The organism is Bradyrhizobium sp. ISRA442, assembly GCF_038085055.1.
In the GTDB taxonomy this organism is placed as follows: domain Bacteria; phylum Pseudomonadota; class Alphaproteobacteria; order Rhizobiales; family Xanthobacteraceae; genus Bradyrhizobium.
The window spans coordinates 115,344-170,885 of the sequence record NZ_JALGCN010000009.1 but is presented as its reverse complement, the minus strand read 5'-3'; the positions used below and the strand labels follow the sequence as shown (position 1 = coordinate 170,885).

Here is a 55,542-nt window from a genome sequence, read left to right as displayed (position 1 = left end):
GAAGCGCAGCGTGCGGCGGATGAAAATCTCGATCACGAGACGCCGCTGTCGGAGGTGTTCGAGGACCAGATCGCCTGCGCCGACATCGTGCTGCTGACCAAGGCCGATCTTGCCGGCGCCGCAGGCCTCGAGGCAGCCAAGGCGGCGATCTTGGCCGAGATGCCGCGCCGCGTGCCGATGCTGCCGGTCACAGATGGCGCGATCGACGTGCGCGTGATCCTCGGCCTGGGTGCTGCCGCGGAGAATGATCTCGCCGCGCGGCCCTCGCATCATGATGGCGAGGAGGAGCACGAGCATGACGACTTTGCCTCCGTCGTGATCGATCTTCCGGAGGTCAGGGATATCGACGGGCTGGTCGCATCGATCCAGAAGCTTGCGCGTGAGCAGAACGTGCTGCGTGCCAAGGGCTATATCGCCGTCGCGGGCAAGCCGATGCGCCTGTTGCTGCAGGCGGTCGGCGAGCGCGTGCGGCACCAGTTCGATAAGCCCTGGAGCACGGGCGCGCGGCAGTCGAAGCTGGTCGTGATCGGCGAACACGGCGATATCGACGAGGCCGCAATCAGGGCAGGACTTGGTATCTGATGCACGTCGTCTTCCGCGAGAGCCGCGGTCTGGAGGAGACCGCGACGCCAAGGGACATCGGCCAGGACCCGGCCGATCTCGTGGTGCTCTCGTTCTCGGACTCGGATCTTGCCGCATTCGCGGCCGGCTGGCGGCGCGGCCGCGACAGCCTGCCGTCGCTGCGGCTCGCCAATCTTGCGGAGCTGCGTCATCCGCTCTCGGTCGATACCTATATCGAGCGCACGCTTTCGCAGGCGCGCGGCATTCTGGTGCGCCTGATCGGCGGTGAATCCTACTGGTCCTACGGGCTCGCGGCCCTTCACCAATTGGCAAAGGACCGTAACATCGTGCTGGCGGTGCTGCCGGCCGACGGCCGAGACGATACGCGGCTGGATGCGTACTCGACCCTGCCGGTCTCGACGCTGCGGCGGCTGAAGGTGCTCTGCGACACCGGCGGTCCGGTCGCAGCGCAAGCCGCGATCGCGCAGCTTGCGCTGGCCTCGGGTCTCTATGCCGGGCCGGTCGTCGGCGAAATGAACGTTCCCGAAATGGGGTTCTACGATCCTGTACGCGGCGTGATCGCGGCGCCCCCTGGCTCCGACGGCAAGCCGCGCGCGCTTGTGACCTTCTATCGCGCCTATCTCACCGCCGCGGACACCGGTCCCGTTGATGCCCTGATCGCGGCGTTGCGCAAGCAGGGCTTTGACGCCTTTGGCGTGTTCGTCGTCTCGCTGAAGGCTGCGGGCGTTGCGGATTGGCTGCGCGCGCATCTTACGCAAAGCCCTCCGGCGGCGATCGTCAATGCGACGGCGTTCTCCGCGGCGGGCGATGACGGCACGACGCCGTTCGATGCAGCCTCATGCCCGGTGTTCCAGGTCGCGCTCTCGACGGCACGACGGGAGGACTGGTCGGAGTCGCTGCGCGGCCTGTCGCCCGGCGACCTCGCGATGCATGTGGTGCTGCCCGAGGTCGATGGCCGCCTGTTCGCGGGCGTGGTGAGTTTCAAATCGGCCGCTGCGCGCGATCACGATCTGCAATTCTCCCATCTTGCTCATCGTGCGGATGAAGAGCGCGTGAATGTGGTTGCCGCACGTGTTGCGGCCTGGCGGCAGCTTGCGGAGAAGCCGGCCGGTACGAGGCGGCTGGCGATCGTGCTCTCGAATTATCCGGGTCGTCCGCACCAGATCGCGCACGCGGTCGGTCTCGACGCGCTCGCCTCGGTCGAAGCGCTATTGTTCGATCTTGCTGAGACCGGCTTCGACGTCTCGCCGGCGCACGCGCTCGGCGAGACCCTTCTGACGCGGCAGTTGACCTGCAGCGTTGCCGACTATCGCGCGGCGCTCTCGCGTCTTCCGCAGCAATTGCAGGACGATCTCGCGCAAGCCTGGGGCGCGCCGGAAGACGATCCAAGCTGCTGCAACGGCGCGTTCCATTTTGCTGGCCTTGCATGCGGCAAGTCGATCATCGCCGTCCAGCCGGAGCGCGGTGAGGCGAGCACGCGCGATGCTGACTACCACGATCTCGCCCGCACGCCGCGCCACGCCTATGTCGCGTTCTATCTCTGGCTCCGGCAGCAGGGCATCGATGCCGTCGTGCACATGGGCGCGCACGGCACGCTGGAATGGCTGCCCGGAAAATCCGTCGCACTGTCGTTGAGCTGCTGGCCGGAGGCGCTGATTGGCGATCTGCCGGTCATCTATCCCTTCATCGTCAACGATCCCGGCGAGGCTGCACAGGCCAAGCGGCGCATCTCTGCCGTCACGATCGGCCACCTGCCGCCGCCGCTCGCGCAATCCGCGGTGCCGGAAGGCTTGCGCCGGCTTGAACGGCTCCTCGACGAATATTCGACGGCCGATGGTCTCGATCCCGCCCGCCGCCAGCGGTTGATCGCCGCGATCCGCGACGAAGCCCGCGCCGCCGGGCTTGAGGACGATCTCGGCCTGAGCCCCGCGGCTGCGCCGGCCGAAGCAATCCCGCGCATCGATCGCTTCGTCTGCGACCTCAAGGAAAGTCAGTTCGGCGACGGGCTGCACGTGTTCGGCCGCGGCGCCTGCGGCGATGCGGAGCGGGACGCGCTGCGCGCCGCGCTTGCGGGACAACGCGTCGCGCCGGGGCCGTCGGGCTCGCCCTATCGCGGCCGCCAGGACGTGCTGCCCACCGGGCGTAACCTGTTTGCGGTCGATCCGCGCGCCGTGCCGACGCCGTCGGCGCATGCGCAAGGCATCAAGCTCGCGGAAGAGCTGCTCCGCCGCCACTTGCAGGATCACGGCGACTGGCCGAAAGGGCTCGTCGTCGATCTCTGGGGCTCGGCAACGATGCGCACCGCAGGCGAGGAGTTTGCTATGGCGCTGCATCTCGCCGGCCTTGCGCCGCGCTGGGATCACGCCTCTGGGCGTGTGACTGGCTACGACATCATCGCACCGGCCGAGCTCGGCCGTCCCCGCATCGACGTCACGCTGCGTGTATCGGGCCTGTTCCGGGACGTGTTTTCAGGTCTCGCTCAAATGTTCGAGGCCGCAGCCGAGGCGCTCTCCGCGCGCGAGGAGGAGGGCGATGAGAATCCGTATCGCCATTGCGAGGCCCGCGTGTTCGCGCCGCGCCCCGGACAATACGGCGTCGGCCTATCGTCGATCCCGGATGTCTTCACGCCCGATACGCGCGAGGCCGCAGGCGAAGCCTGGCTCGCGGCTTCATCCTGGGCGTTCTCCGCCGATGGCGCGATGCAGCCCGATCGCGCCGGCATCGAGGCGCGGCTTGCCGCCGCCGATGCGTTCGTTCACGTTCAGGACTTGCCGGAAACTGATCTCTTGCTCGCCGCCGATTACGCCGCGCATGAAGCAGGCGTCGCGGCAGCCGCAGCACGCCTCGGCGCGGCCGCGCCATCGCTCTATCATCTCGACGCAACGCGGCCCGAGCAGCCGCATGCGCGTACGCTGACCGAGGAGATTTCGCGTGTGGTGCGTGCGCGGGCCGCCAACCCGGCCTGGATCGCCGGCATGATGCGCCACGGCTTTCGCGGCGCCGCCGAGATCACGGCGACGCTGGAGCATATGGCCGCCTTCGCTCATCTGGCCGGCGCCGTGCCGCCGCATCTGTTCGATCTCTACTTCGACGCGACGCTCGGCAATGACGACGTCCGCACCTTCATGGCGCGCGAGAATCCGGCGGCGCTGGCTGCGATGGAGGCATGCTTCACGCGCCTGCATGAGGCGTCGCTCTGGCAAACGCGCCGCAATTCGATCGCGGCGGCGCTGCGAGAGGCCTCATGAGCGCGGTCGCGATCAAGGGCTGGTGTCCCGGCGCGCTTCGGCCGATGCAGTCGGGCGATGGCCTTGTGGTCCGCATCCGCCCGTTCGGCGGGCGGCTCGAAGCAACACAAATTGTCGGCATTGCCGATCTCGCCGGGCGTTACGGCAATGGCCTGATCGACGTGACGAGCCGCGCCAATCTCCAGATCAGGGGCGTCGATGAACGGGGGCATGGGCCGCTGCTCGATGGGCTTGCGCGATTGGGATTGCTCGACCCCGATCAGGCGACGGAATCGCGGCGCAATATTCTGGTGACACCGTTCTGGGACAATCGCGACGAGACGCAGGCGCTCGCTGCGGAGCTGGAGGAAGCGCTGGCCGACAGCGCGCTCGAGCTTCCGACAAAATTCGGCTTCGCTATCGATGATGGGACATCGCGCGTGCTCGCCGGCGATTCCGCCGATGTGCGCATCGAGCGCGACCGCGTGGGCCGGCTTTTGGTACGGGCCGACGGCGCAAAGCTCGGTCGGTCCGTTACGCGTGGACAAGCTGTGACGACGGCGCTGGCGTTGGCAGAATGGTTCATCGCTTCCGGCGGTATCAAGGGCGGGCGAGGGCGCATGGCCACTCATCTCGCGCGTGGTGTGACATTGCCCGGGACATTGGGCGGCGAGACCGAGCCCGCGCCGATCACGGCCGCGGCGCGCCCCGGCCAATATCCGCAAGGCGCGCTGGTCGGCATCGCCTTCGGGCAATTGCCGCACACGACGCTGCATCAGCTATCCGATTGTGGACATGCGCTGCGCATGACGCCATGGCGAATGGTCCTCAGCGAAGGCAAGCGGGAGATGCCGAGCGCGGCGGGCCTCATCACCGACGCCTTTGATCCCTCGCTGCGCGTCATCGCCTGCAGCGGCGCGCCGCGCTGCCGCGAGGCGCATGCCGACACCCGGGCGCTTGCGGCGGTACTCGCGCCGCGCATCGCTGCCGACACCCGGCTTCATGTTTCCGGCTGCGCCAAGGGCTGCGCCCATTCCGGCGCGGCTGCGGTTACGCTGGTGGCGACCCGCGCCGGATTCGATCTCGTCCGCGACGGCTCGACGCGCGATGAGCCGGTCTTGCGCGGCTTGAGTGGCGCCGACATCGTCGGTGATCCTTCCATTCTGTTGGGAGGCCACTGATGCCGCATCTCTATGAGACCGATGGCGCGGCGATCTATCGGCAATCCTTTGCTACCATCCGCGCGGAGGCGGATCTGGCCCGCTTCACAGCTGATGAAGAGCAGGTCGTGGTGCGGATGATCCATGCCGCCGGCATGGTGGGCCTCGAGGCGCACATCCGCTTCACGCCGGGCATGGCAACCGCGGCGCGGGCTGCCTTAAAGAATGGCGCGCCGATCCTGTGCGACGCGCGCATGGTCTCGGAGGGAATTACGCGCGCGCGACTTCCCGCCGGAAATGCCGTCATCTGCACGCTCGGCGATGTCGCCGTTCCCACGCTCGCGCAATCCATGCGCAACACGCGCTCGGCCGCGGCACTGGAGCTATGGCGGCCGCATCTCGATGGTGCGATCGTTGCGATCGGCAATGCGCCGACCGCGCTGTTTCATCTTCTCAACATGCTGGAGGATCGCGACTGTCCGCGGCCAGCAGCGATCATCGGCTGTCCCGTCGGCTTCGTCGGTGCCGCCGAATCCAAGGCCGCGCTGATGGCCGATCCGCCGGCACCGGCGCTGACGGTCGAGGGCCGCCTCGGCGGCTCGGCGATCACCGTTGCTGCCGTGAACGCGCTGGCGAGCCGGAGCGAATAGCGATGGGACGCATCATCTGTTGCGGTCTCGGTCCCGGCGATCCTGATTTGATGAGCGTGCGCGCGGACCGAATGGTGCGGGCGGCGAAGCACGTTGCCTATTTCCGCAAGAAGGGCGGGCCCGGCCAGGCGCGGCGCATCGTCGAGGGCATGCTTGCAACTGAGGTGACCGAGTATCCGATGGAATATCCGGTCACCACCGAGATCGCTTTCGACAGTCCAGAATATGTTCGGCTCCTTGCCGGTTTCTACGACGAATGGGCGGAGCGCCTGGCGCGGCTTGCTCGCGCTGTCGATGTCGTCGTGCTCTGCGAAGGCGATCCTTACTTCTACGGCTCCTTCATGCATCTGCATACGCGCCTGCAAGGTCGTGTCGAGATCGAGGTGATCGCCGGCATTCCCGGCATGGTCGGCTGCTGGAACGCTGTCGGCCAGCCGATCGCGCTCGGCGACGACGTCACGACGGTGCTGATGGGCACGTTGGCCGAGGATGAGCTCGAACGGCGCATGCGCGATTCCAATGCGCTCGTCATCATGAAGACCGGCCGCAATCTCCAGAAAGTGCACCGCGCGCTCGCCGCTACCGGCCGGCTCGACGATGCCTGGCTGGTGGAGCGCGGCACCATGCCGGGCGAGCGGGTCGCGCGGCTCGCCGACGTCGATGCGGCCGAGTGTCCCTACTTCGCGATCGTGCTCGTGCACGGCAAGGGACGTTTCATGGATAGCGCCGAATGACGGGTACGCTGACCATTGCGGGCCTTGGGCCGGGCAGCGACGCGGTGGTGACGTCGGAGGTCTCCGCCGCGCTTGCGGCTGCAACCGACATTCTGGGCTATGCGCCCTATGTCGCGCGCGTGGCGCCACGGGCCGGACTTAGGCTGCATCCCTCGGACAATCGCGAAGAGCTGCAGCGCGCAAGCGAGGCCTTGCGTCTCGCCGCCGAAGGCGGGCAGGTCGTCGTCGTCTCCTCTGGCGATCCCGGCGTTTTTGCGATGGCCTCTGCCGTGTTCGAGGCACTCGAACAGACGCCGCAATGGCGCGATCTGCCGATCCGCGTGCTACCCGGCGTCACTGCCATGCTGGCGGCGGCGGCGCGCGCGGGCGCGCCGCTCGGCCATGATTTCTGCGCGATCAATCTCTCGGACAATCTGAAGCCATGGGCGGTGATCGAGAAGCGCCTGCGGCTCGCCGCGGAAGCCGATTTTGCCATTGCAATGTACAATCCGAGATCAGTGAGCCGGCCGGAAGGATTTGGCCGCGCGCTGTCCGTGTTGAAAGACGCTGGCTGCGGCGAGCGCCTGGTGATTTTCGCGCGTGCGGTCAGTGCACCAGACGAACGGATCGAAACCGTCACATTGCACGAGGCCCGACCCGAGATGGCCGACATGCGCACGCTCGTGATCGTCGGCAATTCGCAGACGCGTCGCGTTGGCCGCTGGGTCTATGCGCCGAGGCAGGTCCGATGACCGAGCCACTGCATCGCTTCGGTGACGCTCTCCACCCGCGATCTCTCGGGCAGCTCCGGCCGCGCGATCATGATCACGGGCAGACCGAGCGCGCGGGCGGCGTCGATCTTGGCGCGTGCGCCATCGCCGCCGGAGTTGCGGGCGACGATCCACGCGATACCGCGCGTGCGCATCATTTCGAGTTCGCCATCAAGCGTGAAAGGTCCGCGCGACACGATCACGTCTGCCGCGAAGGGCGGGGGCGCTGCGGGCGGATCGACGAAACGCAGCGTGTAGGCATGCTGCGGCTTGGTCGCGAACGGCGCGATGTGCTGGCGGCCGATGGCGAGGAATACGCGAGCCGGCGCCTCGGGAAGCGCAGCGACCGCGGCGTTGACGTCAGCGACCTCGATCCAGTTGTCGCCGGGCGCTCGGCCCCAGGGCGCGCGTTCGAGTGCAAGCAGCGGCGTGGCCGTATCCTTGCAGGCCTCGATCGCGTTGCGGCTCATCTCCGCGGCGAAGGGATGCGTCGCATCGACCACATGCGTGATGCCTTCACGTCGAATGTAGTCGGCAAGACCACTCGGCCCACCAAAACCGCCGATGCGGGTCGGCAGCGGCTGGCCGGCAGGAGCGCGGGTGCGGCCGCCATAGGAGTACACCGCGTCGATACCCGCGCGCGCGATCTCCGCCGCGAGCAGGCTCGCGTCGGCCGTTCCGCCCAGAACGAGGGCGCGCGTCATGGCTGATCCCTGGCTGACCATCATCGGTATCGGCGAAGATGGCCTTGCCGGCCTCTCGGACGCAAGCCGAAAGGCGCTCGCCGAGGCCGAAACCGTCTTCGGCGGCGAGCGTCATCTTGCACTCGCAGGCATAACCGGCCGCGGCCGTCCGTGGCCGGTGCCGTTCGACGCGGAAATCGTGCTGAGCCGTCGCGGTCGTCCGACAGTGGTGCTCGCCTCCGGCGATCCGTTCTGGCACGGCGCCGGTGGAAGCCTTGCCGAGAAACTCGATCGCGGCGAATGGACCGCGTACACCGCGCCGTCGACGTTCTCGCTCGTCGCGGCGCGACTGGGCTGGCGACTCGAATCAGTCGTTTGTCTCGGTCTCCACGCCGCGCCATTCGAACGCCTCGTGGCGCATCTGGCGCAAGGTGTGCGGATCATTTGCCTGGTCCGCGACAACAACGCGGCAGGCGACCTCGCAAGATGGCTGACCGCCCACGGCTGGGGCGCTTCGACATTCTGGAATCTCACCGCGCTCGGCGGACCAAGTGAAAGCGTGACGCAGCATCGCGCCGACAGTTATACGAGCGCTTCCACCGGCAACGTGGTCGCGGTGGCGCTGGAGGCGAGGGGAGCGCAGGGCATTCCCCGCAGCTCGGGCCTGTCGGACGATCTCTTCGTCCACGACGGCCAGATCACCAAGCGGCCAGTGCGCGCGCTCGCGCTGTCGGCGCTGGGACCACGCCCTGGCGAGCGGTTGTGGGACATTGGCGCCGGCTCAGGCTCGATCTCGGTCGAATGGGCACTGGGCGGAGGAACTGCGATCGCTGTCGAGGCGCGCGAGGATCGCGCTGCGAACATTCGCCGCAACGCGGCGGCGTTCGGATTGGCGCATCGGATTGCTGTCATCACAGGAAAGGCGCCTGAAGTTCTGGCTTCGCTGGAAGCGCCGAACGCTGTCTTCATCGGCGGAGGTCTCGATAGCGTGATGTTCGACGCTGTCTGGTCGCGGATTCTGGCTGGCACGCGGCTGGTTGCCCATGCCGTGACGCTGGAGACGGACGCGCTGCTCGGTGAGTTGCACCAGCGCCACGGCGGCGAGTTGATGCGGGTCGAGATCGCGCATGTCGGCCCGCTCGGCCGCTATCGCTCCTGGGAGGCGGCGCGTCCGGTGGTGCAATGGAGCGCGGTCCGATGAAAGTTGCCGGTCTCGGGTTCAAGACGGATGTGACGCTTGCCTCGCTTCGCGAGGCGCTGGTTGCGGCCGGCGGTTCCGCGGGCCTTTCCGCTGTCGCAACGGTCAGCCACAAGGCGGACGCGGAACCACTCAAGCTGCTCGCACGCGAGTGTGGCGTGCCGATCAAGGGCATTCCGGCCGAAGTCCTGGCTGGCACCGCAACGCCGACCCAATCAATGCTCATCGTGGAAAAATTCGGTACGGGATCGATCGCCGAGGCCGCAGCAATTGCTGCGGCCGGGCCCGGCGCGCGGCTGATTGCGACGCGGGCGGTCTCGCAGGATCGGACCGCGACGGCGGCGATCGCAGAAGGAGACGGCGCATGACGGTGCATTTCATCGGCGCGGGGCCGGGCGCGGCCGATCTCCTGACCTTGCGCGGACGCGACCTGATCGTCGCCTGTCCGGTCTGCCTCTATGCCGGTTCGCTTGTCCCCGCGGGCGTGCTGGCGCATTGCCCGCCGGGTGCGCGGATCGTCAATACCGCGCCTTTGTCGCTCGACGAGATCATCGCCGAGATTGCCGCCGCGCATGCGCAAGGCAAGGACATCGCGCGGCTGCATTCCGGCGATCTGTCGATCTGGTCGGCGATGGGCGAGCAGTTGCGTCGCCTGCGTGCGCTCGGCATTCCCTACAGCGTCACGCCGGGCGTGCCGGCCTTCTCGGCGGCTGCGGCGGCGCTCGAGGCCGAGCTGACGCTGCCTGGTCTCGCACAGACCGTGGTGCTGACGCGCACGCCGGGCCGTGCCAGCGCAATGCCCGAAGGCGAGAAGCTCGCCGCCTTTGCCGCAACCGGCGCGGTGCTCGCGATCCATCTGTCGATCCATCTGCTCGACAAGGTCATCGTCGAGCTCACGCCGCATTACGGCGCGGACTGCCCGGTCGCCATCGTCTGGCGCGCGAGCTGGCCGGACCAGCGCATCGTGCGCGCCACGCTGTCCACCCTCGATGCCGCGGTCGGTGCCGAGCTCGAACGCACCGCGCTCATCCTAGTCGGCAAGACGCTGGGCTCTGCGGATTTTTCCGAGAGCCGTCTCTATGCCGCAGATTATGACCGCCGCTATCGCCCGGTCGGCCCCGAGCCGCGCTTTCCGGAGGCCTCATGACGACCAGTCTCGTCATCTCCGCACCGGCCTCCGGCGTCGGCAAGACGACGCTGACGCTGGCGCTTGCGCGCGCCTGGCGTGATCGTGGCCTCAAGGTGCAGTGTTTCAAGAGCGGGCCCGACTATATCGATCCGGCATTCCACGCTGCCGCCACGGAGCGCGCTTCCGTCAACCTCGATAGCTGGGCCATGGACCGCGCAATGATCGCCCACTTGGTCAGTCGCGGCACTGATGCCGATATCGTGCTTGCCGAGGGCTCGATGGGCCTGTTCGACGGTGTCGCCGCGCGCGGCGTCTGCGGCACCGGCGCCACCGCCGATATCGCGGAGATGATGGGCTGGCCGGTGCTGCTGGTGATCGATCCATCCGGACAGGCGCAGACGGCTGCAGCGATCGCCGCGGGCCTGCGTGATTACCGCGCCGGCGTGCGCCTTGCCGGCGTGGTGCTCAACCGCGTCGCGAGCCCGCGTCACGAAGATCTCGTGCGGCGCGCGCTCAGCGATGCCGGCATCGCCGTGTTCGGCGCGCTGCCGCGTCACGCCGAGATCAGCCTGCCGAAGCGCCACCTCGGTCTCGTGCAGGCCGAGGAGCAAGCGGAGATCGGCGGCTTGATCGGGGAGGCTGCGCGCTTCGTCGCTGAGCATGTCGATCTCGATGCGGTGTTGCGATCGGCGGCCGCCTGGACGCCTCAAACGGCGACCAATGGCCTGAGTGTGACGCCGCCCGGGCAGCGCATTGCGCTGGCCCGCGACGCCGCGTTCTCGTTCGTCTATCCGCACATGTTGGAAGCCTGGCGCGCGGCCGGCGCCGAGATCGTGACATTCTCGCCGCTCGCCGACGAGGGACCCGATGCGAGTGCCGATGTCTGCTGGCTGCCCGGCGGCTATCCCGAACTGCATGCCGGTCAGCTCGCAGCCAATGCGCGCTTTCGCAGCGGCTTGCGCGCCTTTGCCGAGACGCGGCCCGTGCATGGCGAATGCGGAGGCTATATGGTGCTGGGCACGGCCTTGACCGACGCCGACGGTGTCCGCCACGAGATGACGGGCCTGCTCGGGCTGGAGACGAGCTTTGCAAAGCGCCGCATGCATCTGGGCTATCGTCTCGCCGAACTCGCCGCGCCAATGCCGGGGCATCGGGCCGGCGCACGCCTGCGCGGCCATGAATTCCACTATTCAACCATCATCGCGCAGCCTGATACTGCACTTGCGGTCGTGCGCGATGCCACCGGCGCAGTCATTGCCGAGACCGGCTCGCGCCGCAACCGTGCCACGGGCACGTTCTTCCATCTGATCGCGGAGGACCGGTGAGCGGCTTCGTCTCCTTCGTCTCCGCCGGTCCCGGCGATCCCGAACTCCTCACGGTGAAGGGGGTGGCGCGGCTGCGCGAGGCCGACGTCGTGCTCTATGATGACCTCGCCTCCGGCGCGATCCTCGATCTCGCCCGGCCCGGCGCCAATCTCGTCGCGGTGGGCAAGCGCGCGGGGCGCCCCTCGACCAAGCAGCAGCACGTCAACCGCCTGTTGGTCGACTATGCCGCGACCGGCGCGCGCGTGGTGCGGCTGAAGTCGGGCGATGCCGGAATATTCGGACGTCTGGAAGAGGAGATCGAGACGCTGCGCGCGGCCGGCATCGGCTACGAGATCATCCCCGGCGTCACCTCGGCATGTGTCGCGGCTGCCGAGGCCGGCATTCCCCTGACCCGGCGCCACACCTCGCGCCGGGTACAGTTCGTGACCGGGGCCGATGTCACCGGCGAACTGCCCAAGAATCTCAATTGGGCTGCGCTGGCCGATCCAGAGGCGACGACCGTGGTCTATATGGGCCGCCGCACATTCCCGGATCTCGCCGCGAAGCTGATCGCGCATGGGCTTTCCCCGGACACACCGGCGCTGTTCGCCGAATCCCTCGGTCGCCCGGACGAGCGGTTGCTGCGCACCACGATCGCCGAGCTGGCCAGGCAGCTCGCGCGGGGCGGCGCAGCCACGACGGCCGCCGTCATCGTGTTCGGCGCCCTGGCGGAGGCTGGTTGATCGTGCTGACGCTCTCGCTGATAGGCATCGGTTGCGGCGATCCGGAGCAGCTCACGCTGGCTGCGATCCGTGCCATCAACGCTGCCGATCTCGTCCTGATCCCGCGCAAGGGGACCGCGAAATCCGATCTTGCCGACTTGCGGCGGACGATCTGCGCCGACGTGCTCACCAACGAAAAGACCCGCATTGCTGAATTCGATCTGCCGGTGCGTGACAAGGAAGCGGATTATCGCAAGGGGGTGGACGATTGGCACGACGCTGTCGCCGCGACCTGGTCGCAGGCGATCGCAGATCATCTCGAAGGCGAGGGCCGTGTCGCGCTGCTGATCTGGGGCGATCCCTCGCTCTACGATTCCTCGCTGCGTATCGCGCGCCGGCTTGATCCACTGCCGACAATCGAGGTGGTCTCCGGCATCACCTCGATCCAGGCCTTGTGTGCGGCGCATGCGCTGCCGCTGAACGACATCGGCGAGCCCTTTCTGGTCACGACAGGACGGCGCCTGCGCGAGGGTGGATGGCCGCAAGGAGCAGATACGGTCGTCGTGATGCTTGATGGCGGCACGGCATTTCAGTCGCTCGATCCGAAGGGCCTGCACATCTGGTGGGGTGCCAATCTCGGCATGCCCGATGAGATCATCATGTCTGGCGCGCTCACTGAGGTCGGTCCGCGCATCGTCGCCGCGCGGCAAGAGGCGCGCGAGCGGCATGGCTGGATCATGGACAGCTACATTCTCAAACGCAGGCCATGACGTAAACGAGGTAGCATGCTTCCCGAATGGGTCTACCAGAAATGTCCTGATATCTCCGCGGTCCATCGCGACGCCGCGACCGCGCGTCAGGCGCAACTGACGAAGCCGACCGGCGCGCTCGGGCGGCTCGAGCAGCTTGCGATCGAGCTTGCCGGGCTCCAGGCCACCGAGCAGCCGCGCGCTGGCTGCGTCCCGATCATCGTCTTCGCCGGCGATCATGGCGTGGTCGCGCAAGGCGTGTCGGCCTATCCGCAGGCGGTGACCATTGCGATGATGGCAAATTTTGCGTCCGGCGGCGCCGCGATCTCGGTGCTGGCGCGTGAGCTCGGCTCATCCCTCGAGGTAGTCGACGCCGGCACGCTGGCGCAGGCGAAGATGGCCGGTATCATCACCGACAAGCCACGCAGCGGCACCCGCGACTTCAGCGTCGAGGCCGCGCTCGAACCGTCGGAACTGGCATTTGCCTTTGCATGCGGGCACCGCGCTGTGGCTCGCGCCGCGGCCTCACAGCCAAATCTACTCATTCTCGGTGAGATGGGCATCGGCAACACCACGACCTCGGCGGCGATTGCCGCGAGCCTGCTCGCTATGAGCGCCGAGGAGATCGCGGGCAGCGGCACCGGCATCGATGCGGCCGGCCGCGCGCACAAGGCAAGCGTGATCGACGCCGCGATCGCGCGCCATGGTTTGACCGATGCTTCGCCTGAGAAGATCCTGTACGCCGTCGGTGGTCTCGAAATCGCGGCCATCTGCGGCGCGATCATCGCCGCCGCGCAGCGCCGCATTCCGGTGCTGATCGATGGCTTCATCGTCTCGGTTGCGGCGCTGGCTGCGGTTCGTCTCAACCCGTCATGCCAGCCGTTTCTGCTGGCCTCGCACCAATCCGCGGAGCAGGGGCATCGGCTGGTTCTGCGCGCGCTGAACGTCCAGCCGCTGATCAGCCTCGATCTCAGGCTGGGTGAGGGATCGGGCGCCGCGATCGCGTTGCCGCTGGTCCGTCTGGCCTGCGCACTCCACAACGGCATGGCGACGTTTGCCGAGGCCAACGTGCCGGATCGTCCGGCCTGATGTTCAGCCGGCGCGCTGATTGACGGACACGACGCGCCAGCCGGTCGCGAGCCGGTCGATGCGGGTGAGCGACAACGGATCGATGACGAAGCGGAGCGCCGCCCGCGGCGCAAGATCGAGCGCGATGCAGAGCGCGGCGCGGATCGTGCCGGAGTGGACCACGAGAATGACCGGACCGGTTTTGACGGTCGAGAGGCCTTGGCGGACGCGGGCGATCTGTTCCTCAAAGCTTTCACCACCGGGCGGTTTAGCTCGCGCGGGGTCGTTCCAGAATTGCGCATAGGTATCGCCGCCCGCCGCAGCCAGATCATCGTGGCGCTGGCCGGTCCAGTCGCCAAAATCCTGTTCGCCGAATTCCTGTGCGAGCCTAGGGCTGAGCCCGAGCGCGCGTGCCGTATCGACCGTCCGCCGCGAAGGGCTTGCATAGCTTACAGCTTCACGCGGCAGGCAGCGTCGCAACGCGTTGATCCGCGTGCGGTCGCCGAGATCGGCCGGTGCCTCCGCCGCATGGATCGTGCCCGCGATGCCGTCGACGGCCGCATGACGTATCAGCCAGAGGAAGGTCTCGCCTTCCATTCGATGTCTCCTGAAAACCACTGCGGCAAGAACGCCGCAGCCCAGCCCACATACATTGACTCGGTCCGCCTCTTAATCCTAGATGTCCCTGACGGTTTCCCCGAAAGGGGATGAAAAGGGAATGCGGTGCGGGGATGTATCCCCAATGCCGTAGCTGCCCCCGCAACTGTGAGCGGAGAATCCTTCGTCAGGAGCCACTGGGCCCTCGGTCCCGGGAAGGCGACGAAGCGGTCATGACCCGCAAGCCAGGAGACCTGCCGTCAGCCGTGGTCACACGCGAAAATGTCGGTCGGGGAGTACAGACATTCGGCTTCATCGGAGGGCTGCAAGGCCGAAGGTGAGACCTGGTTCGCTGTGACGTGCCACTGACGTCACACCGAGGTTCGAACCATGTCTTTCATCCGTGCGGCGAGTCCGCGCAAAGTCCTGCTCGCGTCCGCTGCCCTCACATCGCTTGCGTCAATTGACATGCCTGCGGCATCCGCGGAGCAGGCCCGCGATCCGCTGCCGCCGGTCGAGGTGACCCCCGCCCCGTCCCGCAAACCGGCCAAGCCTGCGCGCAGCGAGGGACGGTCCGTGCGCCGAACCGCGGCCGTCAGGCCTGCCGCAGTGCCGGCCGCGCAGAACCCGGTTGTCGCGACCACGGCGCAGACACCGCTCAACACCAATGCGGTGGCCGTAAGCGCCTCGCGCCTCGGCCTGACCGTGCGCGAGATCCCCGCAACCGTCGAGGTGATCTCGGCCGAGACCATGCGCGAGCAGGGCTACCGCACCGTTTCGGAGGTCGCCCAAGGTGCGGTCGGCGTCACCTCCGGCGACAATCCGGCCGAGCCATCGGCCTTCTCGATGCGCGGCTTCACCAACAGCCAGATCAACATGCTCTACAACGGCATCAAGATCGGCCCGCAGAACATGACGTCGCGCATCATGGACACGGCCAATCTCGAGGCCGTGGAATTCCTGAAAGGCCCGGCCTCGGTGATGTCGGGCGAGGGCGCCGCCGGCGGCGCGGTCAATGTCGTCACCAAGCAGCCGCATACCGGACCGATCCGGAATGAAGCTGATTTTTCTTGGGATTCCCTGAACTCGTTCCGCGCCCATTACGGCTCCGGCGGCAGCACCAACGTACAAGGCCTCGACTACCGCTTCGACATCAGCCGTTCCTCGCTGCACGGCTTTGCCGACGATACCAATACAAGGACGTTCGACGTCTCGAGCCAGCTCAACTACCGCATCTCCGACAGTCTTAAGATCTGGGGCGCGATCGAATACCGCGAGGATCGCGGGAGCCCCTATTGGGGCGTGCCGCTGGTGCCGATCGCCTTCAGCGGCTCGCATGCGACGAGCGGCATCGTCTCCGGCAATTACGTTTCGAACTACAACGGCTCGAACCTCGGCGCCGTCACCATCGACGACCGAACCTTCAATACCAACTACAACGTTCTCGATAACCGTAACGTCGCTCAGGAGGTGTGGCTGCGCGGCGGCTTCGAGCTGAAGCTCGCGCCGGGCCTCACCCTGAAGAGCCAGGCCTACGGTTATGGCGCGGAGCGCGAGTGGTTCAACAACGAAGTCGAGGCGTTCAATGCCAATTCGAACCTGGTCGACCGCGAGCGCTTCTATGTCGCGCACAGCCAGCGGCTGGTCGGCAACATCACCGACCTGACCTGGGACACGAATATCGCAGGCTTCGATAATCGCCTTGTCACGACGCTTGCGGTGAGTAACCTCGACTTCGTCCGGCCGGGGGCCGCCAATTTTCCGCACGATCAGGTCACGCTGGTCGATCCCGTGCGCGGCTATTACGGCCTGCTGACGACGCAGCAGCAGACCGCGCGCATCGACAACGAGGCGCTGACTTTCGAGGACCGGCTGAAACTCACACGCAGCTTTGCGCTGGTCGGCGGCCTGCGCGTCGAGCATATCGGGCTCGACCGCAACGCGACCGACGTGAACGGGCTGGAGAAGGCGAACTTCCCGTTCTCGCAGTCCTGGGCACCGGTGACGGGCCGCTTCGGCTACACCTGGGAGGCCGTTCCCGGCCTGACCTTCTTCAGCCAGTACGCCACCGGGGCTGATGTCTCCGCCAACAACATCTTCCTGCTCGCACCCACCCAGCCGCTCGACCTGACGACTTCGCGCACCTATGAGACGGGCGTAAAGCGTTTGTTCTGGGACAACAGGGCGGAGTGGTCGTTCTCGGCCTACGACATCCAGCGCAAGAACGTCTATGCTGCGGCTGGCGGCATGCAGCTCAACATTGCCGGACGGCAGGAGTCGAAGGGCGTGGAGCTCGCGGCGTCTGTCCGTCCCATCGACGCGCTACGGCTGTGGGGCAACATTGCCTATGTCGATGCGCGCTACGCCGATTACAATTTCGTCGGTGGATCGTTCTCAGGGAACACCCCGCCGAACGTACCGCGCATCGTCGCCAATGCGGGGGCATCGTACCGCTTCTTCACGCCCTGGCCGGTCGAGCTCGGCATCGTCGGCCGCCATGTCGGCGACCGCTTCAACACCGATGCGAACGTCGTGACGCTGAAAGCCTACACTGTGGCCGACGTCTATGCCTTCGTCGACATCCCCAGGACGGTGTTTGGCGCGGTCGACCAGGCCCGCCTGACCTTCCGCGTGCGCAACATCACCGACAAGCGCTATGCGATCTGGGGTGACCCGTTCTATCCCGATCAGATCCTCTTGGGAGCGCCACGCACCTACGAGGTCTCCGCGGCGTTCAAATGGTGAGGCGCTGAAGGTATGATGGGCGCGATCGTCCTTGTGCATCGCTGGCTCGGCATCGCATTTTGCCTGCTGTTCGCCATGTGGTTCGCGACAGGGATCGTGATGCACTTCGTTCCGTTTCCGTCGCTGACGGAGGCGGAACGCTTTGCTGGCCTCGCGAGTCTCGATCGCACGTCGGTGGTCATCGCCGCTGCTGACGCGGTCGCCGCCAGCGGGATCGCGGACGCCAGGCGCGTTCGCCTGATCCAGCGCAGCAACGGTCCCGTGTACATCGTCTCGGGCCCGTCGCGCTTGCGCGCCGTCCGCGCCTCCGATGGAACCGATGCAGCGGTGGCGTCGCCCGATGTCGCGCTTGCGATCGCACGGGATCATGCCCGCCGGCGCGGGCTCGACGCCGCGCATGCGGCCATCGTCGCGCGCGCCCGCTACGATCAATGGAGCGTGCCGAACGGTTTTGATCGGCACCGGCCGTTGTTTCGCGTTGGGCTCGGCGACGCCGCCGGGACCGAGGTCTATGTATCGCCCCGCACAGGCGAGGTCGTGCTGGACACGACGCGGAGCGAGCGTGGCTGGAATTTCGCCGGCAGCGTCCTGCACTGGATCTATCCGACGGTACTCCGAAGCAACTGGCCGCTATGGGATCGCTTGGTCTGGACGTTGTCGCTGCTGGCTCTGATCGCAGCCGTACTCGGTGCGGTGTTGGGCATCGCGCGGATCAGATTGCCTTATCGCGGCTGGCACGCCTTGCATCACATCATCGGCCTTGTGGCGACGACATTCGTGCTGACATGGATCTTCAGCGGCTGGCTCTCCATGGATCACGGCCGGCTGTTTTCGCGCGGCGAGTTGACGCCAGCCGAAGCGGTCGCCGCGGGCGCTGCTCCGGATTGGATCGCAGCCGTGTCGTTGGATCATGCGCCGCTGTCGCCGTCCGCCCGCGAGGTCGAATGGTTCGCCTTCAACGGCCAACTCTATCGCCGCGACCGGATCGCGCTCGATAAGCAAGTCCTGTTCGGCGCAGACGAGGGCGGGCCGGTTCGGCAGACGGGATTCCTCAGTGCGGGCGAGGTCCAGCGATTTGTTGCCCGCCTTGCGACAGGCTGCGACACGCCGACCGTCCTTGCGGCCAACGACGACTATCCCGCGTACTCCGTCGTCTCTCGCGCGCCCGTCTACCGTACCATATGCGGCGACGTCTGGTTCGACATCGACGCTGCCGACGGCACCGCACTACAAAGGCTCGACGCGTCGCGGCGGGCCTATCGCTGGCTCTACAGCGCGCTGCACACGCTCGATTTTCCGGTCCTGATGGCGCACCCGATGCTGCGTGACGGCCTGATCGTCGGCCTCTGCGCCCTTGGGTTCGTATTCTCCATCACCGGGATCGTCATCGGCTGGCGCCGCCTGCGCCTCTCTTTCGCTGCATGAGAGGAAGATCAGCGATGCGCTGCTGCGACATCACGGATCCCTTTTCGCCGGCCGGCTTTCAGTGTAGCTCTGCCCCGGCTTGGAACGGCGGGCGCCCATCCCGCCGACGATGCGAAAATCATGTCAGGAGGCAGCAAGGATGTACCCGAAAGTTCAGATGTTCATCGCCGGCGAGTGGACCGATGGTTCCTCCGGCAAGTCGGAGGACATCCTCAACCCCGCGACCGGTCAGCCGATCGGCAAGACCCCGCACGCCTCCCGCAGGGACCTCGACCAGGCGCTGGAAGCCGCCAAGGCCGGCTTCGAGACCTGGCGCCGGACCTCGCCGTTCGACCGCTACAAGCTGATGCGGAAAGCGGCCGACATCATTCGCTCGCGCGCCGCCGAGATCGCGCCGGTGATGACCATGGAGCAGGGCAAGCCGATCGCGGAAGCAACCGGTGAGACCATGCTGGCCGGCGACCTCATCGACTGGTTCGCGGAAGAAGCGCGCCGCGCCTATGGCCGCATCGTGCCGCCGCGGATGGGCAACGTCTCCCAGCTCGTGACCAAGGAGCCGGTCGGCCCCGTCGCCGCCTTCACACCCTGGAATTTCCCGATCAACCAGGCGGTGCGCAAGATCTCGGCTGCGCTCGCCGCGGGCTGTTCGATCATCGTCAAGGGGCCCGAGGAGACCCCGGCAAGCTGCATGGAGCTGGTGCGGGCCTATGCGGACGCGGGCATTCCCGCCGGCGTCGTCAATCTCGTCTTCGGCGTACCGTCCGAAGTGTCGGAATATCTCATCCCGCACCCGATCATCCGCAAGATCAGCTTCACCGGCTCGACCGCCGTCGGCAAGCATCTCGCTGCGCTGGCCGGCGCCCACATGAAGCGCGTCACTATGGAGCTCGGCGGCCACGCACCGGCGATCGTGTTCGAGGATGCCGATCTGGACAACGCGGCCAAGATTCTGTCGGCCAACAAGTTCCGCAACGCCGGCCAGGTCTGCGTGGCGCCGACGCGCTTCCTGGTGCATGAGAGCGTCTACGAGCCGTTCGTCGACAAGTTCGTCGCGGCCGCCAAGAGCCTCAAGGTCGGCAACGGCCTCGACAAGGACACCCGCATGGGGCCGCTCGCCAATCCACGCCGCGTCGATGCGATGGAAGGCCTCGTCTCCGACGCAGTGCAGCGCGGCGCCAATGTGCGCACCGGCGGTAAGCGCATCGGCAACGAAGGCTTCTTCTTTGAGCCGACGGTGCTGACCGATGTGGCGCGCGATGCGCGCATCATGAACGAGGAGCCGTTCGGTCCGGTCGCGCCGATCACCTCGTTCCGCAGCTACGCCGAGGTGGTGGCCGAGGCGAACCGTCTGCCCTATGGGCTTGCGGCTTATGCCTACACCACCTCGACCAAGACGATGCAGGCGATCGGTGCCGACGTCGAGAGCGGCATGGTGTCGATCAACCATCACGGGCTCGCGCTGCCGGAGGTGCCGTTCGGCGGCATCAAGGATTCCGGCTACGGCTCGGAAGGCGGACTTGAGGCGATCGAGGGCTACCTCAACACCAAGTTTGTGACCCAGGCGAGCGCTTGACGCGCGCCGTCCATAGCGAAGCGCGTCACGGCCTGCCGTGGCGCGCTTTTCTACTTCGCCGTGACCGTGCGCGCCGAGAGCGTGACGAGGCACATCAGCGCGGCGAGCATCCAGAACGCCAACGGCAGGCCGCCGGCATGGGCGACAAAACCAATGCCGGCGGGGCCGATCAGAATGCCCGCATAGCCGGCGGTGGTGATCGCCGCCACCGCAAGCCCGACCGGCATCGCGGTTTGCGTGGCGGAACGGCGGAACAGCACCGGCACCAGGTTTGAAGCGCCGAGGCCGATGAGCAGGAAGCCGGCCATTGCAACGGCCGCGCCGGTTGCGAGCAGCAGCACCGCAAGACCCGCGACTGCAAGCAAACTTCCCGACACCAGCGTCGCGCGATCGCCGACACGCGCCACGACGGCGTCGCCGCCGAGCCGCCCCGCCGTCATTGCGATCGAGAATACGATGTAGCCGATGCCGCCTTGCGCCTCGCCGACGAGGTCGGCGCCGATGACGAGCAGCGCGCCCCAGTCGAGGATTGCGCCCTCGACCAGAAAGGTGATGGCGGCAAGCAGCGCGAGCAAGAGCACGATGCCGTGCGGAAGGACGAACAGCGGCCCGTCCTGCGTCTGCGGCGAGCGTAAGAGGCGCGGCCAGGCAAGCCCCATCGCGAGCAGCATCAGCATAGAGCAGATCAGCGTGCTTGCGAGTGGTGCAAGGTGGAATGAGAGCAGGGTCGTCATCACGGCGGATCCGGCGAACCCGCCGATGCTGAAGAGCGCATGAAAGCCGGACATCAGCGGCTGCCCCGCCGCGCGCTCCACCTCGACCGCATGGATGTTCACGGCGACGTCGATGGAGCCGAGCGAGGCGCCGAATGCGAGCAGCGCCAGCGCCAGCGCCACGGGCGAGCCCACGATTGTCAGCAGCGGCAGCACGAGGGCGAGGCCGAGCCCGCCGGCGATGATGATCGGCTTGCTGCCATAGCGCGCGCTCAGGATCCCCGTTGCGAGCATCGCGACGACGGAGCCGATGCCGAGGCTGAGCAGCAGCAAGCCAAGGACCGCATCATCGACGGCAAGCCGTTCCTTGGCGAACGGCACCAGCGGCGCCCAGCACGCGATACCGAAGCCCGCGACCAGAAACGAAAGCCGTGTCGCAAGCCGTGTCGCCGGCCGGTCGGCTGAAGTCATCGATGAAACTCCGGGGAAGGAAGCGCGCGATCACGGGAGAGGAGGATGCTTAGATCATCAACCAGGGTCGCATGCCAGGGTTCCGACAGCGCAGCGAGTTGACGAATTGTGTCATCGTGACATCGCAACTTATGCCGTCATTGCGCGCCAACGGGTCCGCGCGGAGCGCGGCCCGATGACGCGAGCCCGGAATCCATCGTGCAGCGTGCGACGCGGAGAAATCGATACCGGGCTCGCGCCAAATGGCGCGCCCCATTGCGCACTTGCGCAATGTGGAATGACAGCGAATGGGCCACTGGCTGCCCTGTCTCTCCCCTGTGCATAGGGTGCGCAATGTCTTGGCACAGGGGCCTCATGGGTGCCAGCCGGCGCCCGACCTTCCCTGTGCCCTCTCATCGAGGGAACGACGAGGCGCGCCGATTGCGGCAGTGTCGAGCTGCTTGCGTGGAAGTGCCAAGAGAGAAGTGCCAAGAGAAGTGTCAAGGGTCGATCAGAATCCTGTTGGCCAAAGCTCGATTGCTGGCATACCATTTGCACCGCGACGGCGTCGGTTTCACCAGCGCTCGGTCCTTGAGCGGCTGGCATCACAGCACCACGGGGAGGACTTCATGGATCGCAGGACCGTATTGAAGGGACTGGCCGGCGCAGGCGGTCTGGCATTGACCAGTGGCCTCGCTGCCCCCGCGCTGGCGCAAGGCGCCGCCGCACGCACCCTCCGTTTCGTGCCGCAAGCCAACCTCGCCAATTTCGATCCGATCTGGGGCACGCAATACGTCGTGCGCAACGCCGCCGCGCTGGTCTGGGATACACTTTATGGGATCGACGCGCAGCTCCAGCCGCAGCGCCAGATGGTCGAGTCCGAGGAGGTGACCGACGACGGCACGACCTGGACGTTCAAACTGCGGCCGGGGCTGAAGTTCCATGACGGCGAGCCGGTGCTGAGCAAGGACGTCGTCGCGAGCCTCTCGCGCTGGGCGGCGCGCGATCCGATGGGCCTGATGATCAAGGCCCTGCAACAGGAGCTCACCGCCGTCGACGACCGCACCTTCAAATGGGTCCTGAAGCAGCCCTTCCCGAAGATGCTCTACGCGCTCGCCAAGAACAATTCGCCTTGCAGCTTCATCATGCCCGAGCGCATCGCGCAGACCGACCCGTTCAAGCAGATCACCGACTATGTCGGCTCCGGGCCAATGAAGTTCGCCAAGTCCGAGTGGGTGCCCGGCGCGAAGTCCGTGTTCGAGAAGTTCGCCGACTATGTGCCGCGGCAGGAGAAGGCGTCCTGGCTCGCCGGCGGCAAGCAGATCCTGGTCGATCGCGTGGAGTGGGTGGTGATGCCGGATCCGGCCACCGCGGCTGCCGCCTTGCAGAACGGCGAGGTCGATTGGTGGGAGAACCCGATTGCCGACCTCGTCCCCGTGCTGAAAAAGAACAAGAACATCAGCGTCGACATCGGCGATCCCCTGGGAAATATCGGATCGTTCCGCATGAATCACCTGTTCCCGCCCTTCAACGACGTGCGGGCGCGCCGCGCGGTGCTGATGGCGCTCAGTCAGGAAGACTACATGCGCGCGATCGTCGGGGACGACAATGCGCTCTGGAAGCCGCTGCCCGGCTTCTTCACGCCGGACACGCCGCTCTATAGCGAACTGGGCGGCGAGATCCTGAAGGGCAAGCGCGATTTCGACGCTGCCAAGAAGCTGCTCGCCGAAAGCGGCTATGCGGGCCAGCCGGTCACGTGCCTCGTGGCGCAGGACCAGCCGATCACCAAGGCGCAGGGCGACGTGACTGCGGACCTCCTGAAGAGGCTCGGCATGAATGTCGACTTCGTCGCGACCGACTGGGGCACGGTCGGCTCCCGCCGCGCGCAGAAGACACCGCCAGGGCAGGGTGGCTGGAACATGTTCCACACCTGGCATGCGGGCGCCGATTGCATCAATCCCGCCCCGTACACCGCCGTTCGCGCCAATGGCGACAAGGCCTGGTTCGGCTGGCCCAACAGCCCAGGCGTCGAGAAGGAGGTCACGGCCTGGTTCGACGCCAAGAATCTCGACGAGGAGAAGGCCGCAGTCGGTCGCCTCAACAAGGCGGCGCTCGAGGACGTCGTCTACGCGCCGACCGGTTTCTTCCTGAGCTACACGGCCTGGCGCAAGAACGTTGCCGGCATCACCAAGGGGCCGTTGCCGTTCTTCTGGGGCGTGTCGAAGTCCGCATGACGGTGCGCTGAAGCCAGATGCTCTCCTATATCCTCCGGCGCATCGTCGCGACCTTGCCGGTGATGGCGATCGTCGCTCTGTTCGTGTTCAGCCTGCTCTACATCGCGCCCGGTGATCCGGCCGTGGTGATTGCAGGCGATCAGGCGAGCCCGGAGGATGTGGAGCGCATCCGTCAGAGCCTTGGCCTCGACCGCCCGTTCCTGATCCAGTTTGGTGACTGGGTCTGGCGCATCCTGCACGGCGATCTCGGCACCTCGATCTTCACCAACCTGCCGGTCTCCGCAATGATCGGACAGCGTCTCGGACCGACGCTGTCGCTGATGACCGTCACCCTCCTGCTCACGATCGTCGTCGCGGTGCCGCTCGGAGTGGTGGCTGCGTGGAAGGCGGGAAGCCTGATCGACCGTGCCATCATGGCGTTCGCCGTGTTCGGCTTCTCGTTGCCGGTCTTCGTGGTCGGCTACATGCTCGCCTACATCTTCGCGCTCGAGCTCGAATGGCTTCCGGTGCAGGGCTACACGCCGCTCAGCGATGGCTTTTGGCCGTGGCTGGAGAATTTGATCCTGCCGGCGATCGCGCTCGGCTGCGTCTATATCGCCCTGGTCGCCCGGATCACGCGCGCTGCCATGCTCGAAGTGTTGCAGCAGGATTATATCCGCACCGCGCGCGCCAAGGGGTTGGGGCAGGGCGGTATCCTGTTCATTCACGCACTGAAAAACGCGGCGGTGCCGATCGTGACCGTGATCGGGATCGGCATCGCGCTCCTGATCGGCGGCGCGGTCGTGACCGAAAGCGTGTTCGCGATTCCCGGCCTCGGCCGGTTGACGGTGGATGCGATCCTGCGGCGTGACTATCCCGTCATCCAGGGCATCGTGCTGCTGTTCAGCTTCGTCTACGTGCTGGTCAACCTGTTGATCGACGTCATCTACACCCTGGTTGATCCGAGGATCCGCTATTGACCGACACGACCGTTAACACGCAGCCGCTTCCGGCCGGCCTCGTCATCGCACCGCAGCTCCCGGAGCTGCTGCAGCCGGTTAGGATCCGGCGCGGCATCATCGGCTTTCTGCGCGGCCATCCAACGGTCGCGATCGGCGGCGCGCTGCTCATTGTGCTCATCCTGATCGGGATCTTCGCGCCGTATCTTGGAACCGTCGATCCGACCGCGCTGGCCCCCGCCAAGCGCACCCGCGCGCCGTCGGCCGATTTCTGGTTCGGCACCGACGTGCTCGGCCGCGACATCTATTCGCGCGTGCTCTATGGAGCACGAGTCTCACTCACGGTTGGTCTATCGGTTGCGACACTTGCCTCGTTTGCCGGCCTCGCGATCGGCGTCGTGTCCGGCTTCGTGCGCTGGGCCGACGGCGTCGTGATGCGGTTCATGGACGGGTTGATGGCGATCCCGCCGATCCTGCTGGCGATCGCGCTGATGGCGTTGACGCGAGGCAGCGTCGGCAACGTCATCCTGGCCATCACCATCGCCGAGATCCCGCGCGTCTCGCGCCTCGTGCGCAGTGTCGTGCTTTCGCTGCGCGAGCAGCCGTATGTGGACGCGGCCGTGGCCTGCGGCACGCGTACGCCGATGATCATCCTGCGCCATATCCTGCCCAACACGCTCGCGCCGATGCTGGTCCAGGCGACCTACATCTGCGCCAGCGCCATGATCACGGAGGCGATCTTGTCGTTCATCGGCGCCGGCACGCCGCCCACCGTTCCGTCCTGGGGCAACATCATGGCCGAGGGCCGCGCGCTGTGGCAGGTCAAGCCCTACATCGTGTTCTTTCCTGCGGCTTTCCTGTCCGTCACCGTGCTCGCCGTGAACCTGCTCGGCGATGGTCTTCGCGATGCGCTCGATCCGCGCATGGCCAAGCGTCTCTAGCGCGTCGAGTCGAATCGCGATGGCCTTGCTCGAAGTCGAGAATCTGCAAACCCACTTCCGCACACCCGGCGGCATCAACCGCGCGGTCGAAGGCGTGTCGTTCCACGTCAACGAAGGCGAAACGCTGGCGATCGTCGGCGAGTCCGGCTGCGGCAAGTCGGTCACCTCGATGTCGCTGATGCGGCTGATCCCGGAGCCGCCGGGCCGGATCGCGGGCACCATCCGCTTCGCGGGCAGAGACCTGCTGCAGCTTTCCGATCGGGAGATGCGCGCCATTCGCGGCAACGACGTCTCGATGATCTTCCAGGAGCCGATGACGAGCCTCAATCCGGTTCTGACTGTCGGCCGGCAGATCCGCGAAACGCTGATGATGCATCAGGGCCTCGACAAGCAGAAGGCCGAAGCGCGCGCAATCGAGATGCTCACGCTGGTCGGCATCCCCGAGCCGAAGCGGCGCGTGCGCGAATATCCGCATCAGCTCTCCGGCGGCATGCGCCAGCGTGTGATGATCGCGATCGCGCTCGCATGCAATCCAAAGCTTTTGATCGCGGACGAGCCGACCACCGCGCTCGATGTGACGATCCAGGCGCAGATCCTTAAACTGATGCTGGATCTCAAGAGCCGGGTCGGTGCGGCGATCATCCTGATCACCCACGATCTCGGCGTCGTCGCCGAGATCGCCGAGCGTGTCATGGTCATGTATGCCGGCCGCAAGGTCGAGGAGGCGCCGGTGGCCGAGCTGTTTCGCGCGCCGCGCCATCCCTACACGCAAGGCCTGCTCGGCGCGGTGCCGAGGCTCGGCTCCTCGCTCTCCGGTGCCTCGAAACGGCTGGCCGAGATTCCCGGCCAAGTGCCGGATCTGCGCAAGCCGATCACCGGCTGTGTCTTTGCCGGACGTTGTCCGCTGGTGACCGATCTTTGTCGCCAATATGCGCCGGGCCTCGAAGAGAAGGGCCCTCGACATATCGCCGCCTGTCACTACGCCGCCAAAGGAGCCGCCGCGGCATGAGTCCTCCGCTGCTCCAGGTCAATGACCTCAAGAAGCATTTTCCGGTGCGCGCCGGCTTGTTCGGCCGCAGGTCCGAGCGGGTCTACGCGGTGGACGGGGTGTCCTTCGAGATCGAGCGCGGCGAGACGCTGTCGCTCGTGGGCGAATCCGGCTGCGGCAAGTCGACGGTCGGCCGCGCCATCCTGCGTCTCATCGACGTCACGGCCGGCCAGGTGATCCTCGACGGCCAGCGCATCGATGACGCCTCACCGCGCGCCCTCCGCCAGATGCGCCGCCGCGTGCAGGTCGTGTTCCAGGATCCGTTCTCGAGCCTCAATCCGCGGATGCGCGTGCGCGACATCCTGGCCGAGCCAATCCGCAATTTTGGTCTTGCGAAGTCGGCAACCGACCTCGAGGCACGCGTGGCGTCGCTGATGGACACCGTGCGGCTGCCGCGCGAGGCGCTGAACCGCAGGCCGCACGAGTTTTCGGGCGGCCAGCGTCAGCGCATCGGGATCGCGCGGGCGCTCGCGGCCGACCCCGAGCTGATCGTCTGCGACGAGGCGGTCTCCGCGCTTGATGTCTCCGTGAAGGCGCAGATCGTCAACCTGCTACAGGACCTCCAGCGCGAGTTCGGCCTCGCGCTGCTCTTCATCAGCCATGATCTGGCGATCGTCGAGCACATGACCCATCGCGTCGCGGTGATGTATCTCGGCAAGATCGTCGAGCTGGCGCCGAAGCAGGAGATCTTCGCCGCGCCGAGACATCCTTACACCCAGGCGCTGCTGTCGGCGGTGCCGGTGCCCGAGCCGGGCGCTGCGCGCAGCCCGATCATCCTGCGCGGCGACGTGCCCAGCCCGATCCGCCCGCCGAGCGGATGCCGCTTCCACACCCGCTGTCCGTTTGCTTTCGATCGCTGCCGGACCGAAGAACCGCAGCTCCGCGCCACCGGAAGCAATCAATGGGTGGCGTGTCATCTTGAGGAGCCGCCGCAGGGACTCAACCCTGGCGGCGCAGGAAGCCGGTGATCGTGACCTTTTCCCAGATGCCTGCGGCGGCGAAAGGATCGGCGCGGTTGAAGGCTTCGACCTCGGCGCGGCCGGGAGCTTCGATCAGGAACAGGCTGCCGATCATGGTCTGGCCGTCGTCCGAGACGAGGGGGCCCGACATCACGATCTTGACGCCAAAGCGCGAGGTGTCGCTCAGGAAGGCCTTGTGGGCGTCGTAGTTGGAAAGCCGGATCGGCAGCGCGCCGGCGCGGTCGAGCGCGTGAATTGCGAACAGCATTGTAACTCCAGTCTTGATGGACGGCCGCAGAGAGCGGCCGTCCAGGCTTGCGATGATGTGCGGAGTCTATTTGCTGCCGAGCTTGCCGGCCTCCTCGAAGGTCGGGCAGCTCCGCTGCTCCAGCGGAACATCGAACGGCTTGTAATTGTCCTTGGTGATGACGGTCGGCTTCAGCACGATCTCGTTGATGACCGGCTGGTCGCGCAGGGAGCGGATCGCCATCATGGTGCCGAGGCAACCCTGCGCAAAGCCGTTATAGTCGCCGCTGGCGAGCAGCTTGCCCGACTTGATGGCGTCGATCGCCTCCTTGGTGCCGTTGATGCCGATCACCTGCGCCTTGCGGTTCGCGCCGTCGAGGGCCTCGATCGCGCCGACCGCCATGGCGTCGTTGGCGGCGAGAACGCCGTCGATCTGCGAGTTGGACTGCATCAAATTCTCCATCACCTGGAGCGCCTGGAGCCGCTGGTAGTTGCCGGGCTGCGAGGCCAGCAGCTTGGCACCCGGATTCTCCTTGATGGCGTCGTTGAAGCCTCTGATACGGTCGACGTTGGTCAGCGAGCCCTTGACGCCCTCGATGATGACGATGTTGCCCTTGCCGCCGAGCGTCTTGAGGAGATAGCGCGCGGTCTCGAGGCCGAGGCTGTAATCGTCGGCGCCGATGAAGGAGACGAACTTGCCGCCGGCGGAGCGGTCGGTGATGTTGACCACCGGGATCTTGGCCTCGTTGATCTTCTCGACCCCCGGCACCATGGCCTTGTAGTCGACGGGGATGAAGACGATCGAGCTCGGCTTCTTCACCACGACGTCCTCGATCTGGCTGAGCTGCTCGGGGATCGAGTCGGGCTTGGTCGGGATGTAGTGCAGCGTCTTGGCGTTCATCGTCTTGGCCGCAACGTCGGCGCCGACCCGCACGGTCTGGAAATAGGGATTGGTCTGGTTCTTGGTGAAGACGGCGATGGTCTCGCCGTCGGCGCGGGCCTGCGTGGTCAACGCGGCGACCATCAGAAGCGGCAGTGCCAGGTAGCCCAGTTTCCGGTGTCTCATGTCGTCTCCATCCCTCATTTTGGCTTGTTGGATATCAGGAACTCATTGCCCGCGGCGCCGGGTCTTCATGTCCAGCCAGACGGCGAGAATGACGATGATGCCGGTGACGAGCGGCTGCCAGTTGGCGCTGACCGACAAGAGGTTCATGCCGTTCAACACCAGCGTCAGGATCAGCGCGCCGACGAAGGTGCCGAACACGGTGCCGAGGCCGCCGAACAGCGATGTGCCGCCGATCAGCACGGCCGCGATCGCGGGCAGCGTCAGGGTCTCGCCGATATCGGCCTCGGCCGAATTGAGCCGCGACAGGAAGATGATAGAGGCTAGGCCCGCCATGGTGCCGGACACGGCATAGACGAGGAGCAGGCGCCGGGCGACCGGAATGCCGGAGAGCCGTGCCGCGACTGGATTGGCGCCGATCGCATAAATCTCCTGGCCCCAGATCGTCCGCTGCGCGAACAGTGTCCCGATCGAAAGGAAGATCAGGAGCAAATAAACCGGGATCGGCAGGCCGAAGAGATAGCCGCTGCCGATCTGACGGAAGCCGGCGGGGAAGCCGTGGATGGTGTCGCCGGCCATGTACCAGTAGGTGAGGCCGTTCAGCACCCACAGCATGCCATAGGTGGCGATGAAGGAGGGGATGCGCAGCGCGGTGACCATGATGCCGTTGAGCAAGCCGACGACGCCGCCGACGACCAGCGCGGTGAGGATGCCGAGCACGGGCGAGCCGGTCTGGTGGATCACCGTGCCGGCGAGGCAGGCGGACAGCGCGACATTGGCACCGACGGAGAGATCGAGGCCCGCGGTCAGCACCACCAGCGTCAGGCCTGACGCGATGAAGAAGGTCAGGCTCGCCTGTCGCAGCACGTTGAGGATGTTGCCGAGGCTCAGGAAGGAATCGCTGAGCACCGCAAGCACAGCGCAGATCAGGAACGCGGCGAGCAGGCGATAGAAGAGCTGGATCGCGTCCTGCGACAGGAACGAGCGGGGCGGTGCGATGGTCTCTTTGGTGATGTCGGTCATGACCGGCTCCGAAGGCCATCGAGGAACAGTGCGACGATGACGAGGACGCCGACGCTCGCGACCTGCACCGAGGACGGCAGCGAGATCAGGTTCAACCCGTTGCGCAGCACGCCCACCGCGATCACGCCGAGCACGGTGCCGAGCAGCCAGCCATTGCCACGCTCGAACGAGGTGCCGCCGACCGCCACGGCTGCGATGGCGTCGAATTCGAGGCCGAGACCCGCGGTCGGATGCCCGGAATTCATGCGCGCGGTCATCAAAAGGCCGGCGATGCCGGCCATGGCGCCGCCGATCGCATAGACCGCGATCAGGAGCCGGTTCGCGGAGAGGCCGGCATAGCGCAGTGCCTCGCGATTGCCGCCGAGGGCGAAGATGTAGGTGCCGAAGCGGGTATGATAGAGCAGGACGTGAAACGCTGCATAGGTGACGAGCGCCATCACGATCGGCACAGGAACGCCCAGAAGCGTTGCGGAATAGATGTCCCGTACGCTGTGGGGGATGCCGACCACGCTCTGGCCGTCGCTGACGATCAGCGACAGGCCCTGTGCCATGCCGAGCGTGCCGAGTGTCGCGACGAAAGGCGGAATGCGGAGGATCGCAACCAGCCAGCCGTTGACGGTGCCGAAGGCCGCGCCGACCAGCAGGCCCGCGCCCAGGCCCAGCAGCATCGACTTGGTCGCGAGCGACACGATCGCAACGCAGAGCGAGGTCAGCGTCAACACCGCGCCCATCGACAGATCCAGGCCTTCCGTCATGATGATCAGCGTCATCGGCAGCGCGAGCATGGTCAGGATCGTCGACTGCACCAGCACGTTGGAGAGGTTGGCGACCGACAGGAAGCCCGGCGCGAGCACGCCGAACAGCGCGATCAGAAGCACCAGCACGATGGCGACGCCGGGAATGCGTTGCAGCGGATTTGGTTGTGATGCGACCGCGGCCTCACGCATGATGCATCCCCAGTCGCACGATGTTTTCCTCCGTCAGCTCATTGCGCGTCAGATGCCCGGCGATACGGCCCTCGCGCATCACATAGGCGCGGTCGCAGACATGGCAGATCTCGACCTGCTCGGACGAGATCATCAGCGCCGCCGCGCCTTCGGCGACCAGACGGTCGATCAGGGCGAAGATCTCGGATTTGGCGCCGATGTCGATGCCCCGCGTCGGCTCGTCGAAGATGAAGAGCTTTGCGCCGGCCGCCAGCCACTTGCCGATCACAACTTTCTGCTGATTGCCGCCGGAGAGCAGGCCGGCGGTCTGACGCGCGCTCGGCGTCGCGATACGGAGCTGTCGGATCAGGCTGTCGGATGTGCGCAATGCATTGCGCTGGTCGAACAGGCCGCTCGGGAACAGCTTTCGCAACGCCGAGACGACGAGATTGTCGCTGACGGAGCGGAGCAGCGCGAGCCCCTCGCTCTTGCGGCTCTCCGGGATCAGCGCGATGCCGCGGCGGGCCGCGATGTCGGGCTCTCCGGAGATCGCCTTGCCGTCGAAGATGATCTCGCCGGAGGTCACGGGATCCGCGCCGAAGATGGCGCGCGCGACCTCGCTGCGACCCGAGCCGACAAGGCCACACAGGCCGACGATCTCGCCCTGGCGCACCTCGATGTTGATGTCGGAAATGCCGGTCGGCGCCGCCAGATCCTTGACCCTGAGCAGCACCTCGCCAGCCTTGTCGGCAAAATTGCGCGGATAGGTCATGTCGACGTTGCGGCCGACCATCATGCGGACGAGCTGGTCCGGGGTGACGTCGGCGGGGCGGACGCCGTCGATGCGACGACCGTCGCGCAGCACGGTGATGCGGTCGCCAAGCGCGAATACTTCGGCCATGCGGTGGGAGATGTAGACGATGGAAACGCCATCGGCCTTCAGCCGCGCGATCAGCGCGAACAAGAGTTCGGTCTCGCGGTCGGACAGCGCCGCGGTTGGCTCGTCCATCACCAGGATGCGGGCGTTCTGGCTGATCGCTTTCGCAATCTCGACCATCTGCTGCTGCGCCACGCCAAGCTTGTCGACGGTGATGGCGGGATCAATGTCGAAGCCGATCGTGTCGAGCACGCGCCTGGCGTCGGCCAGGATCCTGCGGCGGTCGATCGTGCCGGGAATGCGCCCCTTCGGCTCGCGGCCGAGGAAGATGTTTTGCGCGATATCGAGATGGGGGACGAGCGAGAATTCCTGGAAGATCACGGCAATGCCGAGCTTCTGCGCGTCGGCGGCCGAGCTGATCGCGACCTTTTCACCCTTGTAGAAGAACTCGCCGGCATCGGCGCGATAGGCGCCGCACAGCACCTTCATCAGGCTTGACTTGCCGGCGCCGTTCTCGCCGAGCAGCATGTGGACCTCGCCGGGGAAAACGGCGAAGGACACGTCGTCCAGCGCCTTGACGCCGGGAAATTCCTTGCTGATGCCGCGCAGCTCCAGCAGCGGCGCGGGCGAGGGGGCCTCAGTGGGCAAGATCGCCGTGCTCATGCCTGGGCTCCGCCTGCAAAGATCTTTCCGGGGTTCATCAGGCCGTTCGGATCGAGTGCCCGCTTGATCGATCGCATCACATCGACGGCTTCGCCGAGCTCGTCGGCGAGATAGTCGATCTTGCCGAGCCCGATGCCGTGCTCGCCGGTGCAGGTGCCGTCCATGGCAATGGCGCGGCCGACCATGCGGGCCTGCAGCGCCTTGGCGGCTTCGGCCTCATCCAATCTTGCCGGATCGATCAGGATCAGCATGTGGAAATTGCCGTCGCCGACGTGGCCGACGATCGGGGCCGTAAAGCCGTGCTCGTCTGCGTCCCTTCGCGTCTCGGTCAGGCATTCGGCGAGCCGCGAGATCGGCACGCAGACATCCGTGATCACGGCGCGTGCGTCGGGCCGCAAGCCGAGGCCGGCATAGAGCGTGTTGTCACGGGCATGCCAGAGCCGGCTGCGGTCTTCCGGGGCCTTGGCCCAGGCGAAGCCATGACCGCCATGGTCGGCGGCGATGGCCTGCGCGGCCTCGGCTTGCTCGGCGACGGAGGTCTCGGAACCATGGAATTCGAAGAACAGGGTCGGGGCCTCGCGATAGCCGAGCTTTGCATAGGCATTGATGCCCCGCATCATGACATCGTCGAGCAGCTCGATGCGCGCCACGGGAATGGCGGACTGGATCACGGAGATCGCCGTGTCGACGGCATCGTGCAGGGTATCGAAGCTGCAGACCGCCGCCGAGATCGCCTGCGGCACGGGATGGAGCTTGAGTGTGATCTCGGTGATGATCCCGAGTGTGCCTTCCGCGCCGACGAACATCCGCGTCAGATCGTAGCCGGCAGCGGTTTTGCGCGCGCGCTGTGAGGTGCGGATCACGCGCCCGTCGGCCAGCACCACCTCCAGCGCCATGACATTGTCCTTCATGGTGCCGTAGCGCACGGCCATGGTGCCCGAAGCGCGGGTCGATGTCATGCCGCCGATCGAGGCGTCGGCGCCGGGATCGATCGGGAAGAACAGGCCCGTGCCGCGCAGCGCCGCGTTGAGCTGCTTTCGCGTGATGCCGGGCTGCACGACGACGTCCATGTCGCTCTCATGCACCGCCAGCACCTTGTTCATGCGCGCGAAGTCGAAGCAGACGCCGCCCGCGACCGACGCCGCGTTACCCTCAAGCGAGGTGCCGGCGCCAAAGGGTATGATCGGCATACTCGCGCTGCCACACAGCTTGACGATCTCGGCGACCTCCTGCGTCGTCTCCGGGAACACCACGATGTCCGGCGGCAGGTTGCGATAGTGGGATTCGCTCTGCCCATGCTGATCGAGCACGCCGCGCGCAACGCTCGCGCGCGGGCCAATCATGCCTGTGAGGCGATCGGCCAATGCTGCTGTGCTGACCCGCGGTCCCATCCTTGCTCCCTCTCTGCCCCCGATGCCGGACTCTTGTCGGTCCGTTCCGCTACCGTCCGGCTTAGGCGGCTTGCACGTTGCTCGCAACCTGCTTCAAGCCGAAATCATAGTTGAGATGAAAATACGCGCTATCCACCATGCGACCATCCGGCGCACGGCCGGGCGGGTGGCGGACGAACTCGCGGATCAGGCTGTCCTTGACGCCGAACACCACGTCACTGTCGAGATACTGGTCGCCGGCAACGAATACGTGGGTCACGAGCTGCTCGAAGCCCGGTGCGGAGATCATGAAATGCACGTGCGCGGGGCGCCAGGGATGGCGACCCTGCGCCTCGAGCATCTCGCCGACCGGGCCGTCATGCGGAACAGGATAGGCGGCGGGCTTGATCGACCAGAAATGGAAGCGGCCGTTGGCGTCGGTGTGGAAGCGTGCGCGCATGGCGAGATCGCCGCCGATGTCGTCGAGCTGCTGCACGTCGTAATAGCCGTCATCGTCGGAATGCCAGACGTCGACAATGGCGCCCGCAAGTGGCCGTCCATCGACGGTCGAGACCGAGCCGGTGACCAGCATCGGGTCGCCCTCCATCGGGCCCGAGATATCCGCGCCGCTGTCCTTCTCCGGCGCGGCCTGCACGAAGAACGGCCCCAGCACCGTGGTCTCGGTCGCACCTTCCGGCATCGGATGGTTGATCGCGTCGACCAGCATGGAGACGCCGAGCGTGTCCGACAGCAGAATGAACTCCTGGCGCTTGTCATCGCACATGTGACCCGTGCGGGTCAGGAAATCGATGCCGTATTCCCATTCCTTCTGGGTCGGGCGCACCTCGCGCACGAAGGCATGAAGATGGCGCACCAGCGCCTCGCTGACCTCTTTGATCCGCGGATCCGTCGCGTCCTTGATCCGCTCCAGCACTGCGTCCGTGATCGTGTTCTCGTTGAAGTTACGCATATGTGCCTCCGTGGATCAGAGTTTGGGCTCGCCGAGGCCGGACAGCCGCTCGAGATGCTTGACGGTTGCGATAAAGTCGGTCTCGCCGTCGCCTTGCGCGACCAGCGAACCGTAGGTCTCGCGCACCTGGGCCGCGAGCTGCAGCGGCACGCCGACGGCGTGGCCGGCCCCTAAGATCAGATCGAGATCCTTCGCCATCTGCTTGCAGGAGAAGGTGGACTCGAAATCGCGGGTCCGGAGCGGTGCGGTCTTGTACTTCACCATCGGCGAGGCGACCGCGCTGTCGTCGAGCACTTTCAATATGTCCTGCCAGGCGATGCCGCCCTTGCGTGCCAGCGCCAGGCTCTCGGCCATCATGGCTGCGGAGACTGCAATCATCAGATTGACGGCGAGCTTGGCGTAGCGCGCCTCTTCGCCGGGCCCGAGATAGGTCTGGGCGCGGGTGAAGGCGGCGAACAGCGGTTTTGTGCGCTCGAAGGCGTCCTTGGGGCCCGAGACGAAGCAGGTCAGCGCGCCGGTGTGAACGATGCTGGCATTGCCGGAGACCGGCGCGCGCAGGTAGATGACGCCGCGCGCCTGCGCGGCCGCATCGACCTCGGCGGACGCCTCGGCGCTTACGGTGCTGGTCTCGATCAGCACGGCGCCAGGGGCCATCGCGCCGATGAGTCCGGTGGGGCCGAGCATCACGGCGCGCAACGCCGCGTCATCGGGCAGGGACGTGACGACCGCAGCCCTGCCGTTCACCGCATCAGTGGGCGAAGCGGCTGTCGAAATGCCTTGCGTGCGCGCCTCGTTGAGCCGCGCGGCGCTCTGATCGAAGGCGGTCACGGCGTAGCCGGCCTTGGCGACGAGCACCGACATCGGCAGGCCCATCTTGCCGATCCCGATAAAGGCGACATTCTTCGAAGCGTCTGTCATTGTTGTTGTCCGTTGGCGCCGCTAGGCGGCGCGTCCCTGTCGTTCGATGTCCTGCACCAGCCGCTGGCCGGATTGCGCGAGCAGCGCTTTCTTCGTCTCCAGCCCCTCAACCAGCAGCCGACCGTTCCGTTTCTTCCAGGTGCCGCCGATCATGACGGCCTCGATATTGGCGAGGCTCGTCTGCATCACGACGGTGGAAACGGGATCGTGCACCGGGAAGAGATTGAGATCGGACGCATTGATGATGACGAGGTCGGCGAGTTTGCCCGGTGTCAGCGAGCCGATCTGGTCCTCGCGGCCGAGCATGCGCGCGCCTTCCGTCGTGATCCAGTGCAGCGCCTCGCGCGCCGGAATCGTGGTGGTCGCCGGAATCGTGCCGTTGGCCCTGCGTGTCTCAGCGTTGTCGAGCGCCCGCTGCATCGAGAGCGCGACGCGCGCGGCCGAGAAGAGATCGCCAGCCAGCACGGATTCGAGATCGATGCCGATCGTCGGGCGCACTCCGCGCTTGAAGAGCCGTCCGGTGATCGGAAAGCCGTGGCCCTGGATCATCTCGTTCTCCGGCGTCACCGAGAACGACACGCCGAGACCGACCAGGCGATCGAGGAGATCGTCAGGCAGGTCGTTGCCATGGACGATGTTGATGCCGGGGCCGACCAGGCGCGCCTCGATCAGCTTCTCCCAGCCGCCGGGCGTCTTGGCCGGACCGCCGCCCTGGTGCATCGATGCGATCAGGTTGAGTTCCCGCGCGAGGCGGAAGTCATGCATGGCGACATCGAGCGTCGAATAGTGCGGGCCGAGAATGGCGAGTCCAACCGTAACGAGACCGTCGCGGTCGGCGAGGGGGCCTGCCAGCAACCGCTCGACCTCGCGGCGTGGATGCGGAATCTCAGAGAAATGCGGCTCGCCAGGCTTCGGCTCGGGCTTCGGTGAGCCGTGGAAGAAGGCGGCGCGGATGCCACTCTCGATCAGGCCGCGCACGGCGGCGTCAGTGTGGTTGGGCGTCGGATTGTTGTGACACCAGTCGACCAGCGTGGTGGTGCCGCAATTGATCTGGTTCAGCGCGCCGACCAGCGTCGCGATGTAGATGTCCTCGGGCCGGAACACGGTTGCGAGGCCGGCATGCATGCGGCGGAAATATTCGAGCAGGGTCCAGTTCGCTGCGTAGCCGCGCAGCGCCGTCTGCCAGGTGTGCATATGCGCGTTGATAAGGCCGGGGATGACGATGCGCCCCGTACCGTCCACGATCTCGGTGTCGGCCGTGCCGCTGCCGAGATCGATCGATGGACGGACGTCAACGATGCGATTTCGCTCGACCAGCACGTCGCCGGTGCGAAGATCGCCAATCCTGTCATCCATGCTGATGACGACGGCGGATTTGATCAGCGTGCGTCGCATCGAATCAAGCCGCCGTTTTGGTTGCGCTCGGCGGATCGCCGGCCCAGGCACGCGCGATCAGGTCGCGGATGGCATTGCGCTCGAGCGGGCGCGGATTCCAGTAGGCGTTAGTGACCGCGAGATCAGCCGCCTTGTCGATGCCGCCCTCGGGCATGCCGACATCGCGCAGCGCAAGCTTTGCATTCAGCCGCTTCGCCAGATCGTAGAGTCCACGCGAAGCATCGGCGGCGCCGATCGCGCGCGAGATGCGCGCCATCGCATCGGGCACGGCGGGTGCGTTGTAGGCCAGCGCATGCGGCAGCACGATGGTGTGCGTCTCGGCGTGCGGCAAATCGAAGGTGCCGCCGAGGGTATGGCAGAGCTTGTGATGTAGCGCCATACCGACCGTGCCGAGGCAGACGCCGCACAGCCAGGCGCCATAGAGCGCCTCGGTGCGCGCCTCGCGGTCGTCGCTCTTGGCGGCTATCGCGGGCAGGGCGCGCGCGAGTGCGCGGATGCCTTCCTCCGCCATCAGCGAGGTGACGGGATTGGCGTCGCGCGCGTAAAGCGCTTCCACCGCATGCGCGATCGCGTTGATGCCGGAGGTCGCAGTGAGGCTCACCGGCAGCGTCAAGGTGAGATCGACGTCGTAGATCACGGTTTCAGGCAGCACCGCAGCATCGCGCACCGTGGTCTTCAGGCCGTTCTCGGTCTGACCGACGATCGGCGTCATCTCCGATCCGGCGTAAGTGGTGGGAATGCAGAGCTGGTTGACGCCGGTGCGCAGGGCCAGCGCCTTGCCAAGGCCGGTGGTCGATCCACCGCCGAGCGACACGACGCAGTCGGCATCGCACGCCTTCATGGCGGCAAGCGCCTGCTCCGTGACGTCGACCGGCGTATGCATGGTCGCGCCGGGAAAGATGCCGGCATAGAGTGGGCCAAGCGCCGCGCCGAGGCTTTTGCCCTGCGTCTCCTGCTGCGGCGTCGTCAGCACCAACGCGCGCTTGCCGCCGAGTCGCTCGACCTCGGCTTTGGCCGCGGCGAGCGTCCCGGTGCCGAACACGACACGGCAGGGGAGGTTTTCAAAGGTGAACGAACCGATCATGTGCCGGTCTCTTTGATGGGATAATCGACCTGGAAGCGACCGGTTCGCAAGTCGCCGAGCGCCTCGCGCACGCGCAGATGTTCCGGATGGTTGGCGTACGCGGCAAGCGCGGCCTGATTGGCAAACTCCGAGAACAGCACGACGTCGCAGGCGTAATCGACGGCGCTGACGTCGACGCCGACCTCGATGTGGGTGAGGCCGTCGATCCGGCCCTTGAGGCCTTCGAACAAGGTCTTGACCTTGAGCCGGGCGGCGGAGCGCTCCTCGGGGGTTTCCCCGCGCAGCCGCCACATCACGATGTGCCTGATCGGGCCCGACATTTTCCTGATTCCTCGCCTGCCGCTCTGCTTGTTTGCGCGGCATTTTGCCTTGCAGAACACGGAAATAAAGGCCAATAATTGTAAGTCTCTTTTTCGATATGTGAAAAAATGGACCGCTTGCTGCAGCTTGAAGTGTTCTCCAAGACGGCTGAGCTCGGCAGCCTCTCCAAAGCCGCCGAGGCGCTGCGGATGTCGAATGCGGCTGCCAGCCGCTATCTAGGTGCGCTGGAGGAGCGCCTTGCAGTCCGGCTGATCGAGCGCAACACCCGCCGATTGTGGTTGACGGAAGCGGGGCAGGAGCTGCTCGAACGTTGCGGTCCGGTTCTGAACGAATTGGCCGAAGCCGAGGACATCGTCAGCGATCGCGCCTTGTCGCCTCAGGGCATGCTGCGCGTCACCAGCTCGCTCTCCTTTGCGGTGATCTATCTGGCGCCGATGCTGCCGGCGTTTCGCGCGCGCTACCCGAAGCTCAACCTGCAGATCACCACCGCGAACCGATACCCGGATTTCATCGAGGCGGGCATCGACGTGGCGATCCGGACGCGCGAGCAGGAACCGGATTCGAACATCGTCGTGCGCCGTATCGGGCAGATGCGCCGTGTGCTGGCGGCCGCGCCGTCTTATCTCGCAAGCTGCGGCCGGCCGGAACAGCCGGCCGACCTCGCGCGTCACAACATGCTGGTCTACAACCTTGCCAACGATCCCTATTCCCTGCGCCTGCGCAAAGGCAATGGAGCGCAGACCATCCGCATCACGCCGACGCTCGACAGCAATGACGGCCAGGTCATCCGCGGCGCGGCACTGGCAGGGCTCGGCATCCTCATCCAGCCGCTCTACATCGTTCAGAGCGACATCGCGGCGGGCCGTCTCGTCCCGGTGCTGATGGATTGGGAGCTGCCTCTGCTCACCATGAACATCGCGTATCAGAACCGCGCCGGGCTGCCGGCCAAGATCAGGGTCTTTTCAGACTTCCTGGTGACTTACATCCGCGAGCATTCGGAGCCGGGGATCTGGATGGATGCAACGAAGTGAGCAAGATACATTCTCGAATTCAGACTGCTTCCAAGAAGGCACATCCATTTGAAAGCCAGGACATCCGGCACCGCGTGGCGACATGCCAATATCGGTCGCCTGCTCAATAACGCAGTGCGACGTTTCGAAGGTCGCGTGCTCGAATTGATGAGCGACAGGGGGCACGACGAAACGCGCATCGCGCATGTCAGCCTGACCCGCAATCTCGATGTGGAGGGGACGAGGCTCACCGAGCTTGCCCGCCGCGCATCCATGAGCAAGCAGGCGATGGGTGAGCTGGTCGATCAATGCGCCGAGCTCGGCCTCGTCGATCGCATTGCCGATCCGACAGATCGGCGCGCCCGTATCGTCATGTTCACGCCGGCCGGGATCAAATGGTTAGATGCGTTTCGCGATGCGGTCGACATTGCCGAACAGGAAATGCGCGCCGAACTCGGCAAGGCCACGATGGACGCGATCCTGAAGGGCCTCGCCGTCTATGGCGCGAAGTTCGATACGCTCGACGCAGATTAGTCAGGCTACTTGACGATATCGTCAGGCGACCTTACCATGCAGGATAATGCTGGTAGGGAGAAGCGTCTTGGAGATACGTCTGACGGCCTCGGTGCTCATCGTAGGCGGGGGCCCATGCGGGCTGATGCTGGTCAACGAGCTTGGCCGCCGCGGCGTGTCCGCGATCTTGGTCGATGAAAAGCCGGGGACGGCGTTCAATCCGCAGGCCAATGCGACGCAGGCCCGCTCGATGGAGCACTATCGGCGGCTGGGATTTGCCGACGAGATCAGACGAGAAGGCTTGCCTGCCGATTATCCGACCGATGTCGCGTACTTCACCCGTTATGCCGGCTATGAGCTGGCGCGGTTTTCGTTGCCGTCATCGTCACGCGCGAGCGAGCTCATCAAGGGCATGTCCGGCTCCTGGAGCGCCGCCGAACTGCCGCATCGCGTCTCGCAGAAATATGTCGAGGCGGTGCTGCGCCGGCATGCCGAACGGCTCCCTGGAATAAAGCTCAACTACGGTCATCGGCTGGTCAGCTACACCGAGAGCGATGAGGGCATCGTCGGCGACATCGAATGTCTCGATGATGGTCGCCGCTTTCAGCTCCATGCCGATTTCCTGGTCGGCGCCGACGGGCCGCGCTCGATGGTCCGGCAATCGCTCGGGATCGTCTATGGCGGCGAGACGGGAACGCAGCGCGATTTCATGGGCGGGCGGATGCTGGCGGTCTATCTCCGTTCACCTGATTTCTACGCGAACATCCCGCACGCCAAGGCGTGGATGTACAACTGCTTCAATGGCGATCGTCGTGCCTTCATGGCGTCCGTGAACGGTCGCGACGAATTCGCGTTCCATACGCAGCTCCGACCCGACGAAGACGAGAGTGCGATCGCCGTCAACGAGGCCAGGGCCGCGTTCCAGCGTGCCTGCGGCGCGCCGATCGATTGCGACGTGCTCTCGTTCCTGACCTGGACCGCAGGTCACGCGCTGGTCGCGACCGGAATGCAGCGGGGTAGGGTCTTCCTCGGCGGTGACGCGGCGCACCTGTTCACGCCAACCGGTGGGCTCGGCTACAACACCGCGATCGAGGACGCGGTCAATCTCGGCTGGAAGCTCGCAAGCATCGTCAAGGGCGTGAGCCCGGCTGCGCTGCTCGACAGCTACGAGGTGGAGCGGCGTCCGGTGGCACTCCGCAACACCGATTATGCGCGCCGCTTCGCCGACTCGCTCGGTCTGTTTGCGCCCGCGCCGGAGATCGAAGACGCCACGGAAGCAGGCGACGAGGCGCGGCGTAAGGCAGGTATCTATCTCGAGCGGCACGCCCGCGCCGAGTTCAACATCCCCGGCGTTACCTTCGGCGGACGTTACGACGGCTCGCCGGTCATTGTCTCCGACGGCAGCCAGCCGCCGCCCGACGCTGCAAATGTCTATGTCCCGAGCGCCTGTCCCGGCGGCCGCGCGCCGCATGCGTGGCTGGAGGACGGCGTGTCCCTGTACGACCTGTTCGGGTTCGAATGGACGCTGCTTCAGTTTGGGGAGGTCGTGCTCGCTCACACTCCGTTCGCCGAGGCTGTCCGCGCGCTTGGTGTCGACGTGAAACTCGTCACGCTGCCGAGATCCTTGCGCGATCTCTACGAGGCGGATCTCGCACTCATACGTCCTGACCAGATCGTGGCCTGGCGCGGCACCGTATCACAGGCCGGGATGATCGGGCGCGTCCTTGCCCGCGCGCTTGGGCACGGCGCGAGCGAGGGCGCGCGTCTGGCAAGCTGATCGATACCCGCCGCCGCACCCACCTGCGGCGCGCAGCAATAACAACAAAACGACAATGATACCGGAGGAGGACAAATTGACGACAAGGACGCTCGAGGACTACGACGATCATGCGGCCGCCGCTATCGGCGCCGAGCAGACGGCAAGCAGCCGGCGGCGCATTCTGATCGCCGGCACCATCGGTACCGCGATCGAATGGTACGATTTCTTCATCTACGGCCTGATCGCGCCGCTGGTGTTCGACCAGCTTTTCTTCCCGAAGTTCGATCAGCTCACGGCGACCATCGCGGTCTTCGCGACGTTCGCCGTCGGATTCCTGGCGCGTCCGCTCGGCGGGATCGTGTTCGGCCATTTCGGTGACCGCTTGGGTCGCAAATCCGTCCTGTTGTGCACGCTGCTCATGATGGGACTAGCGACCATGTCGATCGGACTATTGCCGACCTACGCCAGCGCGGGTCTGATCGCGACCATCGCGCTCGTCGTGTTGCGCTTCCTTCAGGGCTTTGCCCTCGGCGGCGAGTCGACCGCGGCGATCCTCATGGCGATCGAAACGGCTCCCGGCCACCAGCGCGGCTTCTCGGCCGCCGTGATCCAGGCCGCGGGGCCCGTCGGCGTCGTGCTCGCATCTTCTGCCGCGCTCGCGATCTCGCGGCTGCCGGAGGCGGACCTGCTGTCTTGGGGCTGGCGCGTTCCGTTCCTGATCAGTGCGGTGCTCGTTGCGCTCGGCGTCTACATGCGCTTGCGCATCGAGGAGAGCGCGACGTTCCGCAAGGCGGGGGAAGTTGAAGCCGTGCCCGCCGTCGAGGCGGTGAGGGGACACTGGCGACCGATCCTCATCGTGTTCTTCGCCGAGATGGCGCAGACATCCTATTTCTACCTCACGGCCATCTTCACCATTTCCTTCGCCACGCGCCAGCTCGGCGTCCAAAAGGATGTGATCACGCAGGCCGTGCTGTTCGCAAACCTCGTTGGCCTGATTGCCATGCCGCTCATCGGCGCGTGGTCCGACCGGATCGGACGGAAACGCTTGTTCCTCGCCGGTGTCGCGCTCGCAACCACCTCGATGTTTGCATTCTACGGCGTGGTCGCGAGCCGCAATACGCTGCTGGTGACGGCGGCGCTGATCCTGGCCGCCGGCGTGATCCATCCGCTGATGTTCAGCACCGAAGGCAGCTATTTCCCGGAGCTGTTTCCGACCCGTATCCGCTTCACCGGCGTGTCGATCGGAAAGCAGCTCGGAACGGTGCTCGGCGGCGGTATGGCGCCGCTCGTCGCCACCAGCCTGTTTGCGCAAACGGGCACGACCTATGCGATCACCGGATATTACATCGCGCTCGCGCTCGCGGCGATGATCGCGCTCGGCTTTGCGCGCGAAACCAGCAAATCGCGGCTGCTCGGCTAGGCCCGCGCCAACAAAAGGGAGGTTCTCATGGACGTCAGTCTTCTGATCAACGGGCAGGATCAGGCCGCTTCCACCGGCAAGGTGTTCGAACGGCGCAATCCGCTGTCGCAAGAGCTTGCAAGCCGGGCGGCCGGCGCGACGGCTTCCGATGCCGACGCCGCGGTGGCGGCGGCTTCCGCCGCGCTGGCGCAATGGTCGGCGCTCGGCCCGAATGCGAGGCGCGCTCTGCTGCTGAAGGCAGCCGATGCGCTCGAGGCCAAGCGTGACGCGTTCATCCAGATCATGATGGCCGAGATCGGCACCACGGAAGTGTGGTCGGCCTTCAACGTGAAGCTCGCGACCGGCATGCTGCGCGAGGCGGCATCGCTTACCACGCAGATTGCCGGTGAAGTGATCCCGTCGGACAAGCCGGGATGCCTTGCGATGTCGGTTCGTCAGCCTGCCGGCGTATGCCTTGGCATAGCACCGTGGAATGCGCCGATTATTCTCGGCGTTCGCGCGGTGGCAACGCCGCTCGCCTGCGGCAACACGGTAGTGCTCAAGGCCTCCGAAATCTGTCCCGGAACCCACCGACTGATCGGAGAGGTGTTCAGGGATGCCGGCTTCCCGCCTGGTGTTGTGAACGTCGTGACCAATGCGCCAGCCGATGCACCCGCCGTGGTCGAACGTCTGATCGCCAATCCTGCCGTCAGGCGGATCAACTTCACCGGCTCGACCCGCGTCGGCCGCGTGATCGCCGAACTCGCCGGCCGGCATCTCAAACCCGTGCTGCTCGAGCTCGGCGGCAAGGCGCCCCTCGTTGTGCTCGATGATGCCGATCTCGATGCCGCAGTCGCGGCCGTGGTGTTCGGCGCCTTCATCAACCAGGGCCAGGTTTGCATGTCGACGGAGCGCGTGATCGTCGATGAACTCGTGGCCGATCAGTTCGTCGAGAAGCTTGCCAAGAAGGCCAGCGCGCTTCCGGCGGGTGACCCGCGCTCCGGTCCGGTCGTCGTCGGCTCGATGATCGACGAGGCGCCGGCCAAGCACGTGGTTGCGCTGATCGACGATGCGACCGGCAAGGGCGCCGTCAAGCTCGCGGGCGGCGAGCGCGCCGGCACGGTCGTCCCGGCAACGGTGCTCGACCGCGTCGTGCCCGGCATGCGCATCTACACCGAAGAGAGTTTCGGCCCCGTCGTCTCGGTGATCCGCGCGCGCGGCGTGGATGATGCGGTCCGGCTCGCCAATGACACCGAGTACGGCCTCTCGGCGGCCGTGTTCGGCAAGGACGTTGCGCGTGCGCTCACGGTGGCGCAGCGCATCGAAAGCGGCATTTGCCATGTCAACGGACCGACGGTGCATGACGAGGCGCAAATGCCGTTCGGCGGCATGAAGGGATCGGGCTACGGCCGCTTCGGCGGCCAGGCCGGGATCGCTGAATTCACCGACCTGCGCTGGATCACCATCGAGACGCAGCCCCAGCATTATCCCTTCTGATCGCACCACGACACGACGAAGCATGCCAGGAAGACAGTCCATGAATTCGAAAGTTTTGACGGTTCGGGAAGCGACCCTCGGTGTGCTTCGGTCCTTCGGCGTCGATCGTGTCTTCGGCAATCCGGGCTCGACCGAGCTTGCCTTCCTGCACGATTGGCCGGACGACATCGACTACGTGCTCGGTCTGCAGGAAGGCTGCGTCGTCGGCATGGCGGATGGTTATGCGCAGGCGACCGGACGCCCCGCCTTCGTCAACCTGCATTCGGCCGCGGGACTCGGCCATGCGCTCGGCAATCTCTTCACGGCGTTCCGCAACAAGACGCCGATGGTCGTCACGGCGGGGCAGCAGGCGCGCAGCCTGCTGCGGATGCGGCCCTACCTCTTCGCCGAGGACGCCGAACAGTTTCCAAAGCCTTATGTGAAATGGAGTTCGGAGCCTGCGCGGCCTGAGGATGTCCCCGCGGCCATCGCGCAAGCCTTCCTCACCGCCATGCAGCATCCGCGCGGCCCGACATTCGTGTCGGTGCCGTCGGATGATTGGGCGCGTCCTGCGTCGCTTCCGCCGGTCCGCCATATCGCGATGGAGTTTGCGCCGGATCCGGCTGCGATCATTCGGCTCGGTGCGGCGATCGCAGCGGCAAAGAGGCCTGCATTCGTGGTCGGGCCCGAGGTCGATCGCAACGGCTGCGTCGAGGCGATGGTCGCGGTGGCCGAACGGGTGAGGGCGCCCGTCTGGGCAAGCCCGATGTCGAGCCGGTCGAGCTTTCCGGAACTGCATCCGCAATTCGCGGGCTTCCTTCCGGCTGTGCCAGGAGGGCTCGCCCTTGCCTTGCGTGGGGCCGATCTGATCGTCGTGGTCGGGGCGCCCGTGTTCACCTTCCATGTCGAGGGGCAATGCGAACTGCTCGACGACGGAACGCCGGTATGGCAGATCACCGACGATCCGACCGAGGCCGCATCCGCCGCTGTCGGCGACGCCATCATCAGCACGCTCCCCAAGGCGCTCACTGCGCTACTGTCGGCGCTGCCTGAGATCGCGCAGCGCGATGCGCCCGCCGCGCGCCCACGGCCCGTGATTCCCACAGCGACGAATCCGATTCCACCCGCCTATGCGCTGAGCCGGCTATCGGAGTTGATGCCGCGCGATGCGATCGTGGTGGAGGAGGCGCCGTCGCATCGTCCTGCCATTCAACAGTTTCTGCCGAGACCGGGAGCGGACAGCTTCTACACCATGGCGAGCGGTGGGCTTGGTTACAGCCTGCCGGCGTCCATCGGCGTGGCGCTGGCGCGGCCGGACCATCGCATCGTGGGCCTGATCGGCGACGGATCGGCGATGTATTGCGTGCAGGCAATCTGGACCGCGGCGCAACGTAAGTTGCCGATCACCTTCGTGATCATGAACAATTCCGGCTATGGCGCGATGCGCGCCTTCAGCCAGCTCATGCAGGCACATCGCCCGCCTGGGATCGACTTGCCCGGGCTCGACTTCGTGTCGCTCGCCAAGGGGCTCGGTTGCCCAGGCCGGCGCGTGACTGATGTCGGCGACCTCGATCGCATTCTGACCGAAGCGTTGGCGTCAAGCGGTCCCGCGCTGGTCGATATCGCAGTCGATGACGCCACGACGGACCTGTTCAGCCACTCTCGCTAGAGCGTCAGACGCGCAATCGTCGGCGAGCGGGAAAGCTCGCCGGCGACGTATCGCCCTCAGCAGGTGCCACCCTATTGCCGCGTCAGGCGAACCACGTCCTGTCTCAGCAGATAGAGGGAGACTGCGAGCAGAACGACGTCCTTCATCAGGAAGGGCACGTTTCCTGTCATGGCAGGGAAGCCTCCCGCGGCGACGTCCCAGCCCTCCGGCATGAACGGAATGATGGTAACCGTCGCGATGAAGGTGCCGGTCGAGCCCAGGGCGCCGAGTACGCCGAGCCGCTTGCTCCAGAAGCCCGCGAGCAGCAGCGAGCCGAATGTCCATTCCGAGACGCCGAGGAAATAGCTGGCGCCTGCATGGCCGAACACGGGATAGAGCCACCAGATCAGCGGACCGTTGCTGATGAACGGGACCAGTCGTTCGAATTCGTAAGGAAACCACTTCTGGTAACCGAAGAAGAAGAACATGATCACCATCGCGGCGCGGACGACCTGGTAGTCGAGGTCCTCAGCGAGCAGGCCGGACCTGTGCAGCATGCGGACGAGAGGGTTTGTTGCGGTGTTGAAAAGCGTGGTCATGGTCGTGATCCCTTTGGGATGATCGACGAGGCGCAGTCGCGTTACGCGACGGCCGGGAAGTCGATCTCGGTGTCGTTGATGCGGTTGAAGACGTTGGTGAACACCGTGGTCGCAAAGGCGAGGCTGATCTCGACGAGCTGCGCGTCGCTATAGCCGGCGGCCTTAATCACGGCGAAGTCCTCGTCGCTGACGGTGCCGCTGGTGCGCGCGAGCTTGCGGACGAAGCCGACCAGCGCATCGCGCTTGGCATCGCCGGTGAGTTCGCCTTCGCGGATCTGCTTGAGCACATCCGGCTTCACGCCGGCGAGCTTGGCGAGGTAGCTGTGGGCGGCGACACAATAGTCACAGCCGGCGGCTTCGCTGATGACGAGCTTGATAAGCTCCTTGTCGGGCCTGGTCAGGCTGCCGGAGGCGAGCACCGTATCGGCGGCGAGGATTGCCTTGAGTGCAGCGGGGCCATGGGCGGCGATGGCTGCAAACGTGTTCGGCACGCTGCCGACGGTCTTCTTGATCTGGGCATAGACCTGACCGGACGGACCGGCATCGGCTTCGAGGTTCGGGACAGAAAGACGAGACATGGTGGCACTCCGTGGTTGAGGTGGTGAACGATCACGGAGTGACAGTAGGGTCCCGATACGAGACTTTTAATGCCGATATGGCTCTGATACATGCTCAATCGTCTCAAGCAGCAGGAGGAGGAGGTGCGCGATGGATTGGCTTAGCCGGCTGTTCGAAATGATGCCGGTGCGCGGTCGTCTGGACCTGCGCTGCGCCTACGGCGCGCCCTGGCGAATCGAGCAGGGGCCTGGGGAGGTGAACGAAATCCCGTACCATGCAGTGCTTGCCGGCTCTGCGATGCTGGAAAATCCAGCGGGAGGGCGGCCGCTGCTGCTGAAGACCGGCGACATCCTCCTGCTTCCCGGCAATCCACGACACGTCATGCATGACGGCAGCGGGGCCGCGCCGCTCAAGGCCCGCAATCGCGCGGCTCTCAACTTCACGATCAGCGAAAATCCCGGCTCGGACGAGCGCCTCGATCTCTTATGCGGACATTTCGCGATCGCTCCGCCGCACGATCGGTTGCTGCGCAGTTATCTGCCGCCGATCCTCATCGTGAATGCCGGCGCTCACGCCGGACAGCGGGGCAGCGCGGGGCAGGTCGCAGGCCTCGTTGCCCTGATGCGCGGCGAGACGGCGAAAGACCAATTGGGCGGGCTTGCGATGCTGAACGCGCTATCGACGGCGATGTTCGCGCTTGTGCTGCGGCTCGCCAGCGAGACCGGAGGCGCGCCACGGGGGCTCCTTGCGCTTGCAGGCCACCCCCGCCTGGCGCCGGCTGTCGCCGCCTTGTTCAACGAGCCGGCACGCGCGTGGACGCTGCCCGCGCTGGCGCGCCTCTGCAACATGTCGCGCGCGACACTCGCCCGTCTATTTCAGGAGAAGCTCGGACGCTCGCCGAGTGGTCTCCTGACCGACATCCGTATGATCCTCGCCGCGAACCAATTGAGGACATCGTCGATCTCGACCGGAGCGGTTGGCGAAGCGGTCGGATATCAATCCGAGGCGGCATTCCAGCGCGCTTTCAAGAGCCATATGGGTGTCACGCCGGCGCAGTGGCGAAAGACACAGGAGCCCCCCGGCCGCGACGTGTTCGCAAGCCCCGCGGTGACCGATCGCGAGAGCACGGCTGAATCCGCTTCGGAACGGGGAGGTCGTACATCCAATGTGACGTCTGCGAAGTAGAGTGTTCGTGTCCGGTGATCCCGGTCCGGTCACATCGTTCCTCGCTGCTCTGCCGAGGCGTGCGCGTCCAGCGCGGACAAAGGTCTACACGACCGGCTGCTTCGCCTTGCGCAATTGCTCAAGCACGGCGCGCTCGATGTTCAGATGCGCCGCGACGAGCTCGGGTGGAGTCAGCGCCATCCATTGCGCGAGCGAGACATCGACGAAGCGCGGCGCCTTGAACAGCTCGAGGAAGCGCAATGGCTCGTTGCCAGTGTTCTCGATGAAATGGCTCATCGACATCGGGACGTAGCCGACATCACCTGCACGGTAATCGAATGTCCGTGCCCGCCCTTCGGTGTTCGATGCGAGCCATTGCAAAGAAGCTGCGGGGCGGCTGCTACCCCGCGAGAAACCCGCCATCCACCGCGACCACCGTTCCGGTCGCGTATTGTGAGGCCGGCATGCAGAGGAAGGCGACCGCACCGGCAATGTCTTCCGGTTGTCCCCAACGTTTGAACGCGGTGCGGTCGGCGATACGTTGATAGTGCGCGCGATCGGTGCGGCCCGCGGCATTGATCGCGGTCTCGATGTAGCCGGGTGCAACTGCGTTGACGCGGATGCCATCCTCGGCCCAGGCAAGGGCCAGCGCCTTGGTCAGCATCACGACGCCGCCCTTGCTGGCGCAGTACGCGGGAATCCGGGGCAGGGCCAGGGTCGCATTCATCGAGGCGATATTGACGATTGCCCCTTTGCTGTCCGCCAGCAGTGGGCGGAATGCCATGCAGGTCCGGAACGTACCCGTGAGATTGACATCGAGCACCCTCATGAAGGTCTCGATCTCGTATTCCTTGTCGCGCGCCAGAATGCCGGCGCAATTGATCAGCGCGTCGACGCGCTGATGTTGCCGGGCGAATGACGCGACGGCTTCATCGCTCGTGACATCGAGAGTCGCGAGGGTAAGTCCAGCGCGCGGCTTGAGCGTGGAGCGCGCGAGATCGGCGTCGTTGACGCCCGTGGCGGTCACCGTCGCCCCGAGATCGCAGAACTGGTTGCTGATCGCAGCACCGATATCGCCGGCGCCGCCGATCACGATGACATGAAAGCCGGGGGCGAGGGAAAAGCTGGAACTCATCGCGTGGATCTCACTTCAGGATTGTGGGAGGCGAAGCCGTCGATTCCCGGACCACCAGCGAAAAGTCGATCTCGCGATGCATAATGGTCTGCTCGCCCGCGAGGCTTCGCACCAGGTATTCTCCGGCGCGCTGCCAGGTCTCGTCGGTTGGGACATGAATCGTGGTGAGGCTCGGTCGCAAATGGCGGCTCCAGTCGAGATCGTCGAAGCCGACGACCGACAGATCACGCGGCACCGAAAAGCCGCTACGCTCCGCCTCGAGCAGCACGCCATAGGCGATGACGTCGTTGCCGCAGACCACGGCCGTCGGGCGATCGCGGAGGTTCAGGAGATGGCGGGCCGCCTCGCGCGCGTCGTCCAAGGTATAGGGCACCTCGACATGCCATTCCGGAGGGAGTTCAAGTCCGTTCTCCGCAAGCGCGCGGCGAAAACCGGCGACACGCGCGCTGGCACGGTCGTTGTTGCGCTGGAGAGCAGAGACGATTCCGATCCGTCGGTGACCGAGCTCGATGACATGTGCGGCCGCGCGATGGGCCGCGGCTTCGTTGTTCGTTCCAACGCAAGGGTAGGGCCGGTCGGGCTGATAGATGCCGACGTTGATGAAGGGCACCGCATTGTCCGCGAGCAGCTTGCGCAGCCCGTCGTGATGGCAGTCGCCGCGAAGCACCAGGCCGTCCACGCCGCGGCCGATCAGATTGCGCGCCTGCTGCAGCTCGATGTCCAGATCGTATCCGCTCGTGGTGAGGAACAACATGTATCCCACCGAGGATAGATATCTTTGCAGTGAGGCGATGCCGCGCGCGAACATGGTGTTGTCGATCGTGGGCACGATCGCGCCGAGCGTACGCGACCGTCGCGACGACAGGATGCGAGCCGGCGCATGCGGGATGTACCCGACGGCTTCGATTGCCTGCGCGATGCGCGCGCGCAAGGACGGGCTCACCGCGTCGGGATTGTTGAGTGCGCGCGAGACCGACGCCGTGGACACGCCGGCGCGGGCCGCAACGGCGCGGATGCCCTGCTTCTCGGATCTGGCAATCGGCACGGTCATGAATGTAACGTTACATACCGGTTGGCGAACCCGCCTGGCAAGCGATTTTGTCGCGAATCTGCCGCATATCGTGTCGCTTGTCCATCGCTTGACAGGGCGGATCCGATGCTTAGGATGTAACCGTTTTCAGAAAGTGCCGTCAGCAAAAAGCTGCCGTCAATTAAAGGTGCCGTCAGCTTAAGGCGGCCAGCCGGGAGGAGAGTTCGATGAAGGCCAGGATGTTCGCGACGCGCCTCGCGTTGCCGGTTCTTGCGGTTGCCGCACTTAGCGCGCAGGCGCACGGGGCCGATTTCGACTGGAAGAAGTTTCAGGGCAAGACCGTCACCTTTCTCGCCAACAACAATCCGGTGTCGCAGGCGCTCCTGACCTACAAGGCCGATTTCGAAAAGCTGACCGGTATGACCCTGAAGGTCGACGGCTATCAGGAACAGCAGATGCGCCAGCGCCTGGTCACGGTGATGAACGCGCATAGCGACGAGGTCGACGCGTTCATGACGCTGCCCTCGCGCGAGGGCGAGCAGTTTGCCGCTGCCGGCTGGTATGCCGATCTCACGGCGATGGCCAAGAACGAAGTTGCCAAGGAGTACGACCCGGCCGGCTTGAGCAAGGCCCTGCTGAAGGCCGCGACCTTCGGCGGCAAGCTGACCAGCATGCCGATGAACATCGAAGGGCCGATCTTCTACTACCGTACCGACATCTTCAAGAAGTGCGGCATCGAGCGGCCGAAGACCATCAAGGATGTCGAGGCAGCCGCGGAGAAGATCAAGACATGCGACAGCGCGCTCACGCCGTTCGTGTCGCGCGGCCTGAAGCCGGCGGTTGCCTACACCTTCAGCAACATGCTGCACAATATCGGCGGCAGCTACATCGCAAATGCCAAGTCGAACCTCTGCTCGGCCAAGGGCAAGGAGGCGCTCGATACCTATAGTCGCCTGCTGCGCGATTTCGGACCGCCCGGTGTTGTCAACTACAGCTTCCAGCAGATTTCCGCGCTCTATCGCAGCGGCCGCGCCGCGATGGCGTTTGAATCGTCCAACGAATTGCGCACCGTGATGGACGGCGGCGCGCGCCTCAAGGATACCGGCCTGCTGCCGTTCCCGGCGGGCGAGGCCGGCCAGGTGCCGACCACGATCGGTTGGGGCATGGCGGTGTCCTCGCACAGCAAGCAGCCGGATGCGGCGTGGTACTTCGTGCAGTGGGCGACCAGCCCCGAGGTGCAGAAGAAGATGGCGCTGCAGGGGATCGCACCGCCGCGGCCGTCGGTCGCCAACGATCCCGAGTATCGCAAGTGGATCGACGAGGAGCCGGTGCGGAAAGAGTGGCAGGCGGCACTCGACGTGCTCGCAACCAAGGGCTCGTCCGAGGTCGGCTATCCCATCGTCGCCAACCCGGAGTCGCGCGAATTCATCGGTCAGGCCGTGCAGGACTTGATCCTGAAGCAGAAGACCGTCGACCAGGCCTGCGCGGACGCGGACAAGGCACTCGACGCGCTGATTGCGCAGAAGTAACGGCACAGAACGCCGTCTGCTTCATGCGGCCGGCGCCTCAACGGATCAGGGAATGCAGGCATGTCGGACACGGCTGCGACATTGACGCAGGACCGGCAAAGGCTGGAACTGTCGGCGCTCTCGGCGCCGGCGGTGGTCTTCACCGTGGCGATGATCGCATTTCCGGTGATCTATACGGTGTGGCTCGCTTTCCAGAGCTTTTCATCGACCGGCAAGCAATCCTTCGTAGGCCTGGCGAACTACGCCAAGCTGGTGTCCGACAACGAGTTCTGGCATGGGCTCTGGGTTACCATCGCGCTCTATGTGCTCTCGCTGACGCTGCAACTCGTGTTCGGCGTCTGGTTGGCGCTGGTCCTGTTCCACGCCAAACGCCTGCCGGGCATCGTGCGCTCGCTGTTCATTTCACCGTTCATGATGCCGCCGGTGGTGGCCGGCATGATGTGGCTCGTGATCCTCGACCCGTCGCTGGGCGCGGCCAACTATATCCTCCAGTCGTTCGGCCTGCCGCCGTCGGACTGGCTGGCCTCGCCGACATGGGTGGTTCCGACCGTCGCGCTGATCGATAGCTGGCAGTGGACGCCCTATGTCGCACTGATTGTCCTCGGCGGCTTGCAGTCCTTGCCGCCCAGCGTCTACGAGGCCGCACAGATCGACGGCGCATCTGCGTTCAAGACCTTCCAGCGCATCACGCTGCCGCTGCTGCTGCCGACCATCGTCACCGCAGCCATACTCCGCAGCGTCGATCTCCTGCGCTTCTTCGACATCATCTACATCACGACCCAGGGCGGCCCCGGCAACGCGTCGAACACGCTCAACATCTACGGCTTCCGGGTCGGCTTCGAATTCTTCAACATCGGCTATGCCAGCGCCTTGATGCTGACGCTGACCGCGATCGTGTTCGGCGCGGTGCTCGCCTGCAACCGCCTGCGCGGCGCGGTCGCGTGGTGATGTCATGACGGACGCAGCCGCCACCGACCGCTGGATACGCTGGCTCAACCTGCTGCAGCTCGTGCTCGCCGGCGTAATCATCATGGCGCCCACGGTCTGGATGGTGCTGTCCTCCCTCAAGCCGTCCTTCGAGGTGACGGCTTATCCGCCGACGCTGGTCTTCACGCCCACGCTGGACAACTACGTCGAGCTCACGAAGACGACGCCGTTCCTGAGCTACGCTCTCAACAGCCTCATCGTGACGGTCGGTTCGACCGCACTCGGGCTGCTATTCGGAATTCCTGCCGCCTTTGCCGTTTCCTGGACGCGGATCTCGTGGCCGGCGATCCTGACGCTTGCGGCGCGCATGGCACCGGGCACGCTGTTCCTGCTGCCGTGGTACGTGATGTTCCGGCAGATCGGCATGATCGGTTCCTATACGGCGCTCATCCTCAGTCACGCCGTCATCACCTTGCCGATCGTGATCTGGGTCCTGCTGCCGTCGTTCGACGGCATCCCGCGCAGCGTGTTCGAGGCGGCGCAGGTCGACGGATGCAGCGTCACGCGCATTCTCTGGCGGATCGCGCTGCCGCTGGTGGCCTCCGGCATCGCCGTCTCGGCGATCCTCGCCTTCGTATTTTCGTGGAACTACTTCCTGTTTGCGCTGGTGCTCTCCAACGGCGACAGCAAGACGCTGATTGCGGCGGCTTTCAATTTTATCGGCGAAGGCTCGACGCAGTGGGGCGCGCTCATGGCCGCGGCAACGCTGATCGCATTGCCGCCGCTCGTGCTGGCGGCTCTCGTTCAGCGCTGGCTGGTGTCCGGGCTGACGCTCGGTGCGGTGAAAGGCTAGGCATCTGATGAACGTATCACCACGTCCGAATTCGATCATGCAGGCGGCGATCTTTCACGGCCACGAGCGCATCACCATCGAGCGCGTGGCGATGCCCGACGTCCTGGCAGGTGAGGTGCTGGTGCGGGTCTCGCGCACCGCGCTGTGCGGTTCGGATTTCAAGCTCTGGCACAAGGGCGCCGAGTTCACCGCAGGCCACGAGATCTTCGGGGTCGTCGAGCAGCCCGGTCACCGCCTGCATGGCCGCCGCTGCGCCGTCTACATCCCGCTGCACTGCGATCACTGTGCGGCCTGCAAGCGCGGCGATACGCAGATGTGCCTGGAGGTGTCGAGCCTGATCGGCTGGAACAGGCCGGGGGGCTATGCCGAATATGTGCCGGTGCCGGAGAACTGCCTGCTGCCGGTGCCCGACAACATCGAGGATAGTCTCGCGCCGCTCCTGCTCGACGTGATCGGCACGTCGGGTCATGCCGTGCGGTTTGTCAGCCGCGTGGTGGCGCCGAGCGATGCGGGGCCGGTGCTGGTGATGGGCGCGGGCCCGGTCGGACTGGGGGTCGTCCTGGCGCTCCGCAGCCTTGGTTATGACGACGTCCACGTTGCCGATCCGAATGCGACGCGGCTGAGGATCGCGCAGTCCTTCGGCGCCAAGGCGCATCCTGTCGGCGATGCGTCGGAGCGCTTCGCCCTGATCATGGAATGCTCCGGCGCGCATGCGGCCCGCAATCTCGGCATCGAGCTCGTATTGCCGCGCGGCGCGCTGGTGCTGGTTGGCGAGAATGCGGCGCCCTGGACCATCGAGGAGGGCAAGGTGTTCCGCCGCAAGGACTTCTACATGATCCGCACCTTCTACTTCCCGGTCTCCGATTTCGAGCCGAACATCGCGTTGTTGCGGCAATACAAGGACGAGTATCGCGTGCTCGTCGATGGCGAGTTCGGCCTGTCGGCCCTGCCGGAGAATTTCGCGCGTTTCGCCAGAGGCGAGCTGATCAAGCCGGTATTGGCGCTGGACTAGCGATCATGGCCTCGATCTCGATCCGCAACCTCGTCAAGCGCTACGGCAATTTCACCGTGATCCCGGATCTCAACCTGGAGATCGCGGACCATGAATTCGTTGTCTTCGTCGGCCCGTCCGGCTGCGGCAAGTCGACCCTGCTGCGCATCATCGCAGGCCTCGAGCCGATCACGTCCGGAGATCTCTACATCGGCGACAAGCGCGTCAACGGCGTGCAGGCCGCGCAGCGCGACATCGCCATGGTGTTCCAGGATTACGCGCTCTATCCGCATATGCGCGTTTATGACAACATGTCGTTTGCGCTGGAGCTGCGGGGAACGCCGAAGGCGGAGATCGATGCCCGGGTCAAGCGTGCGGCGGCGCTGCTGCACATCGAGCCTTACCTGGACCGCAAGCCGAAGGAATTGTCCGGCGGCCAGCGCCAGCGCGTCGCGATGGGACGCGCGATCGTGCGCAATCCGAAGGCGTTTCTGTTCGACGAGCCGCTGTCTAACCT

At 65.7% G+C, this 55,542-nt stretch carries 52 protein-coding genes and 1 riboswitch (2 of these 53 running past the window's edge); of the genes, 33 read left to right on the top strand and 19 right to left on the bottom strand.

The features are described 5' to 3' along the window. The 6 genes in view from cobW to cobJ are tightly spaced (at most 2 nt apart) and all read left to right on the top strand, a layout consistent with a single transcriptional unit that may run on beyond the window. On the top strand, positions 1 to 582 hold the 3' portion of the coding sequence (gene cobW, locus MTR72_RS20445; RefSeq protein ID WP_280964805.1) for a cobalamin biosynthesis protein CobW. Its footprint begins 453 nt before the window's first position; the window shows 582 of its 1,035 coding nt (coding positions 454–1,035); the start codon falls outside the window, past its left edge; it ends in the stop codon at positions 580 to 582. After that, complete coding sequence (gene cobN / locus MTR72_RS20440; protein WP_280964804.1) at positions 582 to 3,830, top strand: cobaltochelatase subunit CobN; 3,249 nt, start codon at positions 582 to 584, stop codon at positions 3,828 to 3,830. Before cobW ends, cobN begins: the two co-directional genes overlap by 1 nt. Then, on the top strand, positions 3,827 to 4,990 hold the full coding sequence (gene cobG, locus MTR72_RS20435) for a precorrin-3B synthase (RefSeq protein ID WP_280964803.1): 1,164 nt from the start codon (positions 3,827 to 3,829) through the stop codon (positions 4,988 to 4,990). Before cobN ends, cobG begins: the two co-directional genes overlap by 4 nt. Further along, positions 4,990 to 5,619, top strand: coding sequence for a precorrin-8X methylmutase (locus MTR72_RS20430; RefSeq protein ID WP_280964802.1), 630 nt, complete (start codon positions 4,990 to 4,992; stop codon positions 5,617 to 5,619). Before cobG ends, MTR72_RS20430 begins: the two co-directional genes overlap by 1 nt. Before the next feature lie 2 nt (positions 5,620 to 5,621). Continuing rightward, the gene (locus MTR72_RS20425; protein WP_280964801.1) at positions 5,622 to 6,353 is read left to right on the top strand and encodes a precorrin-2 C(20)-methyltransferase; all 732 of its coding nucleotides are present in this window, start codon (positions 5,622 to 5,624) and stop codon (positions 6,351 to 6,353) included. Continuing rightward, the gene (gene cobJ, locus MTR72_RS20420) at positions 6,350 to 7,084 is read left to right on the top strand and encodes a precorrin-3B C(17)-methyltransferase (RefSeq protein ID WP_341510875.1); all 735 of its coding nucleotides are present in this window, start codon (positions 6,350 to 6,352) and stop codon (positions 7,082 to 7,084) included. Before MTR72_RS20425 ends, cobJ begins: the two co-directional genes overlap by 4 nt. Here cobJ and MTR72_RS20415 read toward each other — a convergent pair. After that, the gene (locus tag MTR72_RS20415; RefSeq protein WP_280964799.1) at positions 7,060 to 7,806 is read right to left on the bottom strand and encodes a cobalt-precorrin-6A reductase; all 747 of its coding nucleotides are present in this window, start codon (positions 7,804 to 7,806) and stop codon (positions 7,060 to 7,062) included. The genes cobJ and MTR72_RS20415 overlap by 25 nt on opposite strands. Here MTR72_RS20415 and cbiE point away from each other — a divergent pair. The 7 genes from cbiE to cobT are packed head-to-tail and all read left to right on the top strand — an operon-like array spanning position 7,805 to position 13,976. Further along, positions 7,805 to 8,986, top strand: coding sequence for a precorrin-6y C5,15-methyltransferase (decarboxylating) subunit CbiE (cbiE, locus tag MTR72_RS20410; protein ID WP_341510874.1), 1,182 nt, complete (start codon positions 7,805 to 7,807; stop codon positions 8,984 to 8,986). The genes MTR72_RS20415 and cbiE overlap by 2 nt on opposite strands. After that, the gene (locus MTR72_RS20405; RefSeq protein WP_280964797.1) at positions 8,983 to 9,351 is read left to right on the top strand and encodes a cobalamin biosynthesis protein; all 369 of its coding nucleotides are present in this window, start codon (positions 8,983 to 8,985) and stop codon (positions 9,349 to 9,351) included. Before cbiE ends, MTR72_RS20405 begins: the two co-directional genes overlap by 4 nt. After that, positions 9,348 to 10,130, top strand: coding sequence for a precorrin-4 C(11)-methyltransferase (gene cobM, locus MTR72_RS20400; RefSeq protein WP_280964796.1), 783 nt, complete (start codon positions 9,348 to 9,350; stop codon positions 10,128 to 10,130). Before MTR72_RS20405 ends, cobM begins: the two co-directional genes overlap by 4 nt. After that, the gene (locus MTR72_RS20395; protein WP_280964795.1) at positions 10,127 to 11,437 is read left to right on the top strand and encodes a cobyrinate a,c-diamide synthase; all 1,311 of its coding nucleotides are present in this window, start codon (positions 10,127 to 10,129) and stop codon (positions 11,435 to 11,437) included. The genes cobM and MTR72_RS20395 overlap by 4 nt, the downstream gene beginning before the upstream one ends. Then, on the top strand, positions 11,434 to 12,159 hold the full coding sequence (gene cobA, locus MTR72_RS20390; protein ID WP_280964794.1) for a uroporphyrinogen-III C-methyltransferase: 726 nt from the start codon (positions 11,434 to 11,436) through the stop codon (positions 12,157 to 12,159). Before MTR72_RS20395 ends, cobA begins: the two co-directional genes overlap by 4 nt. A gap of 2 nt (positions 12,160 to 12,161) precedes the next feature. After that, positions 12,162 to 12,908, top strand: a complete 747-nt coding sequence (gene cobF, locus MTR72_RS20385) for a precorrin-6A synthase (deacetylating) (RefSeq protein WP_280971022.1) — start codon at positions 12,162 to 12,164, stop codon at positions 12,906 to 12,908. 15 nt (positions 12,909 to 12,923) lie between these two features. Further along, positions 12,924 to 13,976, top strand: a complete 1,053-nt coding sequence (gene cobT / locus MTR72_RS20380) for a nicotinate-nucleotide--dimethylbenzimidazole phosphoribosyltransferase (RefSeq protein ID WP_280964793.1) — start codon at positions 12,924 to 12,926, stop codon at positions 13,974 to 13,976. Between the two features lie 3 nt (positions 13,977 to 13,979). Here the strand turns inward: cobT and MTR72_RS20375 are convergent, their stop codons facing one another. Further along, positions 13,980 to 14,552: a histidine phosphatase family protein gene (locus MTR72_RS20375; protein WP_280964792.1), complete on the bottom strand. Its 573-nt coding sequence runs from the start codon at positions 14,550 to 14,552 to the stop codon at positions 13,980 to 13,982. A gap of 75 nt (positions 14,553 to 14,627) precedes the next feature. Further along, a riboswitch (cobalamin riboswitch) is annotated at positions 14,628 to 14,828 on the top strand. Positions 14,829 to 14,942: 114 nt separating this feature from the next. Between MTR72_RS20375 and MTR72_RS20370 the strand changes: the two genes are divergently transcribed. The 3 genes from MTR72_RS20370 to MTR72_RS20360 all read left to right on the top strand — a co-directional run bounded on the left by MTR72_RS20370 (position 14,943) and on the right by MTR72_RS20360 (position 20,295). Then, entirely contained in the window at positions 14,943 to 17,297 is a 2,355-nt protein-coding gene (locus MTR72_RS20370; protein WP_280964791.1) for a TonB-dependent receptor, read from the top strand. A 12-nt stretch (positions 17,298 to 17,309) separates the two neighbouring features. Continuing rightward, complete coding sequence (locus MTR72_RS20365; RefSeq protein ID WP_280964790.1) at positions 17,310 to 18,722, top strand: PepSY domain-containing protein; 1,413 nt, start codon at positions 17,310 to 17,312, stop codon at positions 18,720 to 18,722. A 139-nt stretch (positions 18,723 to 18,861) separates the two neighbouring features. Next, entirely contained in the window at positions 18,862 to 20,295 is a 1,434-nt protein-coding gene (locus MTR72_RS20360) for an NAD-dependent succinate-semialdehyde dehydrogenase (RefSeq protein WP_280964789.1), read from the top strand. Between the two features lie 50 nt (positions 20,296 to 20,345). Here the strand turns inward: MTR72_RS20360 and MTR72_RS20355 are convergent, their stop codons facing one another. Next, positions 20,346 to 21,479, bottom strand: a complete 1,134-nt coding sequence (locus MTR72_RS20355) for an MFS transporter (RefSeq protein ID WP_280964788.1) — start codon at positions 21,477 to 21,479, stop codon at positions 20,346 to 20,348. Positions 21,480 to 22,087: 608 nt separating this feature from the next. Here MTR72_RS20355 and MTR72_RS20350 point away from each other — a divergent pair. Genes MTR72_RS20350 through MTR72_RS20330 form a run of 5 tightly spaced genes read left to right on the top strand, consistent with a single transcriptional unit; the run spans position 22,088 to position 27,587 of the window. Continuing rightward, on the top strand, positions 22,088 to 23,692 hold the full coding sequence (locus MTR72_RS20350) for an ABC transporter substrate-binding protein (RefSeq protein ID WP_280964787.1): 1,605 nt from the start codon (positions 22,088 to 22,090) through the stop codon (positions 23,690 to 23,692). Between the two features lie 17 nt (positions 23,693 to 23,709). Continuing rightward, entirely contained in the window at positions 23,710 to 24,651 is a 942-nt protein-coding gene (locus MTR72_RS20345; RefSeq protein WP_280964786.1) for an ABC transporter permease, read from the top strand. After that, positions 24,648 to 25,571, top strand: coding sequence for an ABC transporter permease (locus MTR72_RS20340; protein ID WP_280964785.1), 924 nt, complete (start codon positions 24,648 to 24,650; stop codon positions 25,569 to 25,571). Before MTR72_RS20345 ends, MTR72_RS20340 begins: the two co-directional genes overlap by 4 nt. A 19-nt stretch (positions 25,572 to 25,590) precedes the next feature. Further along, the gene (locus tag MTR72_RS20335) at positions 25,591 to 26,580 is read left to right on the top strand and encodes an ABC transporter ATP-binding protein (RefSeq protein WP_280964784.1); all 990 of its coding nucleotides are present in this window, start codon (positions 25,591 to 25,593) and stop codon (positions 26,578 to 26,580) included. Next, positions 26,577 to 27,587: an ABC transporter ATP-binding protein gene (locus tag MTR72_RS20330; RefSeq protein ID WP_280964783.1), complete on the top strand. Its 1,011-nt coding sequence runs from the start codon at positions 26,577 to 26,579 to the stop codon at positions 27,585 to 27,587. Before MTR72_RS20335 ends, MTR72_RS20330 begins: the two co-directional genes overlap by 4 nt. On the opposite strand, the gene MTR72_RS20325 is transcribed toward MTR72_RS20330, so the two are convergent. The 11 genes from MTR72_RS20325 to MTR72_RS20275 form a co-directional block, all read right to left on the bottom strand. Then, a complete protein-coding gene (locus MTR72_RS20325; protein ID WP_280964782.1) occupies positions 27,559 to 27,846 on the bottom strand; it encodes a YciI family protein in 288 nt (95 codons plus the stop codon). The two genes, MTR72_RS20330 and MTR72_RS20325, sit on opposite strands and share 29 nt — an antisense overlap. A gap of 66 nt (positions 27,847 to 27,912) precedes the next feature. After that, positions 27,913 to 28,890, bottom strand: a complete 978-nt coding sequence (locus tag MTR72_RS20320; protein ID WP_280964781.1) for a sugar ABC transporter substrate-binding protein — start codon at positions 28,888 to 28,890, stop codon at positions 27,913 to 27,915. A 42-nt stretch (positions 28,891 to 28,932) separates the two neighbouring features. Beyond that, on the bottom strand, positions 28,933 to 29,910 hold the full coding sequence (locus MTR72_RS20315; protein WP_341510873.1) for an ABC transporter permease: 978 nt from the start codon (positions 29,908 to 29,910) through the stop codon (positions 28,933 to 28,935). Then, positions 29,907 to 30,857, bottom strand: a complete 951-nt coding sequence (locus MTR72_RS20310; RefSeq protein ID WP_280964779.1) for an ABC transporter permease — start codon at positions 30,855 to 30,857, stop codon at positions 29,907 to 29,909. Before MTR72_RS20310 ends, MTR72_RS20315 begins: the two co-directional genes overlap by 4 nt. After that, positions 30,850 to 32,376, bottom strand: coding sequence for a sugar ABC transporter ATP-binding protein (locus tag MTR72_RS20305; protein WP_280964778.1), 1,527 nt, complete (start codon positions 32,374 to 32,376; stop codon positions 30,850 to 30,852). Before MTR72_RS20305 ends, MTR72_RS20310 begins: the two co-directional genes overlap by 8 nt. Then, positions 32,373 to 33,767, bottom strand: coding sequence for an FAD-linked oxidase C-terminal domain-containing protein (locus tag MTR72_RS20300; RefSeq protein ID WP_341510872.1), 1,395 nt, complete (start codon positions 33,765 to 33,767; stop codon positions 32,373 to 32,375). The genes MTR72_RS20305 and MTR72_RS20300 overlap by 4 nt, the downstream gene beginning before the upstream one ends. A 61-nt stretch (positions 33,768 to 33,828) precedes the next feature. Further along, positions 33,829 to 34,716, bottom strand: a complete 888-nt coding sequence (locus tag MTR72_RS20295; RefSeq protein WP_280964776.1) for an intradiol ring-cleavage dioxygenase — start codon at positions 34,714 to 34,716, stop codon at positions 33,829 to 33,831. 15 nt (positions 34,717 to 34,731) lie between these two features. Continuing rightward, positions 34,732 to 35,634 (bottom strand): NAD(P)-dependent oxidoreductase, encoded by a 903-nt coding sequence (locus MTR72_RS20290; RefSeq protein WP_280964775.1) that lies wholly within the window; start codon positions 35,632 to 35,634, stop codon positions 34,732 to 34,734. 21 nt (positions 35,635 to 35,655) lie between these two features. Beyond that, entirely contained in the window at positions 35,656 to 37,029 is a 1,374-nt protein-coding gene (locus tag MTR72_RS20285; RefSeq protein ID WP_280964774.1) for an amidohydrolase family protein, read from the bottom strand. Positions 37,030 to 37,033: 4 nt separating this feature from the next. Next, complete coding sequence (locus MTR72_RS20280; protein ID WP_280964773.1) at positions 37,034 to 38,113, bottom strand: maleylacetate reductase; 1,080 nt, start codon at positions 38,111 to 38,113, stop codon at positions 37,034 to 37,036. Then, complete coding sequence (locus MTR72_RS20275; protein ID WP_280964772.1) at positions 38,110 to 38,433, bottom strand: Dabb family protein; 324 nt, start codon at positions 38,431 to 38,433, stop codon at positions 38,110 to 38,112. The genes MTR72_RS20280 and MTR72_RS20275 overlap by 4 nt, the downstream gene beginning before the upstream one ends. A 108-nt stretch (positions 38,434 to 38,541) precedes the next feature. On the opposite strand from MTR72_RS20275, the gene MTR72_RS20270 reads away from it, so the two are divergent. From MTR72_RS20270 to mdlC, 6 genes are all read left to right on the top strand, one after another. Beyond that, a complete protein-coding gene (locus MTR72_RS20270; RefSeq protein ID WP_280964771.1) occupies positions 38,542 to 39,465 on the top strand; it encodes a LysR family transcriptional regulator in 924 nt (307 codons plus the stop codon). 48 nt (positions 39,466 to 39,513) lie between these two features. Continuing rightward, entirely contained in the window at positions 39,514 to 39,978 is a 465-nt protein-coding gene (locus MTR72_RS20265) for a MarR family winged helix-turn-helix transcriptional regulator (protein ID WP_280964770.1), read from the top strand. Between the two features lie 46 nt (positions 39,979 to 40,024). Further along, positions 40,025 to 41,734 carry an FAD-dependent oxidoreductase gene (locus tag MTR72_RS20260; RefSeq protein WP_280964769.1) on the top strand — a complete coding sequence of 570 codons (1,710 nt, stop codon included), beginning with the start codon at positions 40,025 to 40,027 and terminating at the stop codon, positions 41,732 to 41,734. A 76-nt stretch (positions 41,735 to 41,810) separates the two neighbouring features. After that, positions 41,811 to 43,136: an MFS transporter gene (locus MTR72_RS20255; protein ID WP_280964768.1), complete on the top strand. Its 1,326-nt coding sequence runs from the start codon at positions 41,811 to 41,813 to the stop codon at positions 43,134 to 43,136. Positions 43,137 to 43,163: 27 nt separating this feature from the next. Beyond that, a complete protein-coding gene (locus MTR72_RS20250; RefSeq protein WP_280964767.1) occupies positions 43,164 to 44,612 on the top strand; it encodes an aldehyde dehydrogenase in 1,449 nt (482 codons plus the stop codon). 40 nt (positions 44,613 to 44,652) lie between these two features. Further along, positions 44,653 to 46,260, top strand: a complete 1,608-nt coding sequence (gene mdlC, locus MTR72_RS20245) for a benzoylformate decarboxylase (RefSeq protein WP_341510871.1) — start codon at positions 44,653 to 44,655, stop codon at positions 46,258 to 46,260. 71 nt (positions 46,261 to 46,331) lie between these two features. Here the strand turns inward: mdlC and MTR72_RS20240 are convergent, their stop codons facing one another. Continuing rightward, positions 46,332 to 46,838, bottom strand: a complete 507-nt coding sequence (locus tag MTR72_RS20240) for a YkgB family protein (protein WP_280964766.1) — start codon at positions 46,836 to 46,838, stop codon at positions 46,332 to 46,334. 41 nt (positions 46,839 to 46,879) lie between these two features. Continuing rightward, positions 46,880 to 47,416 carry a carboxymuconolactone decarboxylase family protein gene (locus tag MTR72_RS20235; RefSeq protein ID WP_280964765.1) on the bottom strand — a complete coding sequence of 179 codons (537 nt, stop codon included), beginning with the start codon at positions 47,414 to 47,416 and terminating at the stop codon, positions 46,880 to 46,882. Between the two features lie 130 nt (positions 47,417 to 47,546). On the opposite strand from MTR72_RS20235, the gene MTR72_RS20230 reads away from it, so the two are divergent. Next, positions 47,547 to 48,581: an AraC family transcriptional regulator gene (locus tag MTR72_RS20230; protein WP_280964764.1), complete on the top strand. Its 1,035-nt coding sequence runs from the start codon at positions 47,547 to 47,549 to the stop codon at positions 48,579 to 48,581. A gap of 84 nt (positions 48,582 to 48,665) precedes the next feature. Here the strand turns inward: MTR72_RS20230 and MTR72_RS20225 are convergent, their stop codons facing one another. From MTR72_RS20225 to MTR72_RS20215, 3 genes are read right to left on the bottom strand one after another with little or no spacing between them, the layout of a single operon-like run. Beyond that, on the bottom strand, positions 48,666 to 48,941 hold the full coding sequence (locus MTR72_RS20225) for a cupin domain-containing protein (protein WP_280964763.1): 276 nt from the start codon (positions 48,939 to 48,941) through the stop codon (positions 48,666 to 48,668). 19 nt (positions 48,942 to 48,960) lie between these two features. After that, positions 48,961 to 49,695: an SDR family NAD(P)-dependent oxidoreductase gene (locus MTR72_RS20220; RefSeq protein WP_280964762.1), complete on the bottom strand. Its 735-nt coding sequence runs from the start codon at positions 49,693 to 49,695 to the stop codon at positions 48,961 to 48,963. A gap of 10 nt (positions 49,696 to 49,705) precedes the next feature. Then, positions 49,706 to 50,746: a LacI family DNA-binding transcriptional regulator gene (locus tag MTR72_RS20215; RefSeq protein WP_280964761.1), complete on the bottom strand. Its 1,041-nt coding sequence runs from the start codon at positions 50,744 to 50,746 to the stop codon at positions 49,706 to 49,708. Between the two features lie 206 nt (positions 50,747 to 50,952). Between MTR72_RS20215 and MTR72_RS20210 the strand changes: the two genes are divergently transcribed. The 5 genes in view from MTR72_RS20210 to MTR72_RS20190 are tightly spaced (at most 60 nt apart) and all read left to right on the top strand, a layout consistent with a single transcriptional unit that may run on beyond the window. Further along, positions 50,953 to 52,254 (top strand): ABC transporter substrate-binding protein, encoded by a 1,302-nt coding sequence (locus MTR72_RS20210; RefSeq protein ID WP_280964760.1) that lies wholly within the window; start codon positions 50,953 to 50,955, stop codon positions 52,252 to 52,254. 60 nt (positions 52,255 to 52,314) lie between these two features. Continuing rightward, the gene (locus MTR72_RS20205; RefSeq protein ID WP_280964759.1) at positions 52,315 to 53,202 is read left to right on the top strand and encodes a carbohydrate ABC transporter permease; all 888 of its coding nucleotides are present in this window, start codon (positions 52,315 to 52,317) and stop codon (positions 53,200 to 53,202) included. 4 nt (positions 53,203 to 53,206) lie between these two features. Beyond that, the gene (locus MTR72_RS20200) at positions 53,207 to 54,034 is read left to right on the top strand and encodes a carbohydrate ABC transporter permease (RefSeq protein WP_280964758.1); all 828 of its coding nucleotides are present in this window, start codon (positions 53,207 to 53,209) and stop codon (positions 54,032 to 54,034) included. A 7-nt stretch (positions 54,035 to 54,041) separates the two neighbouring features. Further along, positions 54,042 to 55,046 (top strand): alcohol dehydrogenase catalytic domain-containing protein, encoded by a 1,005-nt coding sequence (locus MTR72_RS20195; RefSeq protein WP_341510870.1) that lies wholly within the window; start codon positions 54,042 to 54,044, stop codon positions 55,044 to 55,046. Positions 55,047 to 55,051: 5 nt separating this feature from the next. Further along, positions 55,052 to 55,542: the start of an ABC transporter ATP-binding protein gene (locus MTR72_RS20190; protein WP_280964756.1), read on the top strand. It continues 583 nt past the right edge of the window; the window shows 491 of its 1,074 coding nt (coding positions 1–491); it begins with the start codon at positions 55,052 to 55,054; its stop codon lies off the right edge, out of view.

What these genes read in the sequence shown, in the direction of transcription:
- MTR72_RS20200 (WP_280964758.1), top strand. Translation starts at nt 53,207, where the DNA reads ATGACGGACGCAGCCGCCACCGACCGCTGGATACGCTGGCTCAACCTG.
- MTR72_RS20290 (WP_280964775.1), bottom strand. Translation starts at nt 35,634, where the DNA reads ATGACAGACGCTTCGAAGAATGTCGCCTTTATCGGGATCGGCAAGATG.
- MTR72_RS20350 (WP_280964787.1), top strand. Translation starts at nt 22,088, where the DNA reads ATGGATCGCAGGACCGTATTGAAGGGACTGGCCGGCGCAGGCGGTCTG.
- MTR72_RS20235 (WP_280964765.1), bottom strand. Translation starts at nt 47,416, where the DNA reads ATGTCTCGTCTTTCTGTCCCGAACCTCGAAGCCGATGCCGGTCCGTCC.
- MTR72_RS20230 (WP_280964764.1), top strand. Translation starts at nt 47,547, where the DNA reads ATGGATTGGCTTAGCCGGCTGTTCGAAATGATGCCGGTGCGCGGTCGT.
- MTR72_RS20310 (WP_280964779.1), bottom strand. Translation starts at nt 30,857, where the DNA reads ATGCGTGAGGCCGCGGTCGCATCACAACCAAATCCGCTGCAACGCATT.
- MTR72_RS20370 (WP_280964791.1), top strand. Translation starts at nt 14,943, where the DNA reads ATGTCTTTCATCCGTGCGGCGAGTCCGCGCAAAGTCCTGCTCGCGTCC.
- MTR72_RS20195 (WP_341510870.1), top strand. Translation starts at nt 54,042, where the DNA reads ATGAACGTATCACCACGTCCGAATTCGATCATGCAGGCGGCGATCTTT.
- MTR72_RS20220 (WP_280964762.1), bottom strand. Translation starts at nt 49,695, where the DNA reads ATGAGTTCCAGCTTTTCCCTCGCCCCCGGCTTTCATGTCATCGTGATC.
- MTR72_RS20275 (WP_280964772.1), bottom strand. Translation starts at nt 38,433, where the DNA reads ATGTCGGGCCCGATCAGGCACATCGTGATGTGGCGGCTGCGCGGGGAA.
- MTR72_RS20240 (WP_280964766.1), bottom strand. Translation starts at nt 46,838, where the DNA reads ATGACCACGCTTTTCAACACCGCAACAAACCCTCTCGTCCGCATGCTG.
- cobN (WP_280964804.1), top strand. Translation starts at nt 582, where the DNA reads ATGCACGTCGTCTTCCGCGAGAGCCGCGGTCTGGAGGAGACCGCGACG.
- MTR72_RS20325 (WP_280964782.1), bottom strand. Translation starts at nt 27,846, where the DNA reads ATGCTGTTCGCAATTCACGCGCTCGACCGCGCCGGCGCGCTGCCGATC.
- MTR72_RS20215 (WP_280964761.1), bottom strand. Translation starts at nt 50,746, where the DNA reads ATGACCGTGCCGATTGCCAGATCCGAGAAGCAGGGCATCCGCGCCGTT.
- cobG (WP_280964803.1), top strand. Translation starts at nt 3,827, where the DNA reads ATGAGCGCGGTCGCGATCAAGGGCTGGTGTCCCGGCGCGCTTCGGCCG.
- MTR72_RS20250 (WP_280964767.1), top strand. Translation starts at nt 43,164, where the DNA reads ATGGACGTCAGTCTTCTGATCAACGGGCAGGATCAGGCCGCTTCCACC.
- cobT (WP_280964793.1), top strand. Translation starts at nt 12,924, where the DNA reads ATGCTTCCCGAATGGGTCTACCAGAAATGTCCTGATATCTCCGCGGTC.
- MTR72_RS20355 (WP_280964788.1), bottom strand. Translation starts at nt 21,479, where the DNA reads ATGACTTCAGCCGACCGGCCGGCGACACGGCTTGCGACACGGCTTTCG.
- MTR72_RS20345 (WP_280964786.1), top strand. Translation starts at nt 23,710, where the DNA reads ATGCTCTCCTATATCCTCCGGCGCATCGTCGCGACCTTGCCGGTGATG.
- MTR72_RS20425 (WP_280964801.1), top strand. Translation starts at nt 5,622, where the DNA reads ATGGGACGCATCATCTGTTGCGGTCTCGGTCCCGGCGATCCTGATTTG.
- MTR72_RS20360 (WP_280964789.1), top strand. Translation starts at nt 18,862, where the DNA reads ATGTACCCGAAAGTTCAGATGTTCATCGCCGGCGAGTGGACCGATGGT.
- MTR72_RS20375 (WP_280964792.1), bottom strand. Translation starts at nt 14,552, where the DNA reads ATGGAAGGCGAGACCTTCCTCTGGCTGATACGTCATGCGGCCGTCGAC.
- cobJ (WP_341510875.1), top strand. Translation starts at nt 6,350, where the DNA reads ATGACGGGTACGCTGACCATTGCGGGCCTTGGGCCGGGCAGCGACGCG.
- MTR72_RS20305 (WP_280964778.1), bottom strand. Translation starts at nt 32,376, where the DNA reads ATGAGCACGGCGATCTTGCCCACTGAGGCCCCCTCGCCCGCGCCGCTG.
- MTR72_RS20415 (WP_280964799.1), bottom strand. Translation starts at nt 7,806, where the DNA reads ATGACGCGCGCCCTCGTTCTGGGCGGAACGGCCGACGCGAGCCTGCTC.
- MTR72_RS20315 (WP_341510873.1), bottom strand. Translation starts at nt 29,910, where the DNA reads ATGACCGACATCACCAAAGAGACCATCGCACCGCCCCGCTCGTTCCTG.
- MTR72_RS20395 (WP_280964795.1), top strand. Translation starts at nt 10,127, where the DNA reads ATGACGACCAGTCTCGTCATCTCCGCACCGGCCTCCGGCGTCGGCAAG.
- MTR72_RS20285 (WP_280964774.1), bottom strand. Translation starts at nt 37,029, where the DNA reads ATGCGACGCACGCTGATCAAATCCGCCGTCGTCATCAGCATGGATGAC.
- MTR72_RS20320 (WP_280964781.1), bottom strand. Translation starts at nt 28,890, where the DNA reads ATGAGACACCGGAAACTGGGCTACCTGGCACTGCCGCTTCTGATGGTC.
- MTR72_RS20300 (WP_341510872.1), bottom strand. Translation starts at nt 33,767, where the DNA reads ATGGGACCGCGGGTCAGCACAGCAGCATTGGCCGATCGCCTCACAGGC.
- MTR72_RS20260 (WP_280964769.1), top strand. Translation starts at nt 40,025, where the DNA reads ATGCTGGTAGGGAGAAGCGTCTTGGAGATACGTCTGACGGCCTCGGTG.
- MTR72_RS20205 (WP_280964759.1), top strand. Translation starts at nt 52,315, where the DNA reads ATGTCGGACACGGCTGCGACATTGACGCAGGACCGGCAAAGGCTGGAA.
- cobM (WP_280964796.1), top strand. Translation starts at nt 9,348, where the DNA reads ATGACGGTGCATTTCATCGGCGCGGGGCCGGGCGCGGCCGATCTCCTG.
- MTR72_RS20330 (WP_280964783.1), top strand. Translation starts at nt 26,577, where the DNA reads ATGAGTCCTCCGCTGCTCCAGGTCAATGACCTCAAGAAGCATTTTCCG.
- MTR72_RS20210 (WP_280964760.1), top strand. Translation starts at nt 50,953, where the DNA reads ATGAAGGCCAGGATGTTCGCGACGCGCCTCGCGTTGCCGGTTCTTGCG.
- MTR72_RS20335 (WP_280964784.1), top strand. Translation starts at nt 25,591, where the DNA reads ATGGCCTTGCTCGAAGTCGAGAATCTGCAAACCCACTTCCGCACACCC.
- MTR72_RS20430 (WP_280964802.1), top strand. Translation starts at nt 4,990, where the DNA reads ATGCCGCATCTCTATGAGACCGATGGCGCGGCGATCTATCGGCAATCC.
- MTR72_RS20295 (WP_280964776.1), bottom strand. Translation starts at nt 34,716, where the DNA reads ATGCGTAACTTCAACGAGAACACGATCACGGACGCAGTGCTGGAGCGG.
- cbiE (WP_341510874.1), top strand. Translation starts at nt 7,805, where the DNA reads ATGGCTGATCCCTGGCTGACCATCATCGGTATCGGCGAAGATGGCCTT.
- mdlC (WP_341510871.1), top strand. Translation starts at nt 44,653, where the DNA reads ATGAATTCGAAAGTTTTGACGGTTCGGGAAGCGACCCTCGGTGTGCTT.
- MTR72_RS20270 (WP_280964771.1), top strand. Translation starts at nt 38,542, where the DNA reads ATGGACCGCTTGCTGCAGCTTGAAGTGTTCTCCAAGACGGCTGAGCTC.
- MTR72_RS20365 (WP_280964790.1), top strand. Translation starts at nt 17,310, where the DNA reads ATGATGGGCGCGATCGTCCTTGTGCATCGCTGGCTCGGCATCGCATTT.
- MTR72_RS20405 (WP_280964797.1), top strand. Translation starts at nt 8,983, where the DNA reads ATGAAAGTTGCCGGTCTCGGGTTCAAGACGGATGTGACGCTTGCCTCG.
- MTR72_RS20280 (WP_280964773.1), bottom strand. Translation starts at nt 38,113, where the DNA reads ATGATCGGTTCGTTCACCTTTGAAAACCTCCCCTGCCGTGTCGTGTTC.